We start from the raw sequence: 56,681 nt of genomic DNA on the forward strand, positions 1-56,681 counted from the left end.
CGTTTCGACTTATGCACGCCCACGAGGCCAGACGCGCGCACACGCCGCAACCGTTTCGACTTATGCACGCTCGACCGGATGGGAGTTCAGGCGCGGCGGACCACCGCGATGGCACCGAACGGGATCACCCGGTGGCCGGTGAGCGCTCCGGGGCGGCGTAACGCATCGGCCGGGTGCTCGGCGAGGTCCAGGTGATCCGCGCCGACTCTGTCGACGGTGCCGGTGGCCAGGCCGCCGGCGATGTCGTGCACGGCGACCGCGGCGCGGTCCCGGGCGATTGCTCGTAACGCGACGCCGATCCCGAAACGACGACCCATCCCACGATCGTCGTCGCTGCGCAGGGTGAGGCCGACCACCGAGAGCACGGCCGCGGTCGGCAGAAGTGCCGCGTGTCGCCCGTGCTCCTGCACCAAGAGCCAGTCCTTGCCGAGATCGTCCAACGTCCCCCGCACCACGCCCGCGGCCGTGGTGCATGCGATCGAGGCGCCCTCCGAGCGGGCGGCGCGATCGAGCCAAGAGACCTCGGCGCGCTCGCGTCGGGTGCGGTCGGCGACCTCCGCGGCCTGCTCCAGTCGGGCGCTCGCCGCCAGCTGCGCCTCCAGATCGGCGAAAAGCTGCTGCCAACGCATGACGCACACCGTAGCTTCAATCAGCATCATTTGACATCATCTGACATTAAACGTCGCTAAACGTGGACAACCGCACTCGCATGTGGTTAAGTGCGTTTATTGTCAGTTGTTGTCGATTGATGACGTTTGACCCACGGGCCGTCACCCGTGAGGGATATCGGTCGACGGGTAAGGGGACGATCGTCATGAGGGGCACCGCGCACCGAGTCCGCGCCATCGCACTGGGCACGACCGCTGCCGGCGGCCTGTTCGTCGCGGCCATCGCCGCCGGGTGGACCGCGGTCGGCGAAACCGCCAGGCTCGACCGGTCTGCATCGGTCCAGCCGCTCGACGCGCTCCCGCTGGTGCTGTGGTGCGCCCTTACCCTCGCGCTGCTGTGGGCCGCGTTGCTCACCGCCTCGGCCGCCGCGTCGCTGCGCGAGTCGCGCAGTGGTGCTGGGCTTGCGCGGCGCGAGGGTCGCGCACCGGCGCCACCCTCGAGCTCCGGCTTGGTCGGTCGACTGCCCGGCGTCCTGCTCGCGGTCACCGCATTCGGCACGGCCGGCACGTCGGTCGCCGTCGCAGCCCCGGCCCGCCCGGCGCAGGTGCGAATGATCGCGGCTCCCGCCATACCTGCAGCGAATGTGGTTGCAACCGCTGATGATTCGTGCGGCAGCGAGGCACCGCCGGTCCCGGGCTGGGTGCCGGACGCGCCCGCCCGCACCGACCAGACGGCTCGCGACTCGGCCGGGCTGGTGACCGGCTGCCCGGTCCCCGACGACTCTGGCGAGGTGGTGGTCCGGCGTGGCGACAGCCTCTGGTCGCTCGTCGCGCAGCAGCTCGGACCACAGGCCGACGCCACCGCGATCGCCGCCGAATGGCCGCGCTGGTATGCCGCCAACCGCGACCTCATCGGCGACGATCCCGACCTGCTGCGGGTCGGCACCCGCCTGCACTCCCCCGACACCGCGATGGAAGGGACCCCGCGATGAGCCTGCCCGCCTACACAGCACCCCTGCGCCTTCGGCCGGCGATCGGCTGGCAACCGCCCGCGCTCGACGAGCAGGCCGTCGATCTGCTGTATGACGAGGCGGTCGCGGTGTCCCGCGACCAGCGCCGCGGCTACTCCCAGCCGACCCTGCGCGTGCACCTGCGGGCCGCCGACCTCGACCCGATGTTCGGCCCGCAGGCCACCCAGCGGGCCGCACTGCCCGACCCGGAGCCCTGGCTGCGTCAACTCGCGGCGGCGATGCTGGAATGCATGACCGGCGTGCGCGCCCCGTCACAGATCGCCCGCTGGGTCAGCCCGCTGGTGCTGGAGCGGGTCAACCGGCGCAACGTCATCGCTCGGCGCCGCGGCGCACATCCGATCGCACCACCCCGGGTGCGCAAGGTGCACGTGTGCGAACCGGACGACGGCGTGGCCGAGGCGAGCATCGTCGTACACCACCAAGGACGGGTGCGGGCACTCGCCCTGCGGCTCGTCGGTGTCGACGGCCGCTGGATGGTCACCGCGATGGAGTTGGGCTGAGACGAGCTACCGCTTCGACTTGGCCTTCTGCTTGCCGGCAGACTTCTTCGCCTTCTTCTTGGCGCGTCGCTCGGCACGCGGCAGGCTCGAGTCGTCCTCGTCGAGCACCCGGCCGTCGTCGTCGACCTCGTGTGCCTGGGCCGCGCCGTCCTCGCCGGGTGCGCTGAAGGTCATCTTCTCCTTCGGCGCCGGCAGTGACGCCTCGATCTCGGCCGGGTCGACCTGCACCTGGAACAGGTGCTGCACCGACTCCTCCTTGATCGCGTCGTTCATCGCGCCGAACAGCTGGTAGCCCTCGCGCTGGTATTCCACGAGCGGGTCGCGCTGCGCGTACTGGCGCAGGTGAATGCCTTCCTTGAGGTAATCCATCTCGTAGAGGTGCTCGCGCCACTTGCGGTCCAGCACGGTGAGCACCACGCGGCGCTCGACCTCGCGGGAGACCCGGTCGCCGAGCTCCTTCTCGCGCGCGTCGTAGGCGTGCTGGGCGTCCGAGCGCAACTCCTCGGCGAGCAGGTCGGGCTGCAGCCCGGCGCGGCCGCCGACCTCCTCCTCGATCTCGCCCTCGGTGATCGACACCGGGTAGAGGTCCTTCAGCGCCTTCCAGAGCGTGTCGAGGTCCCAGTCGTCGGAGAAGCCCTCCGCCGTGGCACCGTCGACATACGCATCGACGGTGTCATTGATGAAGTGCCGCACCTGGTCCTCCAGGTCGGCGCCCTCGAGCACCTTGCGCCGCTCGCCGTAGATGACCTCACGCTGCCGGTTGAGCACGTCGTCGTATTTCAGGACGTTCTTGCGGATCTCGAAGTTCTGGCTCTCCACCTGGCCCTGCGCGCTCTGGATCGAGCGGCTGACCATCTTGGACTCGATCGGGACGTCGTCCTCGATCTTGGCGGTCTGCATGAAGCGGTCGACCATGTTGGCGTTGAACAACCGCATCAGGTCGTCCTGCAGCGACAGGTAGAAGCGGCTCTCACCCGGGTCGCCCTGGCGGCCGGCGCGACCGCGCAGCTGGTTGTCGATGCGGCGGGACTCGTGCCGCTCGGTGCCGAGCACGTAGAGCCCGCCGAGTTCGACGACCTCCTCGTGCTGCTTGGCGACCGCCTTCTCGGCCTTGGCAAGCGCCTCGTCCCAGGCGGCCTCGTAGTCCTCCGGGGTCTCCACCGGGTCCAGGCCCTTGCGCTTCAGCGCGGCGATCGCGATGAACTCCGGGTTGCCGCCGAGCATGATGTCGGTGCCTCGGCCGGCCATGTTGGTCGACACGGTGACCGCACCCTTGCGTCCTGCCTGCGCGACGATCGCGGCTTCACTCTCGTGGTGCTTGGCGTTGAGCACCTCGTGCGGAATCCCCTTGCGGCGCAACTGTTCTGAGAGGTATTCGCTCTTGTTGACGCTGGTGGTGCCGACCAGCACCGGCTGGCCTTCCTTGTGCCGGTCGACGATGTCGTCGACGACCGCCTTGAACTTGGCTTCCTCGGTGCGGTAGATCAGGTCCGACTGGTCCTGGCGGATCATCGGCTTGTTGGTCGGGATCGTCACGACGCCGAGCTTGTAGATCTGGTAGAGCTCCGCGGCCTCGGTCTGAGCCGTTCCCGTCATACCCGAGAGCTTGTCGTACATGCGGAAGTAGTTCTGCAGCGTGATCGTGGCGAGCGTCTGGTTCTCGTTCTGGATCTCGACGCTTTCCTTGGCCTCGATCGCCTGGTGCATGCCCTCGTTGTAGCGACGCCCGGCGAGCATGCGACCAGTGTGCTCGTCGACGATCAGAATCTCGCCGTTCATCACGACGTAGTCCTTGTCGCGTTTGAACAGCTCCTTGGCCTTGATCGCGTTGTTGAGGTAGCCGATCAGCGGCGTGTTGTGCGCCTCGTAGAGGTTCTCGATGCCGAGCAGGTCCTCGACCTTCTCGATGCCCGACTCGAGCAGACCGACGGTCTTCTTCTTCTCGTCGATCTCGTAGTCGCCGTCGCCGGGCTGGGAGTTTTCCTTCTTCGGCGAGCGCTTGAGGTGCTCGACGATCTTGGCGAACTCGGTGTACCAGCGCGTGGCCTCGTCGGCCGGGCCGCTGATGATCAGCGGGGTGCGGGCCTCGTCGATCAGGATCGAGTCGACCTCGTCGACGATCGCGAAGTTGTGGCCGCGCTGCACGAGTTCGTCGTTGGACCACGCCATGTTGTCGCGCAGGTAGTCGAAGCCGAACTCGTTGTTGGTGCCGTAGGTGATGTCCTTGGCGTACTCGACCCGGCGCTGCTCGGGAGTCATCGACGCCAAGATGCAGCCGGTCTCCAGGCCGAGGGCCCGGTGCACGCGGCCCATCATCTCCGACTGCGACTCGGCCAGGTAGTCGTTGGTAGTGATGACGTGGACGCCCTTGCCGGTCAACGCATTGAGGTATGACGGGAGCGTCGCAACCAGCGTCTTGCCCTCACCGGTGCGCATCTCGGCGACGTTGCCCAGGTGCAGCGCGGCGCCACCGGCCAGCTGCACATCGAAGTGCCGCTTGCCGAGGGTGCGCTTGCTGGCTTCGCGGACGGCCGCGAAGGCCTCCGGCAGCAGGTCGTCGAGGCTCTCACCCGCGGCGAGCCGCTTCTTGAATTTGTCGGTCTCCTCGCGGAGTTCGGCGTCGCTCAGCCCCTCGAAGTCCTCCTCGAGCAGATTGACCTGCGCGGCGATGCCCTGCAGCTTTTTGAGGGTGCGGCCCTCACCGGCTCGCAGAACCTTTTCGACAACCTTCGGCACGGACGCTCCCCGCGGGATGACAGACAGGTGGACAGACCCACCCATGCTAATCGGTGCGCGGACGTGGTTTGCTGCCCGGCATGCCGGTTTACCCCGACGACGTGCCAGAGCTCAGCGACGAGCGCCTGGTGTTGCGCGCGCTGCGCGAGGACGACCTGCCCCGGGTCATCGAGTTCGCGAACGATCCGGGCAGCAGAGCAAGCATTGCGCTGCCTGCGCCATACGGCGATGCGGAGGCGCGGGCCTTCTTGGACACGGTGCGCGCCGGCTGGGAGTCCAGCAGCGACCGGATCTGGGCGGTGGAGCTCGACGGTGAGTGGGCCGGCACGGTGAGCCTCAATGCCCGGGTGCCCGGCACGGCCGAGATCGGGTATGCCGCGCACCCCGATGCGCGCGGACGCGGGGTCGCCGCCGGCGCGGCGCGGCTGGCGATCGCCTACGCCTTCGACGACCTGGGGTTGCGGGTGCTGCAATGGCGGGCGACCCGCGGCAACTGGGGCTCGCGCCGGGTCGGGTGGGCCCTCGGTTTCGTCGTCGACGGCATCGCGCCGGCGTCGCGGGTCGATGCCCTCGGCGAGGTGGCGGACACGTGGTACGGCCACCTGCGCGCCGGCGAGCCGGTCGCCCCGCGCAACCAGTGGTTCGAACCGGCAGTGCTGACCGACGACTCCGTGCGGCTACGGCCCTGGCGCGAGGACGACGCACCACAGGACGATGGCGACGCATCGCTCGTCCGCTTCATGCACGGGTCCGCACCCACCAGCGACGGTTTCGCCGAGTGGCTGACAATCCGCAAGGAGCGCATGGCTTCCGGGGAAGGCGTGTTCTGGTGCATCGCGGACGCCACTGACGACCGCCCCCTTGGCGGCATCCAGCTCTTCCGGATGAACCTGCCGATGCACCGCGAGACCGCGATGGTCGCCTATTGGCTCCAGCCGCATGCACGCAGCCGTGGAGCGGTGGGTCGAGCACTCGAACTCCTTGTGACACATGCCTTCTCGCCGCTCGAGGAGGGCGGGCTCGGGCTACGCCGGATCGGCGCCTTCGTCGACGCGGGCAACCTGGGGTCGCAGCGGGTGCTGCATGCGGCCGGCTTCCGGCAGATCGGTGCCGCGCACTCCGCCCTCAGCTATGACGACGGCAGCACCGCCGACGAGCAGGTCTACGAACTGCTCGCCACCGACGACCGCGACGCACAGCGCACTGCTGCGATCCCAGTGCCGACGCTGCGGTCGGCACGGCTGGTGCTGCGCGAATGGGGCGAGAACGACGCTCCGAGCGCCGAACCCGAGGGGGACCCGGCACTCGTCGGCAGTATGGGGATCGACCCGCGACCGCCCGCCGCGTCGTACGAGAGGTGGCTGGCGCGGCTGCGCGCCGACGCCTTGTCCGGTGATGCCGTGCGCTGGTGTGTCACCGACGCCGAATCAGGCCGGGTGCTCGGCGCCGTGTCCGTGCGCGACCTCGGCGGCCCGTTGCGCAGCGGCACCGTCGCCTACTGGCTGCTGCCGGATGCGCGCGGCAACGGAGTCACTGCCGAGGCGCTGAAAGCGGTTGTCGACCACGCCTTCTCGACCGACGGCCTGGCGCTGGAACGGCTTGCTGCCGAGACAGTGTCGGACAACCACGCGTCGATGCTGACCCTGGCAAGTGCGGGTTTCCGGCAGTGGGGGCAGGACCACCAGTCGTTCGTCACCGCCGACGGCCGACCGCACGACAGCGCCTACTTCGAGTTGCTCGCCAGTGAGTATGCCGAGGGTCACGAAACCACGTAGCGCGCGCCGCAGGCACGTGATTGGCTGCCGCCATGCCACGGTTTCCGCAGGATGTGCCACGACTGACTGGCGAGGGCGTGCTGTTGCGCGCCCACACCGAGGCTGACATCCCGCGAATCATCAGCAGTTGCAACGATTCCCGCTCCCGGCAATGGCTGTCTCTGCCGGACCCGTATGGCGAGGAGCAGGCCCGCGAACATCTTGCGCACGTCGCGCAAGGGTGGGCCGACGAGAGCGAGTACGTGTGGGCTATCGAGGCGGGAGGGAAGTACGTCGGCTCGATCAACCTGCACCGCCGCTCCCCCGCCGCGCGCGAGGTCGGCTACCTGACACACCCGGACTCCCGCGGGCAGGGCTTCACCAGCGCCGCGATCCGCCGAGTCGTCCGGCACGCCTTCGACGACCTGCGCCTGCCCACCGTCACCTGGCGTGCGGGACGCGGCAACTGGGGCTCGCGGCGCGCTGCATGGGCGGCTGGGTTCACCGTCGACGGTGTGTGGCCGGCGCAGGCCACCGACGGCCGTGGCGAACCCGAGGACCTGTGGGTCGGCCACGTGCACGCGGACGGCTGGACCGGCGTGCCGATCCACCCGTGGTGGAAGCCGAAAGTGTTGGAGAAGAACGGCATTCGGCTGCGGCCGTGGCGTGCGGACGATCAACTGCAGCCGCCCGACGACGGCGCGCGGCTGATGGTGACGAACATGCAGCCGGCACCTGCCGACTTCGCCTCGTGGCTGGTGGACCGGCAGGAGCGGATGGCCTCCGGCGAGAGCGTCTTCTGGTGCATCGCCGACGCAGCCACCGACGAGCCGCTCGGCCACGTGCAGGTCGTCCGGATGAACATCGACTTCATCGCAGGCACCGGAGAGGTCGGATACTGGCTCTACCCGGGAGCACGTGGCCGTGGGGTGATGACGACCGCCCTGGACCTGGTGCGCCAGCATGCCTTCACCGAGCGCTCCGACGACAGCGGCACGAGCGGGCTCGGGCTGCACCGGCTGCGGGCGGGCACGGACGAGCGCAACCTGGCGTCCGAGCGAGTTTTGCGCCGGGCCGGTTTCCGCAACTGGGGCACCGAGCGGTCCGTGCTGGCCCAACCGGACGGCGCACACACCGGAGCACTCAACTGGGAGTTGCTGGCCACCGATGACGTCGCCGGACAGTCGGTTTCGCCCCGTCATACACCGGTGTTCGAGACCGACACCATCCGGTTGCGCCCCTGGCGCGAGTCCGACCGGGACACACTGCCTTCGCAGGTCGACGAACTCGCGTCCAGGTTCATGCCGGCCGGAGCACAACCGACGCCCGACACCTTCGACACGTGGTGGCGGCGTCGTCGGCGCAACGTCGACTCCGGCGTCGCGGTCGGCTGGTGCATCGCCGACCCCTCGACCGACCAAGCACTCGGCGACGTGTCGCTCTTCGGCATCGGCGACGGCACCGCCACGTCCGCCGAGATCGGTTACTGGCTCCTACCAGAGGCTCGTGGACGCGGCTACCTCCCGCAGGCATTGGAAATCGTTGTGCCACATGCCTTTTCGCGGGCCGACCACGGCGGCATGGGGCTTACCCGGCTGCACGCCGCGACGGACCTCGACAACGTCGCCTCCCAAGCCTTGCTTACCGGAGCCGGCTTTCGCCGCTGGGGGCAGGACCGGCAGGCTTACACCGGAAGCGACGGCACCATCAGCGACGGCGCCTACTTCGAGCTGCTCGCCACCGACGATCGGGAGAGCCAGCGCACCAGCACGCCTCCGGTGCTGGACTTCCCGGATGTCCGGTTGAGGCCACTGCGCGCCGATGACGTCGCGCCCCTCGCGCGCACCTGGGCCGACCCCGAGGTAGCTCACTGGTTGTCGGTCCCGCAGGACGATGTCGACACCCGGGCGGCCGACTACGTGCGGGAGAAGAGATACGCCGAACCCGAGACCCACGGCCTGTGGTGGGTCGTGTGCGGCGCCGGCAGCGACGACTTCGCCGGCGTCGCCGGGCTGCAGCACATCACCGGCGGACCGGCATCCTCGGCGGAGATCGGCTACTGGCTCACCGCGCAGGCCCGGGGCCATGGCCTCGCCTCCGCGGCGGTGCAGGCGTTGACGTCCTTCGCGTTCCTGCCGCCCGGGCGGGGTGGGCTCGGGGTACACCGAGTGACGGCGGGCGTCGCCGAGGGCAACGAAGCATCGTTGCGCGCGCTGCAGAATGCCGGCCTGCAGGTGGTCGGACGGGCGCGGCAGGCCGAGGCGCTCGGCGACGGCAGTGTCGTCGACTTGCTACTGCTCGACCGGGTGGCCGGCAGGGACAGCTAATCGGTGGAGCGCTTGCCGGTGTCCGGGTCCTCGATCAGACCGCCGCGCACGGCATACATCGCCGCCTCCACCCGACTGCGCAGGTGCAGCTTGTCGAGGATGTTGCGCACGTGGTTCTTCACGGTGTTCTCGGAAATGAACAGCTCCTCGGCGACCCGTCTGTTGGACCAGCCACGGGCCACGTGCCTCAGCACCTCCCGCTCGCGCTCGGTGAGTGCGGGCACCGGATCAGTGCTGGCCTGCGGCGTCGAGCGGACCATCGCCGCAAATTCCGAGAGCAGGGTCGAGGCGAGGGACGGGGACAACAGCGCCTGACCGGCGGCGACGGCACGGATCGCGCCGGGCAACTGCTCGGGTGCCACATCCTTGAGCAGGTAACCGGTGGCGCCCGCCTTGATCGCCTCGACCAGGTCGGCCTCCTCGTCGGAGGCGGTGAGCATCAGGATCTGGGTCTGCGGGACGGCCGCCTTCACCGCACGGCAGACCTCGAGGCCGTTGCCGTCGGGCAGGTAGATGTCCAGCACGAGGACGTCGGGTGCCAGCGCCACCGTCCGCTCGACGGCTTCCGTGGCGGTGCCGACGTCGCCGACCAGCTCGATGCCGTCCTCGAGCTCAAGGACGGTTTGCAGCCCGCGACGGTAGATCGCGTAGTCCTCGACGAGCAGCACCCGCAATGACCGCGCGGCCGGGGTGTCCCGGGCCGCGCGGTCATGGGTCATCAGATGCTCAGTCACGCCGGAGCGTCCGCAAGCGCCACTGGTGCCTCGCTCACGTCCAGCTGGATGACGCCGTAGGACCAGCCGCGGCGGCGGTAGACCACACTCGGCCGGCCGGTCTCGATGTCTTGGTAGAGGTAGAAGTCGTGGCCGACCAGCTCCATCTCGTAGAGGGCCTGGTCGACACCCATCGGGGTGCTGGTGTGCACCTTTTCGCGCAACTGGATGGGACAGTCTTCGTCGCCGCCGACCTTGGCGATGTGCGCCGGCAGCGGAGCTGCCTCGGCGACGGTGTCGTCCTCCGGCGGAGTGAGGGCCGCCGTCGCGTCATGCACCGACATCGGCTGCCGCCGGCCCCGATGGATGCGTCGTTTGTCGTGCATGCGGCGTAGCCGCTCACCAAGGCGAGTCATGGCCACGTCGAGCGCGGCGTACTCCTCGTCGGCACTCGCCTCGGCGCGAATGACCGACCGCTTGGCATGGCAGGTGATCTCTATGCGTTCCGCTTCCTTCGCCTGCCGGGGGTTGGCTTCGTGCGTGATCACCACGTCACAACGACTGACCCGCGGGTCGAGCTGGGCGACCTTGCCCAGCTTCTCCTCGATGTGCCGGCGAAAGCGCTCGGAAACCGCGACGTGGCGTCCGGTAACGGTGATCTCCATGGTGCACTCCTTCATCGACTTCGCATGCAGAGGCGGGACGGCATCCCTCAGCGGCCGTGGCACCACCCCCGGAGTCCGAAGGTGCAGGAGTCGAGCACAGCTGTCGGCGGCGCCGAACGCAGCCTGTGCTTCATCCCCTGACGTTAATCCACCGAAGGGTCCGACGTAAACGCCAATCGCACAATGCGCGAACATCCATCGCGCGCTCACAGCGGGGCGGTATGGCGCTGCGTCGCGGCGACGGTCGCGGCGCTCACCGCGCCGGCCCCGGCGGCGTGCAACGAACGCGCGGCCTCGGCAAGAGTCGAGCCCGTCGTGACGATGTCGTCGACCACCAGCACGGTGGCCCCGGCGAGCCGGCTGCCACGCGCGGCCACCATGCTGCCGGAAACGTTGCGCGACCGCGCGTCGGCGCCCAGCCCGGCCTGGTCCTGACCGGCCCGTCCTGCCCGCAGCGCGGCGACCTGCCGTAGCGCCGGCGCCGTGCCGGCGAGGGCGTGCCGGGTGAGCTCGGCCAGCGGGTCCCGGCCACGGCTGCGCAGCGACCCCGCACGAGTGGGCACCGGGACCACCAGCACCGGACGCCCCGAGGCCAGCGCGTCGCGCAATGGCTCATCGCTGCCGAGCGCGGCCGCGATCGCACCCCGCAGGAGGAGACCGAGCCGGTCGCCGAGGTCGCAGCGACCGGCGTCCTTGAAGGCGCGCAGCATGGCCGCCACCGGCCCGTCATACGGCACCTGGGACCAGGTGCGCGGGAATCCGGGCGGTGTCGGGGACGGCCAGGTCGCGGTGGCCTCGATCGCCCGGGCGAGGGTCACTGCGCCGGCGCACCGAGGGCACACGGCGCAGGACCGCTCACCGCATCCGGCGCAGGAGCGCGGGAGCGCGAGCTCGGCGAGAGCCTGCAGCGCGGCGAAGGTTTGCATCGCGGCCAGCCTCGGGCTCAGCGGGCGACGTGCACAATCCGGACCGATCCGGGCTGTGGACCGCCCCTGCGCACACCGCCGGGATGTGGACCGCCGGGTGTCAGGAGCCGGGAGCGATCAGGTCGATCGCGCCGTCGACCGGTTGCCACGCGGCGCCCACGCGCGTCAGCACGGTGTTGCGGTCGGTCGTGACGTAGAGCGAGCTGGAGCCGGCGCCCGAGCTGACCAGGCCGTTCGCGCCCGGCGCCGCTCCGAGGTCGGTGACGAACTGACCGAGCGGTGCGCTGAGCGGGTGCACCGCGTCGGTGGTCGGCCCGACACCGAGCACGCCCAGCGTGACGTAGTCGATCCAGGCGACGTCGCGCACGTCGTCGACGGCCGGGGCGACGGTCGTGGGCTTGGTGAGCGACCTGGCCGCTCCCTTGCTGTCCCGGACGATGCCGGCCAGGGAGATGGTCGTGTGGTCCTCGGCGTCCTTGAGCACGAGCGCGACGCGTTGGCCCTCCGGTGCCACCTTCAAGGCCACCACCGAACGGTCGCCGATCCAGGGCGCATCGATCGGCTGTGGCTGGGCGTTGGCGGCGGCCAACGAGGTGTCGATCACCCATACCGTCGCGCCGGATCGGTTGGACCGCCGCGTCCCGGCGGACGATGCCGACTGACCGGCGATCCAGAGCTCATCGACCGACTGGCTGCCACCCAGGTGCACGCTCGAGAAACTGGGTCTGACCAGCTTCTCGCCGAAGCCGCGCAGCTGCGTCAGCTTGCCGTCGACCCAGCGCCCGAGCTGGCTGTTGCTGCCGTCGACCGCGGCGATCTGGGTGCCGTCGCCGGATGCGGCGAGGCGATACCAATTGCGGTTGATCGTGGGCAGCTTGACCCGGCCGTTGGCGGCCCGCTGCTGCGGTCGACCGGGCGCCCCGCCGACGTCATTGGTGTCGTACCAGGTGAGCTGGCTCGCGCTGGAGCGGACGATCATCGCAGTGGAATCACCGGTGACCACCTGATACCCGACATCACCGGGCGTGGTGGGCTCCTGCGGCAGACCGGGCGCCTGCAGTCTGGCGCCGCCGACTTCGAGCACCACCCGCCGCACGTCCCCGAGCCGCAGCGTGGCGAGCATCGACGCCCAGAGCGCGGTCCGCTGCGCCGGGGTGGCACCGAGCACGCGCTCGCTGAGATCGACGGTCGCAAGGCCGTTGTTGTCGACCGGCACCGAGGAGACGCCGAGTGCGCTGCCACTCGGCAACGCGGCCATCGTCATACCCTGCATCCACTCCGACGGCCCGCGCAGCACGGCTGCCGCGAGCGAACTGACCAGACCCGTCGCCGGGTACCACTGCACGTCCGGGACCAGGGTGTTACCGCGTGCTGCCGGGTAGTAGACAGTCTGCGGCTGGTAGTTGCCCTCGAAGAGGTCCTGGCGCATCCACAGCCCAAAATCCTTGGGAAGTGCGGAGATTCGCCATTCGCCGCCGACCTTGGCCATGCTGAACCGGACACTGTCGGTGGCCGGCTGGGAGCCCTGGCTCAGGTGGCCGGTGTCGTCGAGAGTGGCGACCCGCTTCACCGTGGCGGTCACCACCTGGTTGCCGGTCACCTGAGTGTCGGGCTGGCCCTCGCTGACCGACACGGTGCGCGGCTTCCAGGACGCGCTGGCCTCCGGGGTGAGGTACTTACGCGCCGCCGGGAAGTCACTGTTGCGCTCCGCCCCGGCGTCGAGGAAGGCGTTGACGATGTCTTTTTGCGAGGCGCCCGGCTGCGGTGGCGGGTAGTCGATGTTGCCGGCGGCGGCGGGCACCTGGTTGTCGATCGCCCCACCCGCCCGGACCGGTCCGCTGCTCGGCAGACCGCCGCAGCCGGCGAGCAGCAGGGTCGTCACGAAGCTGATGAACAACAGTTGGATTCGGCGCCGCATCAGTCCATCCGCCTCGGTGGCGCCTGCAGGGTGGGCAGCGCAGCGCGGGTGCCGATCGTCAGGCTGTTGCCGCCCGGCATCGCCCCGCCGATCTCCGAGTCGTCCGGAGACAGCGTGACCGGCGAACGCCGGATCGGGACACCGGGACGCACCGGCAGGGTGAGCCGGAAGCACGAGCCTTTCCCCTGCTCGCCCCAGGCCTGCAACCAGCCGTCGTGCAGTCGCGCGTCCTCCAGCGAGATGGACAGGCCGAGGCCGGTCCCTCCGGTGGTGCGGGCACGCGCCGGGTCGGCGCGCCAGAAGCGGTTGAAGACTTGCGCGGCCTCCCCCGGCCGCAGCCCGACGCCGTAGTCCCGCACGGCGACCGCCGCGGCGGTGCTGTTTGCGGCGACGGTGATGTCGACCGGCTTGCCTTCGGCGTGCTCGATCGCGTTGGCCACGAGGTTGCGGACGATGCGTTCGATGCGTCTCGAATCCATAGGAGCCACAGCGGGTTTGCGGGCGTGCACCCGCAGCTTGACGCCGTTGGTCTCGGCCAGCGGTGTCGACGACTCGACCACTCGGGCGACGATGTCGCGCAGGTCGACAGGCTCGGCGCTGACCGTGGTCGCCCCGGCGTCGAACCGGCTGATCTCGAGCAGGTCGGTGAGCAGGATCTCGAAACGGTCGAGCTCGCGGCTGAGCAGTTCGGCGGACCGGGCGACCGGGGCGGCAAAGTCGGCGCGGCTGGCGTGCAGCATGTCGACCGCCATCCGGATCGTGGTCAGCGGAGTGCGCAGTTCGTGCGACACGTCCGAGGTGAAGCGCTGCTGCAACTGCGACAGATCCTCGAGCTGCCGGATCTGCCGCTGCAGGCTGTCGGCCATCGCGTTGAACGAGGTCGCGAGGCGAGCCAGGTCGTCCTCGCCGCTGACCTGCATGCGCTCGTTGAGCGCGCCGGCGGTCAGCCGCTCGGAGACGTGGGCGGCGGCCCGCACGGGCGTGACGACCATGCGCGTGACGACGTACGCAATGCCGGCGAGCAACAACACCAGCACCAGTCCACCAAGCGCGAAGCTCGTCTTGACCACGCCGAGCATCTGCGACTCGGCGGACATCGGTGAGATCAGGTAGAAGTCGTACGCGCCGGCATTGGGTATGACGATGCGCGACCCCACGATCACCGCCGGCGTGTCCCGCCCGTCGACCTGCATCGACGCGATCTGGATCTGCACGTGCTTCGGGTCCTGCTCGACGGCCTTGTGGAGTTCGTTCGGCACGATCGACTCGTCGCCCGGCAGGGTGCTGATCGTCCCGAGTGACTGAAAGCTGTTGCTCGGAGCTCGGGTGATGACGATGCGGGCGTTCTGGTCGCCCACCTTGGAGCCGATGCTGCCGGCGATCTGGTCGGCCAGCGAGCGCAGCGACGCCAGGTCGGTGTTGGGCGCGTTGTTGAAGGCGCGCTGCGTGCTGTCGCGCTGCTGCAGGCCCTCTTGCTCGGTGATGCGGGTGGCGCGGTCCACCAGCCCGGAGGCGATGCGCTGATACATGTAGGTGCCGAGCGCGAGCGCGACCATCGCACCCAGCAGGACCGTGATCGCGACGACCCGGAAGTGCAGCGACCGCCGCCAGAGCCGGGCGACCGCCTTGCCGCCCCGGACGGCCAGCCGTCCGAGGCGGTCGCGCAGGTCACCCAGCAGCCCGCTCACGGTCAGGCCGGCCCCGCCTTGTACCCGACGCCGCGGACGGTGAGCACGATCTCCGGGTTCTCCGGGTCCTTCTCCACCTTCGAGCGCAGCCGCTGCACGTGCACGTTGACCAGGCGGGTGTCACCGGCGTGCCGGTAACCCCACACCTGCTCCAGCAGCGTCTCGCGGGAGAACACCTGCCACGGTTTGCGACCGAGCGCGACCAGCAGGTCGAACTCCAGCGGCGTCAACGCGATCGGCGCGCCGTCACGCTTCACCGAGTGGCCGGCGACGTCGATGGTGAGGTCGCCGAGCTCGAGCAGTTCGGCCTCCGGCTCGTCGCCGCGGCGCAGCCGCGCACGCACCCGGGCGACCAGCTCCTGCGGCTTGAACGGCTTGGTGATGTAGTCGTCCGCCCCCGACTCCAGGCCGACCACCACGTCGACGGTGTCGGTGCGGGCGGTGAGCATGACGATCGGCACGTGCGACTCGGCACGGATGCGCCGGCATACCTCGATGCCGTCGACACCGGGCAGCATCACGTCGAGCAACACCATGTCCGGTTTGCTCTCGTGAAAGGCGTCCAGTGCGCCACTACCGTCCGCGCAGTGGCTGACCTCCAGGCCTTCGCCTTGCAGGATGATGCCGAGCATCTCGGCGAGCGAGGGGTCGTCGTCGACGACGAGTACTCGTGCGTTGGTCACCTTCTTGACCCGTTCCTTTCCGTGAAGCGTCGCCTACCCCCGAATGGTCTTGCGACGTCGGGGACCAGCGTATGTCGTCATACGGGAAGGGCGCCGACACGTCGGGCTGCTCGCCCACGTGTCGGCGCCCTCCGGGCATGCCGGTCGATCAGTAGCGGTAGTGCTCCGGCTTATAGGGGCCGGCCACGTCGACGCCGATGTACTCGGCCTGCTCCTTGGTCAGCTCGGTGAGCTCGACGCCGAGCGCCGGCAGGTGCAGGCGCGCCACCTTCTCGTCGAGGTGCTTGGGCAGCACGTAGACCTGCTTCGCGTAGTCACCGGGCTTGGTGAACAGCTCGATCTGCGCGATCGTCTGGTTGGCGAACGAGTTGGACATCACGAAGCTCGGGTGACCGGTCGCGTTGCCCAGGTTGAGCAGCCGGCCCTCGGACAGCACGATGATCGAGGTGGCAGGCCGGCCGTCCTTTGCGGGCATCGTCCACTCGTGCACCTGCGGCTTGATCTCGGTCTTCGTGATGCCCGGCACCTTGGCCAGGCCGGCCATGTCGATCTCGTTGTCGAAGTGACCGATGTTGCCGACGATCGCCTTGTCCTTCATGCGCTGCATGTGGTCGGCGGTGATGATGTCGAAGTTGCCGGTCGTGGTGATGAAGATGTCACCCTCGCCGAGCACGTCCTCCAGGCGGGCGACCTGGTAGCCGTCCATCGCGGCCTGCAGCGCGCAGATCGGGTCGATCTCGGTGACGATGACCCGCGAGCCCTGGCCGCGCAGCGCCTCGGCGGCGCCCTTGCCGACGTCGCCGTAGCCGCAGACGACCGCGACCTTGCCGCCCATCAGCACGTCGGTGGCGCGGTTGATGCCGTCCGGCAGCGAGTGGCGGATGCCGTACTTGTTGTCGAACTTGGACTTGGTGACCGAGTCGTTGACGTTGATCGCCGGGAAGAGCAGGTCGCCGGTCTTGGCCAGCTCGTAGAGGCGGTGGACGCCGGTGGTGGTCTCCTCGGTGACACCCTTGATGCCCTCGGAGATCGTGGTCCACTTCTGCGGGTCGGACTTCAGCGTCTGCCGCACCAGCTCCTTGAAGACCTGGAACTCCTCCGGGTCCTCGTCGGTCGTCGGCGGCACCTGGCCGGCGGCCTCCCACTCGCGACCCTTGTGGACGAGCATCGTGGCGTCGCCGCCGTCGTCCAGGATCATGTTGGGGCCGTCGCCGTTCGGCCAGGTGAGGATCTGGTTGGTGCACTCCCAGTACTCCGGGAGGGTCTCGCCCTTCCAGGCGAAGACCGGGACGCCCTGCGGGTCGTCCACGGTGCCGTTCGGGCCGACGACGACCGCGGCGGCCGCCTCGTCCTGGGTGGAGTAGATGTTGCAGGAGGCCCAGCGGACCTCGGCGCCGAGTGCGGTGAGGGTCTCGATGAGCACCGCGGTCTGCACGGTCATGTGCAGCGAACCGGCGATCTTCGCGCCCTTGAGCGGCTGGCTCGCGCCATACTCCTCGCGCAGCGCCATCAGGCCGGGCATCTCGTGCTCGGCGAGACGCAGCTGGTGACGGCCGGCCTCGGCGAGGCTCAGGTCTTTAACCTTGTGATCGAAGGACATGGGTGTCCGTTCTCCTTGAGATCGACTACTGGATCGGTATCGGACCCGGCGCGCCCCTCTGGGCTGCATGGCGTTCCGTCCTGTCGGAGTCGCAAGGGTCATCACCCACGCCGGCCACGGGCGAGTTTAGCCGGTCACGTCCGGCGCCTTCACGTCGTGCAGGTGGTGCATCAGGTCGTGCACGCAGTAGCGCCCGAGGGTGAGCACGGTGAACCGCGAGCCGTTGGACCGTCGTCCGGTGCGCCGCCACTGATCGTCGGTCACCGTGTCGTAGTCGGCGGCCAGGGCGGAGGCGTCGGTGCCGATGCCGCGGGCGACGGACTCGGGGTCCTGCTCGGCGTAGCGACCCGCAACGGCTGCGGCGCCCTGGTCCCAGTCGGCGAACTCGGGGTCGTCCTCGTCGAGCATCAGGTGAAGGCGATCGTCGAAGACCCGGCAGACGTCGCGCACGTGCACGCCGTACTCCAGGTCCGACCAGACGCCGGGGGTATGACGGACGCGGACGTCCTCGCGGGCGAGCACCGCACCCCAGGGCAGGGTCGCGGACCGGATGGCGTCGCCGAGCTGAGACGCCTCGACGGTGCTGGCGTCGAATCCGCATTCGGGACAACGGGATTCGATGGTCCAGGTCCAGTCCTTGTCGTCCGGGACGATCGGTGTGTCGTCGGTCATGTCGCTTCCTCCTGGGGCGCGAGTCGGGGCGCGGCGGCGGGTTGGGTGAGTCGGTCGAGCACGAGTGCGACGCCCCGGTCGAAAGCTGCGGCCGCGCCTCGCGTCGACAGGCCGGCGAGCTGTCGGTCCTGTTGCGCGGCAATCGAACCCAGCACGTGGTGCACGATCAGGTCGGTGGCCGCCGCCCGGTCGCGGCCGGCCACCCCGAGGTCGCCGATCAGCCGGCGCAGGTGGACGAAGACCTGCACCGAGGTCGGGTCGAGCGCGTAGCCGAGGGCAACGACCTCGCCGCCGTCGGGGACGGGCAGGACGGCGGCGCGGATGTCGCTGAGCAGTCGGCGGATGTCGCGCGCCGGCGCGCCGGTCGTCGTCGTCGGCACGTCCGCCAGGACCCGGTCGGCGACCCGGATGAGCAGGGTCTGCTTGTTGTCGACATGCCAGTAGAGCGCGCCCGGTCGCACGCCGAGCTCGGTCGCCAGACGGCGCATCGACAGGTCGGCGAGGCCGTGGCGGCGCAACAGCTCGGCGGCCGTGTCGATGACCTCGTCAGTGGACAGCGGCACCCGATTTCACCTCCCCGCCCTCGTTTCGCGACTTGGACCGGCATACTTGAACAGCGTTCAAGAGCCGACTCGGCGTCCAGTTTCCCCGAAGGAGTGCCATGCCGTCCATCCAAGAGCGAGTCACCGACATCCTGGCCGGAGACGTCGCAACCGAGGCCGACGCGCTCGCCGTGCTGCGCACCCCGGACGACGAAGTGCTGCCGATGGTCGCGGCGGTGGCACGGCTGCGGCGCGAGCACTTCGGCAACACGGTCAAGGTGAACTACCTGGTCAACCTCAAATCCGGACTGTGCCCCGAGGACTGCCACTACTGCTCGCAGGCCCTCGGCTCGAAGGCCGAGATCCTGAAATACAAGTGGCTGCAGACCGACGAGGCGATCGAGCAGGCATCGGCCGGGCTGCGCGGCGGCGCCACCCGCATCTGCATGGTCAGCAGCGGGCGCGGGCCGACCGACCGCGATGTCGACCGGGTGTCGGCGATGGTCGGCGCACTGAAGGACGAGCACCCGGAGGTCGAGGTGTGCGCCTGCCTCGGACTGCTCAAGGACGGTCAGGCCGAGCGACTGCGGGACGCCGGTGTCGACGCCTACAACCACAACATCAACACCGCCGAGTCACACCACGATTCGATCGTCACGAGTCACACGTACGCCGACCGGGTGGACACCGTCGGCAAGGCGAAGTCGGCCGGCCTGTCGCCGTGTTCCGGCCTGATCGCCGGGCTCGGCGAGTCGGACGAGCAACTGGTGGAGGCGCTCTTCGCGCTCCGCGAGCTCGACTCCGACTCGATCCCGGTCAACTTCCTCATGCCGTTCGACGGCACGGAGTTCGCCGACCGGTGGGAGCTCACTCCCCTGCGCTGCCTCAAGATCCTTGCAATGGCGCGAATCGTCTGTCCCGACAAGGAGATCCGCATCGCCGGTGGTCGCGAGATGCATCTGCGGTCGCTGCAGGCGCAGGCCCTGCACCTGGCCAACTCGATCTTCCTCGGCGACTACCTCACCTCCGAGGGACAGGCCGCGGAGGCCGACCTGGCACTGATCCGGGACAACGGGTTCGTGGTGCTGGGGTCGGAGGAAGACCCGGGCGCGGCGGCCGAGGATGGGTCGGTGGCACTCGAGGAGTCACACGATCCGGCCATCCGGCGGCGTGGCGCGGGGACTCAGCTGCAGCCGAATGCCTGAGGTCACGGCACGCACCGCCACCGACTCGCTCGCGGCACGCGACTCGCTTTCCGCACGCGACGGCGGGCTCGTCTGGCACCCGTACGCGCCACTGAACGGGCCTGCGCCCTATGGGGTTTCGGCCGCCTCCGGAGTGCGGTTGACGTTGCAGCCGCCGGAGGGCGGAGCGCCGATCGAGGCGATCGACGCGATGGCTTCCTGGTGGTGTGCGGTGCACGGCTACCGTCACCCGGAGCTCGACGACGCGGCGCGACGGCAACTCGACGCGTTCAGCCACGTGATGTTCGGCGGGCTCACCCACGAGCCGGCGGTCGCGCTGGCCGAGCGGCTGACGGCGATCGCGCCGGGACCGATGGCGCACGTCTTCTTCGCCGACTCGGGGTCGGTGTCCGTCGAGGTCGCGCTGAAGCTGGCGTTGCAGTATCAGGCGGCGGCCGGGCGGCCCCGTCGTCAGCAGTTCCTCACGATTCGCGGCGGATACCACGGGGACACGTTCGCGGCGATGAGCGTGTGCGACCCGGTCGACGGCATGCACTCGGCCTTTCCCGGTGTGCTCGCCCGACACGTCTTTGCACCGCGGCCGCCGATCGCCAGGCTGGCCGACGACGAGACCTGGCAGACCGACGAAAACGTCCTGGCTGCCTGGGAATCGGAGTTTCGCTCGGTGGCGGACGCGCACCGCGACACGCTCGCGGCGATCGTCGTCGAGCCGGTGCTCCAGGGCGCCGGCGGCATGCGGCCCTACCATCCCCGCTGCCTGCAGGTGATGCGTGAGGTCGCCGACGAGCTCGGCCTGCTGTTGGTCGCCGACGAGATCGCAACCGGATTTGGCCGCACCGGAAGGCTTTTCGCCTCCGAGTGGGCAGACGTCGCGCCCGACGTGATGTGCGTCGGAAAGGCACTGACGGGTGGCTATCTCAGCCTGGCCGCCGTCTTGATGACGGCGGACGTGGGCCTGGTGATCACCCGGTCGGAGTTCGGGGCCCTGCTGCACGGACCCACTTTCATGGCCAACCCACTGGCGTGCGCGATCGCCGGCGCATCCGTGGACATCGTCGAATCCACCTGGAAACACAACGTTTCCCGAGTTTCGCAGGCGCTGCGCCGAGGACTCGCACCCGCGCGCGGGCTGTCCTCCGTCATCGACGTGCGCACGCTGGGCGCGGTTGGCGTCATACAGCTCGGAAGTGGGGTGGACGTGCCGGCCGTGACACGAGCTGCCCTCGATCGTGGGGTGTGGGTGCGGCCGTTCCGCGATCTCGTCTACACGATGCCGCCCTACGTCTGCACCGAGGACGACGTGGCGCAGATCTGCGACGGACTGATCGGCGCGGTGCGCGAGGTGCACGGATGAGCTGGGACGACTGGCTCGCCGAGCGCGCGGCACTGCGACGGCAGCGCGGCACCGAACGCAGCGACCGGGTACTGCGAGACGACGCGATGGTCGACCTGGCATCCAACGACTACCTCGGCCTTTCGCACGACCCTCGGGTGATCGCGGCAGCGATCGACGCTACCGACCGGTTCGGCGCCTCGGCGGGTGCGTCACGTCTGGTCACGGGCACGCTTCCCGTCCATCGGGAGCTCGAGTCGTCGTTGCGCTCTCTCACCGATCAGCCTGCGGCCCTTGCGTTTTCGAGCGGGTACGCGGCCAACCTCGGGGTCGTCACGGCGCTGGCCGGGCGCGGTGCGCACATCGTGCTGGACGAGCATGCGCATGCCTCCCTGCACGACGCGGCGCGGATGTCGCGCACGCCGTACAAACTCGTCGGGCACAACGACCCGGCCGCGCTCGACGCCCGCCTGCGCGCGCTCGACGGGGTGCGCGTCCTCGTCGCCGTCGAGTCGATCTACTCCGTGCTCGGCGACGCCGCTCCGCTCACCGACCTCTATGACGTGTGCCGCCGCCACGGTGCGCTGCTGGTGGTGGACGAGGCTCACGGCATCGGCGTCGCCGGTGACGGCCGGGGGCTGGTGCACGCCTCCGGCCTCGCCGGAGCACCGGGCCTGGTCGTGACGGCGACGCTCTCCAAGTCCCTCGGAGCACAGGGCGGCGTGGTGCTCGGCACCGACCGGCTGCGCGATCACCTGGTGAATGCGGCCCGCACGTTCATCTTCGACACCGGACTCGCGCCGGCCGCGGCCGGCGCCGCCACCACCGCCGCGAACATCGTGGCGTCGTCGCCGCACCTGGCGGCCGCCGTCCACGAGCGTGCCGCGGTCATCGCGGCACGATGCCGGATCGCACCGTCCGCCGGCGCCGTCCAGTCGTTGCCGATGCCGAGTCCGTCGACCGCAGTGCAGGCACGCGACGCGCTGCGCGCCCAGGGCGTGCTCGTCGGGTGCTTCCGGCCGCCGAGTGTCCCGGACGGGATCTCCCGGCTCCGCATCACGGCCCGGGCGGACCTGGCGCTGTCGGACGCGGTCGACGCCGCAGACCGGATCCGCGCCGTGAGCGAAGCCGCCACCCACGAGGAGTTGCCCGCCTGATGACCGTCCTGATCGTGACCGGCACCGACACCGACGTGGGCAAGACCGTCGCGACGGCCGCCGTCGCCGCCGCGCTGCAGCAGGCCGGCAACTCCGTCGTCGTCTACAAACCGACCCAGACCGGGGTGCAGCCCGGCGAGGCCGGCGACGTCGCCGAGGTCGAGCGCCTCACCGGCATCGCCGGGGTCGAGGGCGTGCGACTTCGAGAGCCGATGGCGCCGCCACCGGCGGCGGCACTCGAGGACGCGCAATTGCCCACCCTCGCCGACCATGTCGCCACGATCGAGCGACTGGCAGCGTCACACGACGCCGTGCTCGTCGAGGGTGCGGGCGGCTTGCTGGTCGAACTCACCTCGGCCGGCGAAACCCTCGCCGACCTCGCAGCTACCCTGCCGCAGAGTTCGACCGTCGTGGTTGCGCGCCCCGGTCTCGGCACGCTGAACCACACGGCACTCACGCTGGAAGCGTTGCAGCGAAGGCAGATTCGCATCGCCGGCGTGATCATCGGATCCTGGCGCCAGGATCCGTCGCAGGTCGAGCTGAGCAATCGGCGAGCCCTGGCCGACGGCCCGGCGCCGTTGCTCGGCGTCATAGCGGAGGGTGCGGGCGCGATGGCGCGGGACCGCTTCCGCGCCGAGGCTACGGGCTGGCTCCCGGACCTGGCGGCGGTCGTCGACGCGTCAGGTCGTGCCGCCAGGTCAGTTCCATGAGCTCGCGCTCGATCGGCGACCTGGTGGGCGGCGACATCTCCGGCGGGCGCGGGGGACGGCTCGCCGCGCTCACGCCGCCAGACGTGGTCATGCTGTAGGCCGCGTCACCGACTACCTCGAAATCGGGGTGTTCCTTGGCGTAGTTGCACTGCGCGCATAGTCCGGCGCCATTGCGCTCACTCGTCGGTCCGCCCTGGCTGTGCGGCCGGATGTGATCGGTGTGTGCGATCGGTGCGCCACACCAGGGTGTCCGGCAGATCTGGTCACGCAACCCGATCAGTTGCGCCAGCAGACCCGGGTATGTGCGCGACCGAGAATCCATGCCGATCAGGTCGCCGGACGACGGGTGAGTGAACACGCGCCGGATGTGCACTCGCCGCCCCGGCTGTGGTTCGGCATCGGCGCCGGTCTGCGCCAAGAGATGGTCGGCGAACGATCGCCAGCGGGGCGGGTCGTCCGGCTGCGTCCGTGGCGGAGTGGCTGGTGCGGCACCACCGACCATCTCGCGCGCGAGGTCGGCCGGCACCGGTCCGTACCCGGGAACCACTGCCGGCTCGTCAGCGGTCAGCGTCGAGATCGGCATCAGCAACTGCACCTCGACGTCTGCGCCCCGCGCGGGTGAACGCCCGGTCAACCGCTCGACGAACGTGTCGGCCATCCGCTGGCCCCTGGTCATCGATTTCGCGGGGGCGTCCGCTGGCGCCGGCCGGTCGTGCAGCGCGCCGTTGAGCGCCGCCATACACGCCAAGCCGTCCTGAACCGGCAGATGCGCGGTCAGCCAGGTCATCGCGTCGGGCGCCGGCCGCAGCGTGACCCGCCGGTCACCGACGGCCTTCGCGCGGCGGGCAGCCGCCACCCCCGGATCGACCCGGTATGCCGCAGCTCGCGCCGCCCGCTCGAGGTGTCGGTCGGACGCGGTCCCGAGCTGGTCGGCGACCTGGGCGTCGACCTCGGCGCGATCCTGCGCCGACAGGAAGATCGTCTCGCGCGTGACCAGCGTCGCCTGCCATTCGCCGATCACCCCCGCGCGCAGCGCCTGCATGGTGCGCGGCATGTCGGTGAGCGCCTGCGCCAGCGCAACCAGGCGGGAGCCGTTTCGCGGACTGGTCCGACGAGCCAGTCCGACCTGGGAAGCCACTACTCGGGTGGTCTCCTGCTCAGCAATGCCCCGGTCTTTGTCGGCCGCCGCCTGCAGTTCGTGCGCGAGGAGGGTCAGTTCGGCCTGGCGAGCACTGATCGCATTGCGCAGCTCCTGCAGCGCCCGCACCTCCTCGAGACAGGCGGCCACGGTGTCGGTCTTCGGTCGCGCGTCGAGCCGGTCGTGAATCTGGCGCACGGCGGCAGCATCCAGCACGGCACCCTCCGCGCCCGGCTGCTGGATCACCTCATCGACCATGAGAGTCAACGTAAACCTGGCCACCGACAACCGTTTTGAGGATGGCCGTGGGCGGCCGGCCCCTTAGGCGTGCGCTTCGGCCTTCCGCCGCGGCACGAGGTGCAGCACGGCCACCACGATCGCTCCGACGACCAGTCCCAGCACGGCCGAGAAGAAGGTGTTGGTGATCCAGCCGAGCACGCCGCCGAGCGCGCCGGTGGCGTCCTTGACCGCAGTCTCCACGTGGTGCACGAAGCTGTAGAGCGTGTGCCAGCCGAGCTCGTCGGTGCCGACCAGCAGGATGTGCCCGCCGACCCACAGCATCGCGACGACGCCGACGGTCGACAGCACCCGCATCACCATCGGCATGCCCTTGACCATGCCGCGGCCAATCTTCTCCCGCACCCCGGTGGCACCGTCGGCGAGCGCGAGGCCGATGTCGTCCATCTTCACGATCAGCGCGACCACGCCGTAGACCAGGATGGTGATCACGATGGCGACCACGATCAGGATGATGAGGCGTGACACGAACGGCTCGCTGTCGACCTCGTTGAGCGCGATGACCATGATCTCCGCAGACAGGATGAGGTCGGTCCGGATCGCGCCTGCAATGACCGTCTTCTCGTCCTTCGGCTCCCCCGACGCCTCCTCGGTGTGCCCGCGCAGCGCCTCCCACAACTTCTCGGCACCCTCGAAGCACAGGTAGGTGCCGCCGAGCATCAGGATCGGCGTCAGCGCCCACTCGGCGAACTGACTGAGGATCATCGCAACCGGCAGGATGATCAGCAGCTTGTTACGCAGTGACCCGATGGCGATCTTGCGGATGATCGGCAGTTCGCGCGCGGCGGAGAGCCCCTCGACATACCTCGGGGTCACCGCCGTGTCGTCCACGACGACGCCGACCGCCTTGGCACTGGCACGCCCGGTGGCGGCGCCGACGTCGTCGACGGATGCCGCCGCCAGCTTGGCGAGCGCGGCAACGTCGTCGAGCAGGGCTACGAGTCCTCCAGCCATGCGCGCAGTCTATGCAGCAGACGTCCAGGTCACTCGAAGTCCAGTCCCAGCACGGCGTTTTCGACGACCTCCATCAACGCCGGGTGTATCCAGTACTGGCCGCGGGCCATCTCCGGCGCCGGCAGGCCGAAGCTCATCGCCTGGATCACCGGCTGGATCAGCGAGCTCGCCTGCGGCCCCATCACGTGGGCGCCGACGATCTGCCGGGTCTTCCGGTCGGCGATCACCTTGAAGATGCTGGTGGTGTCCTCCATCGCCCAGCCGTATGCCGTGTCGCCGTACCGCTGCACCTTGACCGTCACGTCGATGCCGGCGTCACGCGCCTGCGCCTCGGTGAGGCCGACCGACGACACCTGCGGGTGGGTGAAGACCGCCGACGGCACGAACTCGTGGTTGAACTTCTGCAGGTCGTCCGGATGCGCGAGGTTGTGCGCGACGACCCGCGCTTCGTGGTTGGCCACGTGCTTCAACTGGTATGGCGATGACGCGTCCCCGAGCGACCACACCCCCGGCACCGTCGTGCGCCCGTATTCGTCGACCTGCACCCGACCGTCCGAATGCGTTGCGACGCCAGCCTTTTCGAGCCCCAGGCGTGCGGTGTTGGGCTCGCGACCGGTCGCGACCAGCAACATCTCGCCGGCGACCGTCTCACCCCCGGCGAGCTCCAAGACGACCTCGCCGCCGGCCTGGCGCGCGCCGGTGACGGTCGCATCGAGGTGCAGCTCCCACTGCTTGCCGGCGAGCTGGGTGAAGTCGCGGCTGATCTCTTCGTCCTCGGCGCGCAGCATCGCCGGGCCGCGGGTGACGATGCGGATGTCGACGCCGAGCGCACCGAAGACGTGCGCGAACTCCGAGGCGATGAACCCGCCGCCGAGAATGACCAGCGACGTGGGCAGTTCATCAATGCGCATGATCGTGTCGCTGGTGTGGAACGGCACGCCGGAGTCGGCGATGACCGGCGGCACCACCGAATGGCCACCGGTGGCGATGACGATCTGGTCCGCGGTGACCTCCTGCGGGACCCCGTCGACGTCGACGATGAGCGAGTTGGGCCCGTTGAACGTCGCGTGGCCGAGGTACGCCGTGGTGTTCGGCCCGTTGACGCGATAGTCCTTGCCGCCCTGGGCGATCGGGTCGATCCGGCCGAAGACCCGGTCGCGGATCTCCCGCCACCGCACGCTGTCCAACGTGGAGTCGATGCCGTATCGGTTCGACTCGCGCACCGCGTCGGCAACGTCGGAGGCGTAGACGAACATCTTGGTCGGGATGCACCCGACATTGAGGCAGGTTCCGCCGAACGTGCCCTCCTCGATCACCGCCACCTTCTTGCCGTCGAAGTCGGGAGTGACCAGTGAATTGCCGGAGCCGGTGCCGATGATGGCCAGATCGAAATGCGTCACGACACCAGCGTAGGTCGTTTCATATCGCGAGACAAACGTCCATATTGTGGATGCCGTCTCCCGGCGCCGGGCCCCGGGGGCCACGCTGGGCCACATGCCCGAACCCGCGACGGCGCCCGTCGCAACACCGCCCGCCACACCGGCCGAAAGCGCGCACTGGAAGCGCAATCTCGCCGTCTGCGTCGCCGGTTCGTTCACCACGATCGTCGCGATGACGATGCTGATCCCCTACCTGCCGATCTTCGTCGAGCAACTCGGCGTCGACGACCGCGGCACGGTGTTGCGCTGGTCGGGCATCGCCTACAGTGCGACCTTTTTCACCGCCGCCCTCACGGCTCCGCTCTGGGGTGCGCTCGGCGACCGCTTCGGCCGCAAGTCGATGCTGATCCGGGCCAGCCTGGGTATGGCGATCGTGATGTCCTGCATCGGCCTCGCCCAAAACGTCTGGCAACTGGTCGGTCTCCGCCTGCTCACCGGCCTGCTCGGCGGCTTCGCCTCGGGCTCGACGATCCTGGTCGCCTCCCAGACCCCCAAGGAGCGCAGCGCCTGGGCACTCGGCGTGCTCTCCGGAGGCGTTATGGCCGGAAACATCGTCGGCCCGCTGTTCGGTGGTTTCGCACCGGAGCTCGTCGGCGTGCGCACCACCTTTTTAGTGTCCGGCGGGCTGATCTTCCTCGCCTTCCTGGGCACGGTTTTCCTGCTGCACGAGGACCGAAAACCACCGGGCCACAAGGCCGCCCGGCTGCAACGGCCGTGGTCCCAACTGGACCGCCCGGGTGTCGTGCTGGTGCTGCTCGGCACGGCGAGCCTCCTGATGTTCGCGACGATGTCGGTCGAGCCGACGATCACCCTGTTCGTCGGCCAGCTCGCCGGCGGCACCTCACACGCGTCCTTCGGCGCCGGGGTGATCATGGCACTCGGCGCACTCGGCAGCATCCTCACCGCGCCCCGGCTCGGCCGGCTGGCCGACCGGATCGGGCACGTGCGCGTGATCATCGGCTGCCTCACCGCGGCGGGGGTCCTGCTGCTCGCCCAGGGCGCCGCACCGAACGTGCCGGTCCTGGCCGTCCTGCGCTTCCTGATGGGAGCAGCGCTCGGCGGCCTGTTGCCCGCGATCACCGCAGCGATCAGACATCGCGCACCCGACCACGTCGTAGGAAGGATCCTCGGCTTCTCGGTCTCGGCCCAGTACGTCGGGCAGGTCACCGGCCCGCTCATGGGCGGGTATGCCGGGGCGCACTGGGGGCTACGACCGGTGTTCGTCGTGACGGCCGTCGTCCTGCTCGCGGCCGCGGCGCTCAACGCGACTGTTCACCGTTCACACTTGCTTGCCGAATGACCGGCGCGCATCCACCCGACGACCCGCGCGATGAGGCACCCTCATGAGTAATGAGCACCTTGACGTTCGACCAGGCACTGCGTCGCGCCATGGAGGATCGCGGGTGCACCCTGCGCTCCCTGCACCAGCAACTTGCCGCCCGTGGAGTGCCGCTCGGCCTCACCACCCTCAGCTACTGGCGATCGGGCGACCGCGTTCCCGAGCGACAGCGCTCGCTCACCGCGATCTCCGCGATCGAGGAGCTGCTCGAGCTCACACCCGGCACGTTGCTCGATACGCGTGGCCCGTCACGCCGCGGCGGCCCGAGCAAGACGGTCGGCTACCGCACCCTGGTCGACCGCGAGCTGGCCGACGGTGTCGACCGGGTCCGCGCCGGTCGGTCGGCGCCGTTTGCCGACCTGCCGACGGAGTTGGAGCAGCGCAGCAGTCAGCAGATCGCCACCATCGACGGGCGCGGCCAGACGTGCCATCTCGCGGTACGCGACATCTGGCGGGCGAGACGGGACGGCGCGCAGGTCTTCCCGATCTTCTACGCGGCCGAGAAGGAGATCGACGGCCCGCCCATCGTCCGACCGGTCACCAACCTCAGCCTCGACGAGGTCGTGTTCGACGCGGATAGCGGCGTGCTCGTCATACAGGCGGCCACGCCCCGTCCGCTGCGGCTGCACGAATCCATCCTCACCGAGTACGAGGTGCCTGAGTCCTGGACTGGCTCACCGGACCTGATGTGGTCCTTCCTCGCCCCCACCCGCATGGCGGAGTGCGTGGTGTCGGTGAGTTTCGACAGCGAGCTTCAGCCACGACGGTGCACCGAGTTCGTCGTCGACGCGGTCGGTGTCGAACGCTCCTGGGAGGCCTCGCTGCGAGATGGCCAATTGTTCGCTGCCCATTGGGGTTTCGGCCCCGGATCCTTCGGTTTCCGATGGGAATTCTGATGGGATTCATCACGTCGCGTTCACATGTTCACTTTTCTCTGGACAGCCGGCACTCCGCACCCCTACCGTCCCCACCGAATTAGTGGGGAAGGATCATCATGAATACCGGACGGCATTTGGCGACCCTCGCCGGTCCACCGACAACCATTCGGCTCCAAGCACTCATCGCCGGCACTCGGCCAGACCCGCTGCTGGCGACGCTGGCCGAGCTGGCGGGGACTTTCGCCCGGACCCTGCCGCCCGACCCGTTCTCGCTGGACGCGGTGGCCTACAGCGGCACCTCCTCGACGCGCGCGCGGCTGCAGGCGGCCCGGCGCGACTACCGGGTCCGGCTGAACCGGGCGCATGCCGCGATCGTGTATGTCGGCAGCAGCGAACAGGAGGATGCGGCCTCGCTGACTGCCGCATTGCAGCTGCCCGGACGCCGGAGCCCGAACCCGCTCGCCGACCTGCCCGCGGCGATCGTCTGCGTCTCGGAGACCAGTGACCTGCCGGTGATCCACGCCCAGCAGCAGTTGCTTGACGCCGGCACCGAGCTGGTGGCCGCCGTACGGTTCCAGCCGTCGCTGATCGCGCCGGACCCGGCGCAGGATCTGACGGTGACCAGTGCGCTCGCCGACATCGTCCTCGCGCTCGAGTCGGCCGCCGTCGTCAACCGTCCGTGGGACAGCTCGGTGTTCAGGGAGCCTCGGCACCTCGCGTCATGACGGTTCGGGCAACTTCGAGGGCCCGCACGACGTCCGTATAGGACGTGCAGAGCGGAGCAAGCCCGAGCCGGATCCCGTCCGGCGCACGGAAATCAGGTATGACGCCACGCTCCCAAAGGCTGGCGTTCACCTGCCGGAAGTCACCCCGGCTGATCGTGACATGCCCGCCGCGCCGGGTCGCATCACGTGGCGAATTCACCTGCACCCCAAGCGAATCCGGCCAGCTGTCGACGACGTCGATGGCGAGCGAGGTGAGCCCGGTCGACTTGCTCCGGATTGCGTCGATGCCGGCCCGAGCGATGAGGTCCACGCCGGCTCGCACCGGCACCATCCCGACGATCGGCGGCGTGCCGCTCACCAGCGCACGGATGCCGGCGGCCGGTTGGTAGCCGGGCCCCATCGTGAATGGATCCGCCCGCCCCATCCAGCCCTGGATCGGCTGGCGCACGTGGTCCTGCAGGTCTCGACGCACGTATCCGAACGCCGGTGCACCGGGGCCGCCGCCGAGGAACTTGTAGGTGCAGCCGACCGCCAGGTCGACGCCCCACGCGTCGAGCTGCACCGGCAACGCGCCGACCGAGTGACACAGATCGGCCAGCAACAGCGCGCCGGCCTGGTGCGAAATCGCAGCGATCGCAGGTAGATCCGCGACCCACCCGGATCGGTAGGCGACGTGGGAGAGCACGACGAGCGCGGTCCGCTCCCCTGCTGCCTCAGCAACCTGCTCGGCGTGTACCCCTTCCCGCGGGTCGGTGTCGATCCAGCGCAGCGACATGCCGCACTCGCTTGCGATCCCTTCCAGCACATAGCGATCGGTCGGGAAGTTGTCCGTGTCGAGCACGATCTCGTCCCGGCCGGGTCGGGCGGTCAATGCCGCGCGGGCGAGCTTGTAGAGCAGCACGGTCGTCGAGTCCGCGACCACGGTCTGCCCGGACGCGGCACCAAGGCAGGCCGTGGCGATCTCGTCGCCCACCCGCTCCGGCCATTGCATCCACGGGTCGTCTCCGTCCGTCCAGCTCCGGATCAGACTGGTGCCCCACGCGCCGGCGACCAGTGCTTGCAGATCGGCCGCCGCACGCTTGGTCGGCCGCCCGAGCGAGTTGCCGTCCAGGTAGGCAACGAAGCCGGGCTCGTCGATCGGCACGAATTCATTCAGGTATGCCGCAAGGGGATCCGCGGCGTCGAGTTCCGCTGCGCGCTGGAGCAATTCGGCGTTCATCGCTGCCCGCTCCGCTCCACCGAACCGGTCGCAATGACGCCTCGGACGGCATACAGCTCGGGGAAGAAGGTCTGGTCCAGCGCCTTGCGCAAAAAGGTCACTCCGGAGCTTCCGCCGGTGCCGCGCGCAGTGCCGATGATCCGCTCGACGGTCTTCAGGTGGCGGAAGCGCCACTGCTGGAAGTTGTCCTCCAGGTCGACCAGCTCCTCGCAGGTCTCGTAGATGTCCCAGTGCGCGGCCGGATCGGCATACACCTGCTGGAAGACCTGCAGCACCTCGTCGCGAGAGGTGTACGGCTGCGACCAGTCACGGTCGATCACGTCCGCCGGCACCGCGAACCCGCGGCGGGCGAGCAGTTGCAAGAACACGTCGTAGAGGCTCGGCTCGTCGAGCAGCTGCGCCAGCACCGCCTGCCACTGCGGCTCCCGATCGAAGACACGCACCATCTCGGCCTTCTTGTTGCCCAGCAGGAATTCGACCGCGCGATACTGCACCGACTGGAAGCCGGACGAGGTCGCGAGGAACTCCCGGAACTGCGAGTACTCGCTGGGCGTCAGTGTCGCGAGCACCGACCATTGGCCGGTCAGTGTGGCCTGGATGTGCTTGACCCGAGCCAGCCGCTTCAATGCGGCCTGCAGCTCGTCCTGCTCGAAAAGCTCACGCGCGGAACGAAGTTCGTGCAACACCAGCTTGAACCACAACTCGCTGGTCTGGTGTTGGATGATGAAGAGCAGCTCGTCGTGCTGCGGCGGCTGCGCCAGCGGATGCTGCGCCGAGAGCAGTGTCTTCAGATCCAGATAATCGGCATAGGACATGTCCCGGGTCGTGTCGTGGCTCACGCTCAGCACGGTACCCGGACGGCTCACTCCCCGGAGGTCCGGTCGCGCAGATCGGCAATGTGCGGGGACACCGCCGGGTCCACCCCGAGCCCGATTGCCAGGTAGGTCGCCGCGAAGTCGACCAGCGACACGAGTTCGGCCAGTCGCACCACGGGATGCCCTGCCGATGCGGTGGATTCGATCACCTTGACTCCTGCGGCCCGCGCGGTCTGCAGCAACGCCTCGGTGAGCGCCTGCGCCTCGTCGCCGGCCGGGGTCGGCGGCTGGACCGCGACGTCGCGCAGCATCATCAGCCCCAGTTTGGGCTGCGCCGGAGCGTCCAGGAACGGGTCGGCGAACAGGTCGGCCGACGCACCGGAGTTGCCACCCGCGCCGCTGCCACCACCGGCGGTGAACGGGCCGTCGAAGCACGCCACCACCTGGGATGCAGCGTCGGGCAGTTCGCCCCAGGTGGCCGGGATCCGTGCGGTGCGGGCCAGCATCGACGACGCGCGCGCCGCCGCGACACCGGCCAGCGCGTTGTCGCCGAGCACCACCGGGACGGTCTCGGCAAGTTGCACCGCGATCAGCTTCGCGGGATTGACGAACGACTCCGACGACGGGCGGCAGGCATCGGCCTGATCATCCAATCGCCTTGCCAGCTCAGGAAATACGTCCTCCGGCACATCGGCCAGACCGAGCACGTCCGCGGCCAGCAGCACCGGGGTGAGCAGCGACCACAGCGAGGTGCGCGACGAGGTGCGGCCCCGGCCGACGCCGATGTGCACCCCGCGCGAACGCCGGCTGACCTCGGCCAGCGGCGACTCGTCGGCACCAACCGTCAGCAACGCGGCGCCCCGTCGAGCGGCTTCCCGCGCCAGCGCCACCGGCCCGTCGGCCGTGCCGGACAACGACACCGCGATGACCAGGTCGAGCGGACCCACCCAGCCGGGCAACGGCAAGTTGCGGCGCACCGTGACCGGCACGGGTGACGACGGTTCGGCGAGCAGCTCCAGCACGTCGGCGACCAACGCGCTGCCACCCAGTGCCGCGACCACCACGGATCGGGGACGTTCCCCGTAGGCGACCTTGTCGACGCCGCCCTCCTGTGACAGCGTCACCGCCTCGCGCACCTGTGCGCCGGCCGTGGCGAGCGCCCGCAGACTGTCGCGCGAGTCGCGTCGTGCAAGCTCCTCCGGGTCGTCGATCCACGACTCGTCGAGGTAGGGCATCCGCGTTCCGCGTCAGACGGTGAAGAGGCGGGCTTCGTCGGCAAGCAGCACCGGCACCCCGGCCTCGATCCGGTAAGCCCGCCGCTGCCCGGGCCCACCGCAGTCGGCAGTGCACTGCAGCTCCGGCTCACCGGAAGGGCCGGTTGCGTCCACCAGCTCGTGCAGACCGACGGGGCAGCGCAGAATCTCGCGCAGCCAGGGGTCGAGGGTTGCCGTGGTCATGGTCAGGCCTCCTGCCGGATCTGATGCAGTGCGGCGTCGCGCACTCGTTCCATGGTCGCACTGTCCGCCGCTTCGACGTTGAGACGCAGCAGCGGCTCGGTATTGCTGGCGCGCACGTTCAGCCACCACATCGGTGCGGCGTCGTGAGTGATCGTCAAGCCGTCGAGCTCATCGGCGGCCACCTCGCCCTCACCGTCCGCCCAGCTGCGCACCCGCGCGGTCGCGGCAGCCGCGTCGTGCACGGTCGAGTTGATCTCACCGCTTGCGACATAACGGCTGTATGACGCCATCAGTTGCGACAACGGCGCATCCTGCTCGCCGAGGGCCGCGAGCACGTGCATCGCGGCCAACATGCCGGTGTCGGCGAACCAGAAGTCGCGGAAGTAGTAGTGCGCCGAGTGCTCACCGCCGAAAATCGCGTCGTACGTTGCCATTTCGGCCTTGATGAACGAGTGGCCCACACGGGTGCGGACCGGCACGCCGCCCGCCTCGGTGATGATCTCGGGCACCGCACGCGAGGAGATGAGGTTGTGCACGACGCTCGCGCCGGACCCGGCCTTGGCGATCTCCCGCGTCGCGACGAGGGCGGTCACCGCCGATGGGCTGACCGGCTCGCCGCGTTCGTCGACCACGAAGCAGCGGTCGGCGTCGCCGTCGAAGGCCAGCCCGATGTCGGCGCCGTGCTCGCGCACCGCGGCCTGCAGATCCCGCAGGTTCTCCGGCTCCAGCGGGTTCGCCTCGTGGTTGGGGAAGGTGCCGTCCAGCTCGAAGTACAACGGGATGACCTTCATCGGCAGTTCGGGCAAGCCGGCCGCGGTGCCGAGCACGGCAGGCACCGTGTGACCGCCCATCCCGTTGCCGGCGTCGACGACGACGGTGAGCTCCCGTCCGCCGCTCAGGTCGACCAGACCGCGCAGGAATCCGGCGTAGTCGGCGAGCATGTCGCGCTGGGTGATCGTGCCGGGTGTCCCGACCTCCGCGGGCTCCGGCTCGCGTGCGTCGAGGCGCTGCTGGGCGAGCGTGGTGATGTCCGCCAGCCCCGACTCCTGGCTCACCGGCCGCGCACCCGCACGGCACAGCTTGATCCCGTTGTATTGCGCGGGGTTGTGGCTGGCGGTGAACATCGCACCGGGCACCTCGAGCGCGCCGCTCGCGTAGTAGAGGCCGTCCGTGGAGCACAGGCCGATCTCGACCACGTCGATGCCACGCTGCGCCGCGCCGGACGCGAACGCCCTGGCCAGCAGCGGCGAACTCGGGCGCATGTCGTGGCCGACGACGATGCCTTTCGCGCCCTCGGGGATCGCCACGACGTCGGCGAACGACGCCCCGATCTCCGCCGCCACGGTCTCGTCGAGTTGCTCCGGGACCAGACCCCGGACGTCATACGCCTTGATGAATTCGGCAAGCCGGCGACTAGTCACAGTCGGGCAGCCTACCGGTGCGCCTCCAGCCCGGGCAGCACTGTCAGCACGGGCCGTCCGGTGGCTCGCTCGGGCTCCGGTCGCGGTGCCGGCGGCCGCCCCGCGGCACGCACCGCGTCGGCGAGCGCCAGCAGGTCATCCGGTGTCGGCTCGGGCTCGGTGAGGTCGATCGCGAGGCGTACGACGTCCCACCCGCGCGGCGCCGTCAGCCGGGTGGTGTGCTCGGCACACAGGTCGTAGGAGTGCGGCTCGGCATACGTGGCGAGCGGGCCGACGACGACGGTCTGGTCGGCGTGCACATAGGTGAGGGTCGCCACTGCGCCGCCGCTGCACGCGGTGCGGGAACACTGTCGTTTGACCCTCGGCGCCGTCACGAGGGGAGACTCTAACGCCCCGCGACGCGCCCGCCGCCCAGGCACGCCGTAACCGCGGGCATGACTGTGGTTAAAGTCGTTCCGTGAGGTTCGCATGAGGTCCGACCGGCACGGACGCGGCGTGCGCGGGCCGTTGGCCTGGCCGCCGGTGCCCGCCATGCAGAGCCGTTCGGCACAGTTCGACGACGTCGTGCTCGACGCGGTCGAGACCCTGGAGCGCCGGCTGCGGCGTCAGCTCGCCGACATCGAGTTCGCCGTCGAGGACGTGCCGTCCACCGATCCCGCGCCGTGGGAGGCGCAGCTCGCCCTCGGGCGTAGCTTCCCCGCCGAACGCGGCCGCGCGGCCCGTGTCGTGCTCTACCGGCGACCGATCGAGTCCCGGGCGGTGACCGAGACCGAGCTCGGTGATCTGGTCGAAGACGTGCTGGCCGAGCAGGTGGCCCACGTCATCGGCATCCACCCCGACGACCTGGAGGACTGACCCGATGTCCGACGCCGCCCTACCGCCGCCGCTGATCCCGGGCCTGCCGGGGCTCGGTCGGCAGCCGGTGCTGGTCACCGGAGGCACCGGCACCATCGGTTCCCAGGTGGTGCTGGAGCTGCTGCAGTCGCAGATCCCCGCGCGGGTGCTGACCCGGCTGGCCAAGCCCAGCACGACCGAGGGCCTGGTGTATGTCGAGGGCGACCTCATCACCGGTGCCGGCCTGCAGGACGCGGTGTCGCAGGTGCAGGCGGTCATCCACTGCGCGTCCGACGCCTCCCGCGGCCGGGAGGTCGACATCGACGGGACCCGCCGACTGACCGAGGCGATGGCGAGGTGGGCGCCCGACGCTCGGCTGGTGCACGTGTCGATCGTCGGCTGCTGGGACAACCCGCTGCCCTACTACCGGATCAAGGCGGAGTCCGAGACCGTCGTGACTGCCTCGGACCGCCCGCACGTCATCGCCCGCGCCACCCAGGTGCACGAGCTGGTCGCGAAGCTCGTCGGCGCCCACCTCGGACCGCTCGGGGTCGGGATGCGCGGCTTGCGCTTTGCTCCATGCGACTCTCGTTGGCTGGCAACGCAACTGGTGGATCTCGCACTCGACGAGAAGCTGCCCGTCGAGCCGGTCGAGTTTGCCGGACCGGAGGTGCTGAGCGCGCGCGAGCTCGCCGTGTTGACCGCGCACGTACGCGGCCGGACCGCGCCGCGGCTGCTCCGCCTGCCCCGGGTCGGCGGCGTGCTGCGTGGCTTGTCCGAGGGCAGCAACCTGCCCGGCCCGACCGCTCGCCGAGGCGGGCGCAGCTACGTGCAGTGGTTGGCCGAGCAGGGCTGAGGCAGAACCGTCGTCAGCCCCGCGCCGGGGTCATCGAGACCGATGTCCCGGTGGTGGACACCGGCAGCAGCGGCAGCGCCGCCGACAAGCCGCCCTTGGCGTCCTTCCCGTCCACGAGAACGGTGGCGTAGGCACTCACGTCGTCCGCGGGGCGCAGCCAGACCGCGCGCACGGACGCCGGAAGCTGTTGCACGACAGGCCGATCCGACCGCACGGTGATGCGCGAACGGCTACTGCCCTTGTCGGTGACGGTCTCGACATCCACGGCGCCGCCCTTCGGTGACGACACCATCAACGTGGCGCGTCCGCCCGGCACCGCGGTCGGCAGAGCGGCACCGGTCAGGCCGGTGATCGCGGTCGCGGCGGGAGCCCAGGCGATGTCGGTGCGGCCGGAGGCGGCGGTGCGGCCGAGCGCCGCGGCCGCTACCGGCACGTCAGACGTCACCCGCAGCTGGTACTTGCCCGGCCTGAGTCCACTCAGAGTCACCGCATCCGTCGTGCCTGCGGACACAGTGCGCACCTTGTCGGCCGCGACGGCACCCGAGTCGTCGATTGCCCGCACGCGCACGATGGCGTCGTCGGGGCCGGGCACCGCGACGCGCACCTCCGGCGCCGCGTCGGATGCCGCAACGCCGGCAATCACAAGGTCTTTCGCGGGAGCGGCAGTGGCATTGGAGGTCGCCTCACCGACCGGTGTCTCCCCGTCCATCCAGGCGTCGGTGAGCGTGGCAACCACCCCGCCGCCGGTCGCCGTCACGTGCACGGCGGCGTTGGCGAGCGATCGCGGGAAGGCGCCCAGCACGATCACCTTGCGCTCTCCGGGAGCCAACACCAGGCCCTTGACCGACTTGTTCGCGTCGGCCCCGGACGCGCCAAGGACCGCAGCGTCAACCGTCGCGGGGGTGGCGCCGGGGTTGACCAGCACGAGACGCGCAACCCGGCCCTTGTCGGCACCGCCGCCGAAGAACCAGCCGTCGCGGACCGGCGCACCGCACGAGCTCAGCGTCAGTCCCCGTCCCGAGGCGTCGTCGACCAACCCGCCCTGACTGGCGGTGAACCCGGGCGCGAGCCCATCACGCACGTCGAGCTGGGGCGCGACGTCTCCAGCGACCTTCGCCGACCCCACTCCCCCACGCTGTATGGCGAAATCGGTTGTCTTTGCACCAGATCCGCCGAGCGTGACGCTTCCGTCCGACCCGGCGCCACTGAGCAACGCAGTGGGTGCCGACGCGCCGTTGACGCTGACGGCTTGCTTGGCGCCGACGCTGCCGGCGGCGCCCGCGCGATCCGGGCCGGTGCAGGTCAGTCGTGCCTGCTGGAGCGCGCCCGACGTCGAGTCTGCATTGAGCTCACGGACGTCGGAGCCCTTGGTGACATCGACCGTCCCGGTCGCCTCCCCCGCGCCCCAGACCAGTCCACCGCCGACCGCGACCGCGACGACGGCGCGCACCATCCCGCTGACTCTCATGCGCCGCGCTTCCTGGATCGGCGGTTACCGAACGGCACAGCGAGGAAGACCAGCACCGCGGCCAGCGACAACTGTGCGAGGTTGACCGTGTCGTGCGCGATGCCGGGGTCGACCACCAGCCGCCCGCCGCTCGCCGGGATCGGGTAGCGCAGCTGCCCATCGCTGGCCTCCGGTTGGATCTGCTTGCCGTTCAAGGAAACCCGGCCGTGATCCCGCCATGCGGAGCCTTCGGAGACGACCACGGCCCGCCCCGGCGGGCCGGCCGGCACTCGGGTGCCAGACCGTGCGTGCGCGACCGTCGACGGCAACGCCCGGACCGCCTGCCCGTCCTGCTCGAGCCACAGTCGGCTGCTCGGTGTGCGACCGTCGACCCTCCAGATCGACTGCTTCGTCGCACCGGAGATCTGGGTCAGTCCGGCGACCTGCTGCAGCGACGTGGAGATGGTGGCTCGGTCCCCCGGACCGTCGACCGTCACGAAACCGACTGCCAGGTCACGCAATCCGCGCGCTGCGTCGGCGCCTGCCCCGGGCTGGACCAGCTGGGCGACAGCGACCGCGGTGGCGTCCCCGCCACTCGGGCGCGGCTCCTGCAGGCTGGCCGCCGGAGCGCCGGTCTCGCGGCCGTCGAGGCGGTAGGTGAACGCCCCCGAGTGTGCAACGGTCAGCCGCAGCACGCGCACCGCGTTGCGGCCGGTCAGCTGCTCGGCGATCACGCTCGGTGGCCCGGCGGGCGCAGCGCGCAGCGCGGGAGTGGGTAGCGCCTTCGCCGCGACCAGCCCTGCGGTCGCGGCGAAGATGACACAGGCGAGCGCGGTCGCCGCCTGGAGCGGGCGACGCACCATCCGGGCCGCGGGCCCGCGGCGCTCGGCCAGCAGACCTCGCACCCCGAGCAGCGCAGCACCGAGCAGCGCCGCCGCGAAGACATCGAGACCGAAGCCGGCCCACGGGGTGCGCGGGCCGTCGGACCACTGCACGAGCTCCAGGTGGCCGGCGCCAAGACCTGCGGCCAGGCCGAGCAGACCGACCAGCGCGAGTCCGGTCGAGGCCTTGCCGAAGCCGGCACGCAGCAAGCCCGCGACGCCGAAGACCAACACCGGCACGGAGGCCAGCACGGCATACGAGCCAGGGCCGCCGGGGTGCAGCAGCGCCAACTGCCACGCCGGCTGGTCCCGCGGGATGTCCAGGCCACCCGGGCCGGCCAGCACCGCACGCCAGTCGCTGAAGAGCGCGCGGGTCCACCAGCCGAGCAGCAGCCACGGCAGCACTGCGACGACCACGCCACGCAGCCGCGCCCAGCCGGGGCGCAGCAGCGCCGAGGCCAGCGCGACGAGCGAGACCACCAGCAGCAGCGGCGGCGCGAACGCACCGACGAGCGCCGCCGCCAGGACGGTGCCGCAGGTGACCGGGACGCTCGCCCGGCGACGGCCGATCTCGAACGCTCCGGCCAACGCGAACGGAAAGACGATGTGCCCGACGACGGCGCCGATCCGCCCAGCCGCCACCGCGGTCGTCAACGTCGGCAGGGTCGCCCAGGCCAGTGCCGCGGCAGCCCGCGGCCAGCGGGCGTGGGTGGCTATGCGGCCGGCGCGGTAGGCGACCAGACCGGACAACGGCATGGCCAGCACAAGCAGCCAGGCGACCACCGCGGCGGCCGAGGCGGAGCCGTGCACGCCGGGCAGTTGCTGGGCGAGCCAGGCGAGCGGCGCCAGCACCACGAGGTATGGCGTGGGCGTCGCCGGCGCGCCGAGACCGCTGCCGGTCCACGCGTCGCGCCACATGCGCCATACACCGGAGGCGTCGGTCGCGAAGGGCTGCAGCGCTCCCCCGGTCAGCCCGTTGCCGGTGCCGCGGATCGCCCCGCCGGTGATCAGGTCGCGCCAGCAGAACCCGGCGACGACGAGCAACACCACCGTCAGCCACAGACCCGGATTACGCAGCGGGCCGCCTCCCGGTCGGGTCGATGCGGGCAGCGCCTCGACGTCGTCGCCGACCGGGCCGGTCTCCGCCGCGCCCGGGGTGGCGATGTCGCGCCGGGTGGGTTCGATCGCCACCGCGTCGCCGATCGAGTCGATCGCATGGCCGACCGCGCCGCTCCACGGCACGAAGACGCCCCGCAGGTTGCGCCGCCGGGTGCTCGCCCGGCCGACGAACCGCCACCGTGCTCCGAGGATCCGGCTGACCCCGAAAGGCGCTGTGGCCTGGGCAAACTCGGCAAATGAACGGCGCGGGCGTTTGAGCAGCAGCATGATGACGCCGAGCGCGGTGCAGCTGAGCAGGATCCACAGGGCCATGAACGGCAAGGCGAGTAGTGAGCAGCGCGCGAGCGCCACCTGGCGGTGCCGTCGCAGAGTGCGTGCGCTGCGTGGCGCCGGCCGGTCCACGTCGCCGTCGCGGCCGTTCAGGTCCTGCCGGACTCGGGCCGCCGGAACCACGACGACCTGCCGGCCGATCAGGTGCGCGCGCCAGGCCAGGTCGAGGCCGTCACCGTCGCCGTCGAAGGCCGGGTCGAATCCGCCGAGCACCAGGTAGGCGTCGCGTCGTACGAGCATGCCGGCGCTGCTGACGCCGAGCACGTCCCGGCGATCGTCGTGCTGGCCCTGGTCGGGTTCGCCCTGCATCGCCTCGCCGACGTGCCGGCCGGTGCGGGTCAGGTCCAGGCCGACATTGACCAGTCGTCGCGAGTCGTCGCCGTCGAGCACCTTGCAGCCGGCGATGCCGATGCGGTCGCTCTGTGCGGCGACGGTGAGCAGCTGCTCCAGGGCATCGGGGTCCGGTGCGCTGTCCTCGTGCAGCAGCCACAGCCACTCGTCGCGGTCGCGTGGACGCACCGGGCGCTTGCGCGCCCGGCGGCGGGAACGCAGGGCGACCACGACGTCCTCGCCCGGGTCGGGCAACGCGGTGACCGCGGTGTCGACGATCTGCGCGAAGGACATGCCGCCGGGCACGGTGACCACTGACAGCGTCGGGTAGGCCTCCGTGAGGTCGGCATCCTCCGCGAGGCGATCGGGGATGTCTCGGTCCGGCGTCGCATCGACCACGACCAGCCGGTCCGGTGCGCGGGTTGCGTAGGCCAGGGATCGCAGGGTGTCGGCGAGTGCCGGCTGGTCCGCGTGTTGCACGACCAGCAGCGCAGTGACGGTCAGTGCGGTGTCGGCGCCGTCGTCGGTCGCCAACAACCCGGCACGGTCCAGCTCGGCTGAGTACCGGGTGAGCCGGGCATCGGTGGTGGTCAGACCGCCCGCTTCTTCAACTTGCGACGCTCCCGCTCGGACAGACCGCCCCAGATGCCGAAGCGCTCGTCGTGGGCGAGGGCGTACTCGAGACACTCGGCCTTGACCTCACACCCGATGCAGACCTTCTTGGCCTCTCGGGTGGATCCGCCCTTCTCGGGGAAGAAAGCCTCGGGGTCGGTCTGCGCGCACAGGGCGCGCTCCTGCCACGAGAGCTCCGTCAACTCCTCGTCTGCTTCGAGCCCTTCGTGCAAGGTCAAAAGTGTGAACTCCTGCACGGCTCCTCCTGAATGGTTCTGCTGACGTTGACGGGGCTAATTACACGCGTGTCATTACGATCCGTCAAGCCCGGGTGTGTGCGATCGTGCGCCCCGGGTGCCTGCTGCGCCAACGAAATTCGCGACACACGCGAGCGCGTTGTCCGCTCCGGCCTGCGTAGGGGCGGTCGCGGGCCGCGTGACACCATGGCCGGATGCGCATCACCGCACTGGCCGGCGGCGTCGGCGGAGCACGCTTCCTGCGGGGCCTTCTGCAGCACCTGCACACCCGCGACGACGGGCCGCACACGCTGACCGTCATCGGCAACACCGGCGACGACATCACCCTCTTCGGGCTGCGCGTCTGCCCCGACCTCGACACGCTGCTCTACACCCTCGGCGGCGGGGTCCACGAGGGACAGGGCTGGGGCCGCGCGGACGAATCCTTCGTCGTACAAGGCGAACTCGCGGCGTATGGCGCCACGCCCCAATGGTTCGGGCTGGGCGACCGCGACTTCGGCACGCACATCGTGCGCAGTCAGTGGCTCGGCCAGGGCGTCCCCCTCAGCGGCGTCGTGGAGCGGCTCGCGACGCGGTGGGGGCTGCCCGAGCAGGGCGTCACGCTGCTGCCGATGACCGACACCCCCGTCGAGACCCACGTGGTGGTCGAGGAGAACGGCGAACAACGCGCAATCCACTTCCAGGAGTGGTGGGTTCGCCACCAGGCGTCGCTTCCCGCGCAGCGTTTCGTCGTCGCCGGGATGAACCAGGCGGCGGCCGCACCCGGAGTGCTCGACGCGATCCGTGGCGCCGATCTGGTGCTCCTGCCGCCGAGCAACCCCGTCGTCTCGATCGGCATCATCTTGTCGGTGCCGGGTGTGCGGGACGCGCTTCGCGGCACCCAGGCACCGGTCGTCGGCGTCTCGCCCCTCGTCGGCGGCGCACCGGTGCGCGGGCACGCCGACGCCTGCCTGAGCGCGATCGGCGTCCCGGTGACACCCGACGGCGTCGCCGGGCTCTACGCCGACTTCCTCGACGGATGGCTGGTCGACAAGGCCGACGAAGCCGCCATGGCCGACTCGAGGCTCGCCGTACGCGCCGTGCCGCTGCTGATGACCGATGTCGATGCCGCGGCCGAAATGGCAAGCGCCGCAGTCGAACTCGGCCTATCTCTACGCAAGTGATCACGATCACCCCGGTGCCGGGGCTGCCCGAGGTGCGCGCCGGCGACGACCTCGGCGCGCTGATCGCGACGGCGTTGCGCACCGCCGGTATGACACTCGACACCGGCGACGTGGTCGTCGTGACCAGCAAGGTCGTCTCCAAGTCGCTCGGCCGGTATGCCGACCCGGCCGACCGACCAGCACTGGTCCTGCAGGAGTCCACCGGCGTGGTCAGCGAGCGCGCCACCAGCGGCTCGCCGACGCGCGTCGTGGTCTCGGCCGCCGGGCCGGTCATGGCGGGCGCGGGCATCGACGCATCCAACGCGCAGGACGACCGGATCCTGCTGCTGCCGCACGAGCCCGACCGGGTCGCCGACGACATCCGTCTCAGCCTCCGGCAGGCCGTGGGCGACCCTGCCCCGGACATCGCGGTGCTGCTCAGCGACACCTCCGGCCGCCCGTGGCGCGCCGGCGTCACCGACTTCGCGCTGGGCCTTTCCCACCTGATGCCGTTCGACGACCTGCGCGGGCTGCCCGACACTCAGGGCCGCGACCTCGCGGTGACGCTGCGCAACCTGGCCGACGAGATCGCGGCCGCCGCCGACCTGGTCAAGGGCAAGCTCGACCGGGTGCCGGTCGCCGTCGTGCGGGGGCTGGCCGCCCTGGTCGGGCCCGGTGGGGAGGGCGCCGCCTCGCTGGTGCGCACCGGTCCCGGCGACTGGTTCGGGATGGGGCGGGCCGAGGCGGTGCGGGCGGCGCTCGGGATCGCGCCCGGCAGTGCCGAGTCGGAGGCAGCAGGCATCGAGTCGGTGCACCCCGAGCCGCTCCGCGAGCGGGTTGCGCGCGCGGTCCGGGTGGCGCGGGCGGCCGGCGACCGGGTCGACGCGAAGTTCGGGCCGGCATCCGAGGGCTCCCTCGCCATCCGGCTTCGCGCCGATGACCCGATGACCCTGGGGCGAGTGTGGGCGCGACTGGAGGTCGCCCTGGCCGGCGAACGACTGGTCAGCCGGTCAGATCGGGAGGGCGATGCGGTGCTGCTGACCGTGTCCGCCCAGGCGGCGCCGCCTGGTTAACATCGGAGCTATGCCCGGACCCGACTTCGACACCTCAAGGCTCCTGCCCGTCGTCGTCGGCGGCGACATCGGCGCGTACGCGCTGCTGCGGGCCTTCCACGAGGAGTATGCCGTGCGTGGCGTCGCCGTCAGCTCGGTCGAGCCGGCACCCTTCGTCGACACCCGGATCGCCGACGTGCTCGTGCAGCGCGGCATTGCCGACGAGACCGTGCTGGTCCAGACCCTCGTCGAACTCGCCCGGCAGCACCCGGGCCGCGTCCGGCTGCTGATGACCAACGCGGACTGGTTCGTGCGGACGCTCGCCGCGCACCGGGAACAGCTCGCGCCGCACTACCGGCTGGTGCTGCCGCAACCGGACACCTTCGACGCCGTCTCGGACAAGGAACGCTTCGCGCAGTTGTGCGAGAAGCTCGGCATCGCCACGCCGCGGACCGTGCCGGTGCACGTGCCGGATCTCGGCGACGACGCCGAGGTGTCGGCCCTCGAGATCCCGTTGCGCTACCCGGTCATCGGCAAACCGGCCTCGAGCGCGGACTACCACGCGGTGAATTTCCTCGGCAAGCAGAAGATCCATCACTTCGCCGACCGCGCCGAGCTGGACGTCGTGCTGCGCCACCTGCGGACGGCGGGGTATTCCGGCACCTTTCTCCTGCAGGAGTTCGTCCCCGGCGGCGAGACGCAGCTCGGCTCGCTGACGGCATACCGCGACAGCCGCGGCGAGGTCACCCTGCTCGCGACCGGGCGGGTGCTGCTGCAGGAGCACACGCCGGACGCGCTCGGCATCCCGGCCGCGATCCTTACCGGCGACTTCACCGACGCGATGGAGCCGGCCGCGCGACTCCTGGACGCCGCCGACTACTTCGGCTTCGCCAACTTCGACTTCAAGCAGGATCCGCGCACCGGAGAGCTGGTCTTCTTCGAGGTGAACCCGCGCATCGGCCGCAACAACTATTACGTGACCGCGGCCGGTCACAACGTCGCCCGCTTCCCGGTCGAGGACCTGGTGTTCGACCGGGAAGTGCCGGCGGAGCGGGCGAGGGAGCAGTGCGTCTACAGCGTCGTCCCGCGAGTGCTGCTGCTGCGCTACCTGCCCGAGCGCGGCCTGCGCTCACGGGTGGTGCGGCTCATGCGCCAGGGGCGTGTTGCGCACCCGCTCGCCAACCCGGCCGATGACTCGCCCCGGCGCCGCGCAACAGTGCTCGCGATGACCGGCAACCACGTGCGCAAATACCTGCGGCACTACCCGCGGCCGACCGGCACCGGGCTCTAGGGAAGGCACCCGGTCCGGGTCGAAGCACTAGCATGAGCCGCCGCCTCGCCGAGGCGGCAGTCCGAACGCAGGGGGGCCGACCGACATGTCCTACGGCAACAACGACTTCGTGCCGATCATCATCGGCACCAATCTGAACGCCTACAACATCGCCCGGTCGTTGCACGAGGCGTATGGCGTGCGGTCGCTCGCGCTCGGCCGGTACCCGTCGCGGGAGACGGCTGACTCCCAGATCCTCGAGGTTCGCGCGCGCACCGACTTCGGCGACCCCGACGTCGTGGTGCAGGTGCTCGACACGGTTGCGACCGAGTTCCCCGGCCGAAAACTGTTGCTACTGCCGACGATCGAGTTCTACACCAACATCGTGCTGGAGCGCCGTGCGCAGCTCGACCCGCGATACGTCATACCGCTCGTGGACCACGACCTGGCGAAGCGGCTGATGAACAAGACCGACTTCTACCGCACCTGCGACGAACTCGGCGTGCCGCACCCGGCGACCGTCGTGGTCGGGCCCGGCCCGGTCGACCGGGCACTCGGCGACGACCTGCCCTTCCCCTATCCGGTCATCCTCAAACCGTCCAACACCGACGTCTACCCACGGCTCAGTTTCGCCGGCAAGCAGAAGGTCTACGTGGTCCCTGACCAGACCGCGCTGCGCGAGATCGCCGCTCGCATCTTCGCCGCCGGTTACGACGACGACCTGATCGTGCAGGAATACCTCGCCGGTGACGAGTCGGTGATGCTGGTCGCCAACTCCTACTCCGACCGGCACGGCTCGATGCGCTTCGCCTCCGCGGGCCAGGTCGCACTCACCGAGTACGACCCCAACCTGGTCGGCAACAACAACGCGATCATCTCGGTGCGCGACGACGAACTTGTCGAGTCGTTGCAACGCTTCCTCGACGGCGTCGGTTACGTCGGCTTCGCCAACTTCGACGTGATGTCCGACGAACGCACCGGCACCCGCAAGCTGCTCGAGGTCAACCTGCGCCCCGGCGCGACCGCCTATTACACGATGGCCGGCGGCGGCAACCTGGTGCGCTGCGCGGTGGAGGATCTGGTCTACGAGCGGCCGCTGCCGCTGGAGGTGACCACTGCCGAGCGGCTCTGGCTGAACGTGCCCTACCCGGTGGTGCTGCGTTACGCGCCCCGCGGGTTGCTGCGGCGGATCCGTGCGGCGGCACGCGCCGGCAGGGTGCACACCCTGAAGTACCGCCCGGACAGCTCCCGGCGGCGGCGGATCGACATTGCGCGCGTCGACGCCCGGCACACGCGCGACTACCTCAGATTCGCAAGGCGCCGCCCGCACTGAGCGCGCGCCGCACCACGTCCGCGGCACGCCGGGCGCCCGCCGGGTCGACCGTGGTCGGCAGGTTCACCACCCGCGCGATGAGGTCCTCGCTGACCGCGAGCGCGGGGTCTCCCGGCGAATAGCCGTATGCCGCAGGCTCCGTCGTGCCCGGGAACAGCGCCGGCCGGTACCACCGCCCGGCGTAGAACCCCGCATCGGTGACCGCGCGCACGACGTCGTCGGCGTCCACGAAGTCGGGCACGAAGAACGGGAAGCGCACGAGCGGTTGCGCCCGGTCGATCGACGCGGGAACCGTCACCACATCGCCGAGTTCGTCGAGGTATTCCGCCACGGCGGCCGCGCGACCACGCTGCACCTGGTCCAGTCGCGGCAGCTGCTCGGCGATCTGCCGCACCATCCACGGCGTCGGCGCCATCGGCTCGTAGTCCAGTCCGGCGCGCGTTTCCTCCGCCGAGATCGGCGGCTCGAACAGCCTGGCCCGGGTCAGCGTCGAGCGCGCAGCTGCCGCCATACGGGCAGGGAGCCGGTTGAACACCCGCACCTGGCTGCGGTATGCGCGGCTGGTCAGGTCGATGCGCCGCCCCGGCGTGGGCAGCACCTGGAGGTGGCCGGCGATGCGCTCGGCGAGCAGGTCGTCGGGTAACGCCGGGTTGACCCAGATCGCGCCACCGAACCTGGTCGGCAGCACCTTCTCCGCACCGAAGGAGTGCACCGAGACGTCCGCGAGCGGGTCGCCGTCGGCGGTGCGCGCCATCCGGCCGACGCAGTGCGCCGAGTCCTCCACGAGCAGGGCGCCGACCCGATCGGCCGCCGCGCGCAGTCGGCGGCTGCGTGCCTCGTCGACGATGCCGAACGTGTGCTGCAACACCACGGCGCGGGTCCGGTCGGTGAGCTGCAGCCCTGCCGGGTCGAGTGCCACCGACTCGGGCGCGACCTCCGAGTAGACCGGCCGCAGCCGGCCGGTGATGATCGGATCGACCGCCGTCGCGCAGGTGAAGATCTGGGTGACCACCTCGCCCGGTTCGCGGGACGCCGCGAGCTCGCGGAAGACGACTTCCATCCCGTAGCGGGCCTTGAGGACCAGGTGCCAGTCGGCGGCACTGGTGCCGGTGCGTTCGGCCAGCATCCCGCGGACTGCGGCACTGGTCTGCTGATCCACTGGCATTGCGCATGCCCTCCCCCGACGTAGCGCGAGCGCGCTGGACGGCGATGTTACACAGCAAACCCAAAGATTCGGGGGCAGTTGCGTGGATCAGCCGGGCAAATGCGTCGGTATGGCGAGGCGCGCTCCCCGCCGCGCTGGCCCGAGGCGGGCCGCGGTCACCAGGAACTGCACCCGGTAGCGGTGCCCGACATACGGCTGCAGCAGTCGGGCCAGGCCTTCGTCGTCGACGGACGACCCGGTCAGCGCGTGGCCGACATCCTTGGCGACGTGGTAGTCACCGAAGCTCACCGCGTCAGCGTCGCCGCAGGCCCGCTGCATGGTCTCGGCCGCCGTCCAGACGCCGACGCCTGGCACGGATCGCAAGCGTTGCCAAGCCTTTTCGCGTGGCAAGTCGCCACATTCCTCCAGTCGAGGCGCTACCTGCAGGGCTCGCTGGATGGTGTCCGACCGCTGGGCGTCGACACCGGCACGCAGCCACTCCCAGGACGGGATGCGCCGCCACTGCTCGGCCGTGGGCGGGACCATCAGTCGCGTCGCGCCGACGGCGTCCGCCGGGCCAGGGGCGGGCGCGCCGAACCTGCGCACCAGCCGTCGGTAGCCGCCGAACGCCTGTTTGCCGGTCACCCGCTGCTCGATGATCGCCGGCAGCAGCGCATCGAGCACGAGACCGGTGCGTCCGGCACGCCAGTGGCGGTGCGCGTGTGCCGCACGGCGCAGCACCTCCTCGCGCGGTGCGAATCCGCTGGGGTCGTCGTTGGCGCCGAGCAGTTGCGGCAGCCGGTCGAGCGACCAGGAAGCCCCGGGCCCGAAGGCCCGGGCGACGACCCGGTCTCCGCCGGCCGCGGCCTCGCGGTGCAGGTGCAGCGTCACCGGGCCGTCCGGGGTGTGGGCCGCCCGCCAGATCGCACCGGGGCTCTGGTGCCAGGTCGGATCGCCGGACCCGCGGCGGAGCGCGCCGAGGATGGACCCGATCGGGATCGGACGGCCGGGCGCGAAGTCGGCGCTCGCGGGGGCCGCCGACGCGCTCACCGCCTGCGGAAGGTCAGCAGCGCGAGGCCGAAGTTGCCCGGCTCGGCCTCGGCGACCGCGCGGGCCTGCCGGCCCTCCTCGAGCGCGATCTCGCCGACCAGCGAAAGGCCCTGCTCGTCGGCGCGCGCAATCAGCGAACGCAGGTCGGCCACCCCGACGCCGCCCGCGTCGTCGGTGCCGAGGCGGAGGGTGACGATGATCAGCCCGCCCCGCCGCACGGCAAAGGACCCTCTGGCCAGATCCTCGTCGACGGTCTGCGGCTCGCTGGAGTGCGGGTGCAGACGCACCACGAGGTCGACCGAGCCCGGGTCGACGTCGGTGCCGACCACCTCCGGTCGCATCACGTCGACATGCACCGGCGCAAACCCGACCTTGGTCGCCCACCGGGTGAACACCGAGCGCCCGCCCGCGGTGTCGACGATCACGGAGCGGCGGCGGCCGTCGTCGACGATCCGCAACAACGCGGCCAGCGCGCCGAACGCGGCCCAGGCGCTGGTGTCGTCCAGGGTGCGCGGCAGACCGAGCCGGCGGGCCGCCTTGCGGGCCAGTCGTGCCTCCGCACCGTCGAGCAGCAACCCGGTGGTGCGGATGCCGGTGAAGTCGGCCGCTCGCAGCGAGACCGTCTGCTCGGCCGGGTGCGGCAGCCGGGCAGCGGTGTCGCGTGCGGCTTGTCGGGCACGATCGACCGCACGTTGCACGCCGGGTGCGCCTGAGATGCGAGCTGCTGCCGTAGACGGGACCTTCACAGGATCGACTCTAACCGGCAACACCGACCGAGGGTGGCAGGTATCTACCGGTCCAGGTCGACCGCGGGCGGCAGGTATCTATCCAGCAGCGCCCGCTGCCGCACCCCCAACTCGTCCTCGAGGTGTTCCAGACCAGGGGTGAGCACCCGGGTGGCGGGCATGCCGTGCAGGGCGGCGAGGTTGAGCAGCGCCGTGCTCGCCCCGCCGATCACGCCCGATGCGCTGACGACCTGCGGGTCGAGCTCGGCGGGAACGATGCCGGCCAGCACCTCGCGTGCCCCGTAACGGTTCGGGTGCTCCGCAGGATGTGGCCGTATGACGAGACGACCGCCGTCGGCGGCCACCCGCCGGGCGACATGGTCCACGTGCGCCAGGTAGGCGTCCGCGCTGAGCGCGCCGATCTCGACCCAGGGCTGGCCGAGGAAGACCACCCGACCATCCGAGGGATCGGGCGCCATGCCCTCGGTGTGCCGCAGGAACTCCGCGGCGACCGACGGGTGCGGTGCGAAATCGCGGCCCTCGTCATACATCGGGAAGCGGCGGGTGGTCAGGCCGCGCACCCCGCCCTCGACGGCGACTGCGCGCATGGTGGTCCACGGTTCGCGCACGCCTTGCCGACGCCACGCATCCCGGCGGGTGCGCCAGTCGCCGTAGGTGCCGATGCCCTCGTCGGTCACCACGGTCGACAGGCGGCGGCGAAAATCGCCACGCCGCAATGCAATCCACGGTTTGATGCCCGGCGCGCCGACCGACACGTAGGTCACGTCGCCCTCGATGTCGGAAAGTTCTGCGAGGCGGCTGACGAACCGCACGTGCAGCGCCGGGTCGTCCGGCAGCAACTGCCGCACGTCCAGCTCGTCGACGGCGGCGTGACCGAGGAACGTGCCGCCGGTGAGGTAGGTCAGGTCGACGCGATCGGTGCGGGAGAGACCTTCGCGCAGGTAGGCGGCGATGTGGATCAGGTGCGTGCGACTGCGCACGCCGGTGACGACGACCTGCATGATCAGATCACCGGTGGCCGGCCGGCCCGGGTCAGTCGGCCCACCGTGCGCCACGACATGGGGCGGCGCTCGCCGGCGTCGGTCCGCACACCCTCGGCGAACCCCTTGAACCACACCTTCAGCGACTCCGGGTCGTGCACTCGCGCAAGCGTGACCGCGGTCCACGCCCCGAGGTAGACCGGCACGAGGGGCGCGGGCAGGTTGCGGCGCGCGACCCAGACCCGGTTGCGGGCGTTGGTGCGGTAGTAGATCGCGTGCCGCGCTGCGCTGGTCGCCGGGTGGTGCACGACCACCGACGGCACGTATTCGATCCGCCAGCCGGCGTCGACCAGCCGCCAGGCGAGGTCGATGCCCTCGTGCCCGAAGAAGAACTGCCCCGGCCAGCCGCCCGACTCTTCGAAGGCGGTGCGGCGGATCATGAAGACCGCCTCCCAGAACCACGTCGCCGGGCCGGCCTTGCCGCCGTCGCGCACGTCGAAGCGCGGCACCCAGCGTCGCGGGGACGGTCTGCCGTCGGGGTCGGCGCCGCGCGGCTGGGCGACCGCGACGCGGTCGTCCGCGAGGATCACCTCGGCCAGCCGGGCCAGGATGTCGGGGGTCGGCAACGACGCGTCGTCGTCGTAGAAGTAGATGAGCTCGCCGCGGCACTCACGGGCCGCGACGTTGCGCCCTTCGGGGATCCCGACGTTCTCCGGCAGGTGGACGGTGCGCACCCAGTCGGGCAATCCCACCGGCTCCCAGCCGTTTCCGACGATCACCACGTCGAGTTCGACACCCTCCTGGGCCCGCAGCGTCTGGAGAGCGCGGGCCAACTCCGCCGGACGATCGCCCATGTGCAGCATCGCCACACCGACGGTGGGCAAGCTCCCGGCGTCGTTCGTCGGACTCGGGGGCACGGATTACTCCAATCTCGCAGGCGGCTGGAATCGGAACATTAGGCTACGTCCCGTGCCCGCCCCCAACGCCGCGCCCATCGAGGGCGTCACACTGCTCGGCGGCGAGATGCCGGATCGCACCGACCCTCCGGCGCCGCTCGGCGTGTTGGCCGACTTCCTGGTCGGTGTCGCCGGCACGCCGGGCTCGGTGCTGCTGCTGGGCCGCACGGCCGCCGAGCTCCACCCGCGCTTCCCCGGGGCGGTCGTCGTGGTGCGCGGGCAGCGCGACGCCGAAGCGTTGCACGCCGCCGGTGCGGACGTGCTCTGCGGCGGCCTCGATCGTCTCCCGGAGGACCTGCGGGCGGACCTGGTGCTGTTGCTCGATCCGCCCGGTGCGGTGCTGACTCCCGACTCGGCCGGCTGGTCACACGTGGAGCTCGTCGACCGCGCAGCCGCACACCTGACCCCCGGCGGCCGGTTGCTGGCGCTGCTGCCCGGCGCACTCGGCGCGGGCATCGACACCACCCCACCCGTGCACCGGATCGACAGCGACGACGCCTGGTGGGTGGGCACGTGTGGGTATGACGACAGGGCTCCCACGCTGAACGAACTGCCTTGGCAGCCAACACATCTCGTGCTTGGCAGCGATGGGCGGCCGACGGTCCTCGCAGAGCTCGCGGCCGGCGGGCAGGAGCCGGGTCGGTCGCTGCTGCGTGCGCTCACCTCCACCCGCCCGGACCTGGCGGTGGCTCTCGACGCCGAAGTGCTGCCCGAGCTGGCCGACGGCTGGCTGGTGGTCCGCGGAGCAGCATTGCCACGAAGCGCTCCGGTCTGGAGCAACCTGCTCGGTGGTGCACCGGCACTCGACCTGCCGGACGCCCCGGGCCGGTCGCTGGAGGCGGACCTGCTGACCGCACTGCGCCTGGACCAGCAGTTCCATCTGCGACAGGTGGTCTCGTCATACGCCGAATGGATCGGGACCCTGCCCGCCGACCGGCGGGCCCTGGCCGTCCCCCGCCGCACGCTCGTCAGCGGGGCTGGCTTCACCCAGCTCGAGTCGCCGAGCCCCGTCAGCGACCACGAACCGCCCGTCGACGTCGCGGTGGCGCACGGCCTGCTCGACCTGGCGCACGCGACGGCCCCACCGGGTGCGGCCGCCGGTTACCCGCCCGAGCTGGCCGCGGAAGGTCTCGCCCGCGAACTCGGGGCGCTGCTCGGGCTGCCCGAGCAGGTGTGGGTCGACGCGCAGTCGCTGCGGCTCACGCTGCAGCTGCCGGCCCGTCCGGCACCGGCACGGCCGGGGCCGGACGCCGCCGAGCAGCGCGTCGCCGAGCTGCAGGAGGCGCTGAACGACCGCGACGCTCAGCTCGCGCAGTCGCGCGACGCCCTGGCCCGCCAGACCCGTCGGGTCCGTGCGCTGGAGCACGCGATCGCCACCGAGCACGGCCCGCGGGCCCGGCGCGCGCTCTTCTTGATGACCGCGCCGACCCAGCGCCTGGTGGAGGCCGCTCGGGCGCGACTGCAGCGCTGATGCCTCAGTCGTGCGGTGCCCGGACCCCGCAGCACACCAGGACGTCCCCGAGCCGCACGTAAGCGGTGTCGACCTGTCCAGCCACTGCGTCCGGCGGCTGCAGCCGGTCCCAGCCCAGCCAGGACAACACCGGCAGCCCCATCAGCTTGGCGACCACTTCGCAGTGCGTCCACCGCGGCCAGACGATCGCCGGGTCGTCCGTGCCGACTCGTCGCGCGAGGCGCCGGCTCACCGGCTGCGTGGCGATCTCGGCGTCGATGGCGGCGCAATATCCTTGCGGCAGAACGGGATCCCAGACGACCCCGCGGCCGTCCGCAAGATGCGAGCGCACGCCCACCCCGGCGGAGCGCACGTCGTGCGAGTCCCCGACGCGCAGCCGCGCGGGCACGGCGTAGACCGCGAGTGCCTGTCGCGCGACCGAGGACGTCATACCAGCGAGGTCAGATCGAGCTGCCGCCGTCGACGGTGATGACCTGGCCGTTGAGATTGGTGTCGTCGAAGAGCAGCGAACCGACCACCGGCGCGATGTTCTCCGGGGTCACCATCCGCCCGGAGGGGGTGCGGCGGCTGATCGCCGACAACTGCTCGTTGCCGAGCACCGACGACATCTCCGAGGCGAAGAAACCCGGCGCGACCGAGTTGACCAGGAAGCGGCCGTGCATCTCACGGGCGAGCGTGCGCATCGCCGAGTCGAGGCCGCCCTTGGTCGCGGCATAGGTGACCAGGCCGGAGTAGCCGCGCTGCGCGCCGACCGAGGTCACCATCACGATGCGGCCGCGGCCGGCCTTGGCCATCGCGTGCCGGATGAACTGGCGGGTCAGCACCAGCGGGGCGGTGAGGTTGGTGGTCACGATCTGTGCAATGCGATCGGGCGAGGTGTGCACGTGCATCGAGTCCTGCCCGATCGCGGCGTTGTTGACGAGCGAGTCGATCGGGCCGAGCTTTGCCGAGGCGTCCTTGATGAACTGCTTCACCGCGGCGTCGTCGGTGATGTCGACCGACCCCACGAAGAGCGTGTCGGGCTGCTCGTCGGCGAGCGCCTGCAGCTCCGGCGTGATCGACCGCGAGAACGTCGCGACCTTGGCCCCGCGACGCAGCGTGTCCCGCACCAGCTCCAGCCCGAGCCCGCGGGAGCCGCCGGTGATCAGCACGCAGGAGGCCGCCGGGATTGGTTCTACGTCAGACATCGCTCTTCAGGGTCTCCTTGATCGGGATCTCGGGCAGCACGCGCATCCGGCGCGGCACGGAGTAGTCGGGCAGCCGCTCCGCGCAGAACGCCTGCAGGCGTGCGGTGTCCGCCTCGGCGCCATCGCGCAACACGACGTCGGCGACGACCATGTTGCCAACCAAGGGCGCCTTGCGGCCGCGCACCGCGGCCCACACGACGTCGGGGTGGTCGAGCAGCACCCGCCGCACGCTCGACGCGGACGCCTTGGAGCCGCCGACGTTGATCTCGTCGGAGGCGATCCGGCCGGTGATCAGCACCCGGCCGTCGACGACGTCCACCCGGTCCCCGGTGTGTATGACGGGAGCCATCCCCTCGGCGGCCTTCGGTGAGGCGATGACCAGCTCGCCGTCCTGCACCGACAACCGCGGGCGGCCGCCTGTCTCCCGGTCCAGCCAGGCCTGCGGGAAACCGGCCCGCCCGTCGTGCACCGCGATCGCGGCGCCCGCCTCGGACGAGGCGTAGATCCAGGAGATCCGGGCGTCCGGGAAGACCTCGCGCAGCCGGTCCAGGATCGCCTGGTCGACCGGCTCGCCGCCGAGGGTGATCTGCTCCAGTTTCAGCTGGGCGACCACGTCACCGGCGCGCCAGAGCGCCTGCCGCCAGAAGGTCGGCGTGCCCGACGCGGCGGTCACCCCGTGCTCGAGCGCGAGCCGCGGCCACTCGTCCAGCTGTGCCGGCTCGACGAAGACGACGTCCTGTCCGGGCAGTGCCAGCGACAGCGTCACCACCTGCCACCAGGCGTAGGCGCCGGTCGCGTAGGGGCACAGCCAGGTGCGGGCCGGCTGGTCACCGGCGACGGTCGTCAGCGAGTCGAGGGTGTGCGCGACCTGCTTGGGCCGCCCGGTCGAGCCGCTGGTGAGCAGCCACACCCGGCCTGCGTCGGCGGCGCGCTGCGTGCCCGCGGGCTCGACGTCCTCCCCGCGCACCACCGCGAGGCCGTCGGCGCGCAAGCCCTCGGCCTGCTCGTCGTCCACGCGGGTCGCCGCGGCGACCAGAGTCTCCCGGTCGCCGTCGACCACGTGCTGCCACACCGCCCGCACCGCGTCGGTGTTGTCGGCGACGAGCACCGCTGCGGCGCAAGGGAGTTCGGGCCAGGCCGGCAGATCTGCCCAGGTGCCGTCATACCGGCTGGTGACGATGCGGTTGCCCGCGCCGGCCGGCCTGCTCACGCTTGCTGCAGCTGCTCGACGAAGTCGAGCACGTCGCTGACGGTCTCGATGGAGCGCAGCTGCGGTGCGTCGAAGTTCAGCTCGGTGTCCAACTCGTCCTCGACCCGCAGCGCCAGCTCGGAGAAGTCGAGCGAACGGAAGCCGATCGTGTCGAGCCGAGTGCTGTCGTCGGCGGGCAACTCCTTGCCCTGCGTGGCGAGCACCTCACCCATCATCGTGCGCACCTGGTCCCGGCTCAGCGTGGACAAAAGAACCTCCGGAGTCGTCGAATTGGCCTGCTGTAGTGTAGACGGCTGGGTCTGCCCCGATGCCAAGCCTGCCCGTCCGCACAACCCTCCGGAGGCTCGATTGCTTCGCCCCGCCACCGACGCGGACAAGGAGCTGGTGCGCGTATGGCGGAACCACCCCGACGTGCGCGCGGTCTCGCTCAATCGTGAGCTCATCTCCCCTGCCGAGCACGACGCCTATTGGCAATCGCTCCAGGGCAATCGCGCCCGCAAGGTGTTCATCTACGAGCGCGGTGGCGCTCCGGCCGGCGTGGTGACCTTCTTCGACATCGACGACGACGCCAAGACCGCGATGTGGGGCTACTACCTCGACAACGAGGGCCTCGGCGCGCGCGGCGAGTTGCTGCCGGCCTGGATCACGATCCAGCGCGAGGCGGTGAAGTTCGCCTTCGCGCGGCCGGACGCGGGCCTCGGCCTCGACGAGCTCTACGGCGAGGTGCTCGACGTCAACGAGGCGGTCCGCCGCATGAACACCCGCAACGGGTTCGAGGAGATCGACACGCAGGAGCGGGAGATCGCCGGTGAACCCACCGTCGTGCACACCATCCGACGCAGGAGACAGCCGAATGACTGAGATGACCTTCCCCGACATCAAGATCGGCAAGCACCAGATCGGCCCGGACCACCGGCCGTTCATCATCGCCGAGGTGTCCGGCAACCATGACGGCTCGCTGGACAAGGCGCTCGACATCGTCCGGATGGTTGCCGATTCCGGCGCGCAGGCGGTCAAGCTGCAGACCTACAAACCGGAGACGATCACCATCGACTCCGACGCACCGGACTTCCGCCTGTCCGACGGGCACGAGCTGTGGGGCGGTCGCACCCTGTGGGACCTCTACCAGGAGGCGCACACCCCGTGGGAGTGGCACGAGCCGATCTTCGAGCTGGCCAATTCCCTTGGCCTGGAGTGCTTTTCGTCCCCGTTCGACCCGACGGCCGTCGACCTGCTGGAGTCGCTGGACACCCCGGCATACAAGATCGCCTCGTCCGAGATCGTCGACCTGCCGCTGATCCGCCTTGCCGCGAGCAAGGGCAAGCCGATCATCATCTCGACCGGCATGGCGTCGATCAGCGAGATCGACGCAGCCGTCACCGCAGCGCGCAGCACCGGCAACGAGCAGATCATCGTGCTGTCCTGCACCGCGGACTACCCGGCTGACCCCGAGGAGTCCAACCTGCGCGGCATCCCGGTGCTGCGCGACGCGTTCGGGGCGCACATCGGCCTGTCCGACCACACCCCCGGCATCGGTGCCCCGCTCGCCGCGGTCGCACTCGGCGCCGTCGTGGTCGAAAAGCACGTCACACTGGCCCGCGAGGGCGGCGGTGTCGACTCGTCGTTCTCCCTCGAACCGGCCGAACTCGCAAGTCTGGTGCGCGAGTCCGAGGTCGCCTGGCAGTGCCTGGGTCAGCCGACGATCGGCGCCAAGGAGAGCGAGCGCGAGGGGCTGCGCTTCCGTCGTTCGCTGTATGTCGTGCAGGACGTGCGCGCCGGTGACCGGGTGACCACGCGGAACGTCCGCTCCATCCGCCCGGCCGGCGGCCTGGCGCCCGACCTGTTCGACGTGGTCGACGGGCGCACCTTCAGCACGGACGTCGCACGGGGCACCGCCCTGACCTGGGACCTGGTCTGACTCGATGGCGCAGCCACCCCGCCTGTCCGTGGTCGTCCCGTTCTACGGCGTACAGGACTACATCGGCGACTGCCTGGCGTCGGTCCGCGACCAGAGCTTCCGCGAC

The 56,681-nt window shown here is 70.4% G+C and carries 53 protein-coding genes (1 of these 53 cut by a window edge); 21 read left to right on the top strand and 32 right to left on the bottom strand.

Annotated elements, in window-relative coordinates; genetic code table 11:
* Positions 1-86: 86 nt before the first annotated feature.
* The gene (locus N2M23_RS18885; protein WP_265447672.1) at positions 87-629 is read right to left on the bottom strand and encodes a hypothetical protein; all 543 of its coding nucleotides are present in this window, start codon (positions 627-629) and stop codon (positions 87-89) included.
* Between the two features lie 185 nt (positions 630-814).
* Here N2M23_RS18885 and N2M23_RS18890 point away from each other — a divergent pair, with 185 nt between their 5' ends.
* Entirely contained in the window at positions 815-1,600 is a 786-nt protein-coding gene (locus N2M23_RS18890) for a LysM peptidoglycan-binding domain-containing protein (protein WP_265447673.1), read from the top strand.
* Positions 1,597-2,139, top strand: coding sequence for an Rv3235 family protein (locus N2M23_RS18895; RefSeq protein ID WP_265447674.1), 543 nt, complete (start codon positions 1,597-1,599; stop codon positions 2,137-2,139). Before N2M23_RS18890 ends, N2M23_RS18895 begins: the two co-directional genes overlap by 4 nt.
* Before the next feature lie 6 nt (positions 2,140-2,145).
* Here N2M23_RS18895 and secA read toward each other — a convergent pair whose 3' ends face one another.
* A complete protein-coding gene (gene secA / locus N2M23_RS18900; protein WP_265447675.1) occupies positions 2,146-4,875 on the bottom strand; it encodes a preprotein translocase subunit SecA in 2,730 nt (909 codons plus the stop codon).
* A gap of 80 nt (positions 4,876-4,955) precedes the next feature.
* On the opposite strand from secA, the gene N2M23_RS18905 reads away from it, so the two are divergent.
* Both N2M23_RS18905 and N2M23_RS18910 read left to right on the top strand, forming a co-directional pair.
* The gene (locus N2M23_RS18905) at positions 4,956-6,650 is read left to right on the top strand and encodes a GNAT family N-acetyltransferase (protein WP_265447676.1); all 1,695 of its coding nucleotides are present in this window, start codon (positions 4,956-4,958) and stop codon (positions 6,648-6,650) included.
* A 32-nt stretch (positions 6,651-6,682) separates the two neighbouring features.
* On the top strand, positions 6,683-8,956 hold the full coding sequence (locus N2M23_RS18910; protein WP_265447677.1) for a GNAT family N-acetyltransferase: 2,274 nt from the start codon (positions 6,683-6,685) through the stop codon (positions 8,954-8,956).
* Here N2M23_RS18910 and N2M23_RS18915 read toward each other — a convergent pair.
* The 9 genes from N2M23_RS18915 to N2M23_RS18955 all read right to left on the bottom strand — a co-directional run bounded on the left by N2M23_RS18915 (position 8,953) and on the right by N2M23_RS18955 (position 18,384).
* Positions 8,953-9,675 carry a response regulator gene (locus N2M23_RS18915; protein WP_265447678.1) on the bottom strand — a complete coding sequence of 241 codons (723 nt, stop codon included), beginning with the start codon at positions 9,673-9,675 and terminating at the stop codon, positions 8,953-8,955. The two genes, N2M23_RS18910 and N2M23_RS18915, sit on opposite strands and share 4 nt — an antisense overlap.
* An 11-nt stretch (positions 9,676-9,686) precedes the next feature.
* Positions 9,687-10,334 (bottom strand): ribosome hibernation-promoting factor, HPF/YfiA family, encoded by a 648-nt coding sequence (gene hpf, locus N2M23_RS18920; protein ID WP_265447679.1) that lies wholly within the window; start codon positions 10,332-10,334, stop codon positions 9,687-9,689.
* Between the two features lie 206 nt (positions 10,335-10,540).
* The gene (locus N2M23_RS18925) at positions 10,541-11,260 is read right to left on the bottom strand and encodes a ComF family protein (protein WP_265447680.1); all 720 of its coding nucleotides are present in this window, start codon (positions 11,258-11,260) and stop codon (positions 10,541-10,543) included.
* A gap of 100 nt (positions 11,261-11,360) precedes the next feature.
* Entirely contained in the window at positions 11,361-13,178 is a 1,818-nt protein-coding gene (locus N2M23_RS18930; RefSeq protein ID WP_265447681.1) for an LpqB family beta-propeller domain-containing protein, read from the bottom strand.
* Complete coding sequence (gene mtrB, locus N2M23_RS18935) at positions 13,178-14,866, bottom strand: MtrAB system histidine kinase MtrB (protein ID WP_265447683.1); 1,689 nt, start codon at positions 14,864-14,866, stop codon at positions 13,178-13,180. Before mtrB ends, N2M23_RS18930 begins: the two co-directional genes overlap by 1 nt.
* A 2-nt stretch (positions 14,867-14,868) precedes the next feature.
* Positions 14,869-15,549 (bottom strand): MtrAB system response regulator MtrA, encoded by a 681-nt coding sequence (mtrA, locus tag N2M23_RS18940; RefSeq protein WP_265447685.1) that lies wholly within the window; start codon positions 15,547-15,549, stop codon positions 14,869-14,871.
* 148 nt (positions 15,550-15,697) lie between these two features.
* Entirely contained in the window at positions 15,698-17,149 is a 1,452-nt protein-coding gene (ahcY, locus tag N2M23_RS18945) for an adenosylhomocysteinase (RefSeq protein ID WP_265447686.1), read from the bottom strand.
* 126 nt (positions 17,150-17,275) lie between these two features.
* Positions 17,276-17,821, bottom strand: coding sequence for a DinB family protein (locus tag N2M23_RS18950; RefSeq protein ID WP_265447687.1), 546 nt, complete (start codon positions 17,819-17,821; stop codon positions 17,276-17,278).
* Positions 17,818-18,384 carry a TetR family transcriptional regulator gene (locus N2M23_RS18955; RefSeq protein ID WP_265447689.1) on the bottom strand — a complete coding sequence of 189 codons (567 nt, stop codon included), beginning with the start codon at positions 18,382-18,384 and terminating at the stop codon, positions 17,818-17,820. The genes N2M23_RS18950 and N2M23_RS18955 overlap by 4 nt, the downstream gene beginning before the upstream one ends.
* Positions 18,385-18,482: 98 nt before the next feature.
* Between N2M23_RS18955 and bioB the strand changes: the two genes are divergently transcribed.
* The 4 genes from bioB to bioD are packed head-to-tail and all read left to right on the top strand — an operon-like array spanning position 18,483 to position 22,768.
* On the top strand, positions 18,483-19,568 hold the full coding sequence (gene bioB, locus N2M23_RS18960; protein ID WP_265447691.1) for a biotin synthase BioB: 1,086 nt from the start codon (positions 18,483-18,485) through the stop codon (positions 19,566-19,568).
* Entirely contained in the window at positions 19,561-20,922 is a 1,362-nt protein-coding gene (gene bioA / locus N2M23_RS18965) for an adenosylmethionine--8-amino-7-oxononanoate transaminase (protein WP_265447692.1), read from the top strand. The genes bioB and bioA overlap by 8 nt, the downstream gene beginning before the upstream one ends.
* On the top strand, positions 20,919-22,058 hold the full coding sequence (locus N2M23_RS18970; RefSeq protein ID WP_265447694.1) for an 8-amino-7-oxononanoate synthase: 1,140 nt from the start codon (positions 20,919-20,921) through the stop codon (positions 22,056-22,058). The genes bioA and N2M23_RS18970 overlap by 4 nt, the downstream gene beginning before the upstream one ends.
* A complete protein-coding gene (gene bioD / locus N2M23_RS18975) occupies positions 22,058-22,768 on the top strand; it encodes a dethiobiotin synthase (protein WP_265447695.1) in 711 nt (236 codons plus the stop codon). Before N2M23_RS18970 ends, bioD begins: the two co-directional genes overlap by 1 nt.
* Here the strand turns inward: bioD and N2M23_RS18980 are convergent.
* The 3 genes from N2M23_RS18980 to N2M23_RS18990 all read right to left on the bottom strand — a co-directional run bounded on the left by N2M23_RS18980 (position 22,698) and on the right by N2M23_RS18990 (position 26,557).
* On the bottom strand, positions 22,698-24,164 hold the full coding sequence (locus N2M23_RS18980; RefSeq protein WP_265447696.1) for an HNH endonuclease: 1,467 nt from the start codon (positions 24,162-24,164) through the stop codon (positions 22,698-22,700). The two genes, bioD and N2M23_RS18980, sit on opposite strands and share 71 nt — an antisense overlap.
* A 63-nt stretch (positions 24,165-24,227) precedes the next feature.
* Entirely contained in the window at positions 24,228-25,157 is a 930-nt protein-coding gene (locus tag N2M23_RS18985; RefSeq protein ID WP_265447698.1) for a DUF808 domain-containing protein, read from the bottom strand.
* A 29-nt stretch (positions 25,158-25,186) separates the two neighbouring features.
* Positions 25,187-26,557, bottom strand: a complete 1,371-nt coding sequence (locus tag N2M23_RS18990) for a mycothione reductase (RefSeq protein WP_265447700.1) — start codon at positions 26,555-26,557, stop codon at positions 25,187-25,189.
* Positions 26,558-26,651: 94 nt separating this feature from the next.
* Between N2M23_RS18990 and N2M23_RS18995 the strand changes: the two genes are divergently transcribed.
* The 3 genes from N2M23_RS18995 to N2M23_RS19005 all read left to right on the top strand — a co-directional run bounded on the left by N2M23_RS18995 (position 26,652) and on the right by N2M23_RS19005 (position 29,538).
* Positions 26,652-27,896 (top strand): MFS transporter, encoded by a 1,245-nt coding sequence (locus tag N2M23_RS18995; protein ID WP_265447702.1) that lies wholly within the window; start codon positions 26,652-26,654, stop codon positions 27,894-27,896.
* Positions 27,897-27,946: 50 nt separating this feature from the next.
* On the top strand, positions 27,947-28,831 hold the full coding sequence (locus N2M23_RS19000; RefSeq protein WP_265447704.1) for a hypothetical protein: 885 nt from the start codon (positions 27,947-27,949) through the stop codon (positions 28,829-28,831).
* Positions 28,832-28,929: 98 nt separating this feature from the next.
* Positions 28,930-29,538 (top strand): hypothetical protein, encoded by a 609-nt coding sequence (locus N2M23_RS19005; RefSeq protein WP_265447706.1) that lies wholly within the window; start codon positions 28,930-28,932, stop codon positions 29,536-29,538.
* Here N2M23_RS19005 and N2M23_RS19010 read toward each other — a convergent pair.
* Genes N2M23_RS19010 through N2M23_RS19035 form a run of 6 tightly spaced genes read right to left on the bottom strand, consistent with a single transcriptional unit; the run spans position 29,510 to position 34,767 of the window.
* A complete protein-coding gene (locus N2M23_RS19010; RefSeq protein ID WP_265447708.1) occupies positions 29,510-30,757 on the bottom strand; it encodes a kynureninase in 1,248 nt (415 codons plus the stop codon). The two genes, N2M23_RS19005 and N2M23_RS19010, sit on opposite strands and share 29 nt — an antisense overlap.
* Entirely contained in the window at positions 30,754-31,572 is an 819-nt protein-coding gene (gene kynA / locus N2M23_RS19015) for a tryptophan 2,3-dioxygenase (RefSeq protein WP_265447791.1), read from the bottom strand. Before kynA ends, N2M23_RS19010 begins: the two co-directional genes overlap by 4 nt.
* A 47-nt stretch (positions 31,573-31,619) precedes the next feature.
* Positions 31,620-32,807, bottom strand: a complete 1,188-nt coding sequence (locus N2M23_RS19020) for an SIS domain-containing protein (RefSeq protein WP_265447709.1) — start codon at positions 32,805-32,807, stop codon at positions 31,620-31,622.
* Between the two features lie 12 nt (positions 32,808-32,819).
* On the bottom strand, positions 32,820-33,029 hold the full coding sequence (locus N2M23_RS19025) for a Trm112 family protein (protein WP_265447710.1): 210 nt from the start codon (positions 33,027-33,029) through the stop codon (positions 32,820-32,822).
* Between the two features lie 2 nt (positions 33,030-33,031).
* A complete protein-coding gene (locus N2M23_RS19030; protein ID WP_265447711.1) occupies positions 33,032-34,450 on the bottom strand; it encodes a phosphomannomutase/phosphoglucomutase in 1,419 nt (472 codons plus the stop codon).
* 11 nt (positions 34,451-34,461) lie between these two features.
* Positions 34,462-34,767 (bottom strand): DUF3499 domain-containing protein, encoded by a 306-nt coding sequence (locus tag N2M23_RS19035; protein ID WP_425270263.1) that lies wholly within the window; start codon positions 34,765-34,767, stop codon positions 34,462-34,464.
* Between the two features lie 151 nt (positions 34,768-34,918).
* Here N2M23_RS19035 and N2M23_RS19040 point away from each other — a divergent pair, with 151 nt between their 5' ends.
* Both N2M23_RS19040 and N2M23_RS19045 read left to right on the top strand, forming a co-directional pair.
* A complete protein-coding gene (locus N2M23_RS19040) occupies positions 34,919-35,305 on the top strand; it encodes a metallopeptidase family protein (RefSeq protein WP_265447713.1) in 387 nt (128 codons plus the stop codon).
* Positions 35,306-35,309: 4 nt separating this feature from the next.
* Positions 35,310-36,140 carry an SDR family oxidoreductase gene (locus N2M23_RS19045; RefSeq protein WP_265447714.1) on the top strand — a complete coding sequence of 277 codons (831 nt, stop codon included), beginning with the start codon at positions 35,310-35,312 and terminating at the stop codon, positions 36,138-36,140.
* 13 nt (positions 36,141-36,153) lie between these two features.
* On the opposite strand, the gene N2M23_RS19050 is transcribed toward N2M23_RS19045, so the two are convergent.
* From N2M23_RS19050 to N2M23_RS19060, 3 genes are read right to left on the bottom strand one after another with little or no spacing between them, the layout of a single operon-like run.
* Positions 36,154-37,608 (bottom strand): DUF5719 family protein, encoded by a 1,455-nt coding sequence (locus tag N2M23_RS19050; protein WP_265447715.1) that lies wholly within the window; start codon positions 37,606-37,608, stop codon positions 36,154-36,156.
* Positions 37,605-40,784, bottom strand: a complete 3,180-nt coding sequence (locus tag N2M23_RS19055) for a glycosyltransferase (RefSeq protein ID WP_265447716.1) — start codon at positions 40,782-40,784, stop codon at positions 37,605-37,607. Before N2M23_RS19055 ends, N2M23_RS19050 begins: the two co-directional genes overlap by 4 nt.
* 53 nt (positions 40,785-40,837) lie before the next feature.
* The gene (locus tag N2M23_RS19060) at positions 40,838-41,098 is read right to left on the bottom strand and encodes a WhiB family transcriptional regulator (RefSeq protein WP_265447793.1); all 261 of its coding nucleotides are present in this window, start codon (positions 41,096-41,098) and stop codon (positions 40,838-40,840) included.
* A 212-nt stretch (positions 41,099-41,310) separates the two neighbouring features.
* Here N2M23_RS19060 and cofD point away from each other — a divergent pair, with 212 nt between their 5' ends.
* From cofD to N2M23_RS19080, 4 genes are all read left to right on the top strand, one after another.
* Positions 41,311-42,279 (top strand): 2-phospho-L-lactate transferase, encoded by a 969-nt coding sequence (gene cofD, locus N2M23_RS19065; protein ID WP_265447717.1) that lies wholly within the window; start codon positions 41,311-41,313, stop codon positions 42,277-42,279.
* Positions 42,276-43,331 (top strand): coenzyme F420-0:L-glutamate ligase, encoded by a 1,056-nt coding sequence (locus N2M23_RS19070; RefSeq protein WP_265447718.1) that lies wholly within the window; start codon positions 42,276-42,278, stop codon positions 43,329-43,331. The genes cofD and N2M23_RS19070 overlap by 4 nt, the downstream gene beginning before the upstream one ends.
* A 10-nt stretch (positions 43,332-43,341) precedes the next feature.
* The gene (locus N2M23_RS19075; RefSeq protein WP_265447719.1) at positions 43,342-44,601 is read left to right on the top strand and encodes a carboxylate--amine ligase; all 1,260 of its coding nucleotides are present in this window, start codon (positions 43,342-43,344) and stop codon (positions 44,599-44,601) included.
* Positions 44,602-44,686: 85 nt separating this feature from the next.
* Positions 44,687-45,913, top strand: a complete 1,227-nt coding sequence (locus N2M23_RS19080; protein ID WP_265447720.1) for a carboxylate--amine ligase — start codon at positions 44,687-44,689, stop codon at positions 45,911-45,913.
* Here the strand turns inward: N2M23_RS19080 and N2M23_RS19085 are convergent.
* The 5 genes from N2M23_RS19085 to N2M23_RS19105 form a co-directional block, all read right to left on the bottom strand.
* Complete coding sequence (locus tag N2M23_RS19085; RefSeq protein WP_265447721.1) at positions 45,885-47,078, bottom strand: DegT/DnrJ/EryC1/StrS family aminotransferase; 1,194 nt, start codon at positions 47,076-47,078, stop codon at positions 45,885-45,887. The two genes, N2M23_RS19080 and N2M23_RS19085, sit on opposite strands and share 29 nt — an antisense overlap.
* An 87-nt stretch (positions 47,079-47,165) precedes the next feature.
* Positions 47,166-48,107, bottom strand: coding sequence for a DNA-3-methyladenine glycosylase family protein (locus N2M23_RS19090; RefSeq protein WP_265447722.1), 942 nt, complete (start codon positions 48,105-48,107; stop codon positions 47,166-47,168).
* Positions 48,104-48,853, bottom strand: a complete 750-nt coding sequence (locus tag N2M23_RS19095) for a hypothetical protein (RefSeq protein WP_265447723.1) — start codon at positions 48,851-48,853, stop codon at positions 48,104-48,106. The genes N2M23_RS19090 and N2M23_RS19095 overlap by 4 nt, the downstream gene beginning before the upstream one ends.
* A 44-nt stretch (positions 48,854-48,897) precedes the next feature.
* Entirely contained in the window at positions 48,898-49,854 is a 957-nt protein-coding gene (locus N2M23_RS19100; protein ID WP_265447724.1) for a hypothetical protein, read from the bottom strand.
* Between the two features lie 2 nt (positions 49,855-49,856).
* Complete coding sequence (locus N2M23_RS19105) at positions 49,857-50,750, bottom strand: glycosyltransferase family 2 protein (protein WP_265447725.1); 894 nt, start codon at positions 50,748-50,750, stop codon at positions 49,857-49,859.
* 52 nt (positions 50,751-50,802) lie between these two features.
* On the opposite strand from N2M23_RS19105, the gene N2M23_RS19110 reads away from it, so the two are divergent.
* Positions 50,803-52,260 carry a hypothetical protein gene (locus tag N2M23_RS19110; protein ID WP_265447726.1) on the top strand — a complete coding sequence of 486 codons (1,458 nt, stop codon included), beginning with the start codon at positions 50,803-50,805 and terminating at the stop codon, positions 52,258-52,260.
* Positions 52,261-52,264: 4 nt separating this feature from the next.
* On the opposite strand, the gene N2M23_RS19115 is transcribed toward N2M23_RS19110, so the two are convergent.
* The 4 genes from N2M23_RS19115 to N2M23_RS19130 are packed head-to-tail and all read right to left on the bottom strand — an operon-like array spanning position 52,265 to position 54,905.
* Positions 52,265-52,690 (bottom strand): hypothetical protein, encoded by a 426-nt coding sequence (locus N2M23_RS19115; protein ID WP_265447727.1) that lies wholly within the window; start codon positions 52,688-52,690, stop codon positions 52,265-52,267.
* 10 nt (positions 52,691-52,700) lie between these two features.
* The gene (locus N2M23_RS19120) at positions 52,701-53,447 is read right to left on the bottom strand and encodes an SDR family NAD(P)-dependent oxidoreductase (RefSeq protein ID WP_265447728.1); all 747 of its coding nucleotides are present in this window, start codon (positions 53,445-53,447) and stop codon (positions 52,701-52,703) included.
* Positions 53,440-54,657 (bottom strand): AMP-binding protein, encoded by a 1,218-nt coding sequence (locus N2M23_RS19125; protein WP_265447729.1) that lies wholly within the window; start codon positions 54,655-54,657, stop codon positions 53,440-53,442. Before N2M23_RS19125 ends, N2M23_RS19120 begins: the two co-directional genes overlap by 8 nt.
* Positions 54,654-54,905, bottom strand: coding sequence for an acyl carrier protein (locus N2M23_RS19130; RefSeq protein ID WP_265447730.1), 252 nt, complete (start codon positions 54,903-54,905; stop codon positions 54,654-54,656). Before N2M23_RS19130 ends, N2M23_RS19125 begins: the two co-directional genes overlap by 4 nt.
* Positions 54,906-55,005: 100 nt before the next feature.
* Here N2M23_RS19130 and N2M23_RS19135 point away from each other — a divergent pair, with 100 nt between their 5' ends.
* The 3 genes in view from N2M23_RS19135 to N2M23_RS19145 are tightly spaced (at most 4 nt apart) and all read left to right on the top strand, a layout consistent with a single transcriptional unit that may run on beyond the window.
* Complete coding sequence (locus N2M23_RS19135) at positions 55,006-55,518, top strand: GNAT family N-acetyltransferase (protein ID WP_265447731.1); 513 nt, start codon at positions 55,006-55,008, stop codon at positions 55,516-55,518.
* Entirely contained in the window at positions 55,511-56,575 is a 1,065-nt protein-coding gene (gene pseI, locus N2M23_RS19140; RefSeq protein ID WP_265447732.1) for a pseudaminic acid synthase, read from the top strand. Before N2M23_RS19135 ends, pseI begins: the two co-directional genes overlap by 8 nt.
* Before the next feature lie 4 nt (positions 56,576-56,579).
* A protein-coding gene (locus tag N2M23_RS19145; RefSeq protein WP_265447733.1) for a glycosyltransferase crosses the window boundary here: on the top strand, positions 56,580-56,681 show its 5' end (the start). 2,214 nt of this gene lie beyond the right edge of the window; 102 of the gene's 2,316 nt are visible here — the first part of the coding sequence; the start codon lies at positions 56,580-56,582; the stop codon falls past the right edge of the window.

This window comes from Flexivirga meconopsidis (assembly GCF_026162425.1).
GTDB lineage: Bacteria > Actinomycetota > Actinomycetes > Actinomycetales > Dermatophilaceae > Flexivirga > Flexivirga meconopsidis.

What these genes read in the sequence shown, in the direction of transcription:
- N2M23_RS18885 (WP_265447672.1), bottom strand. Translation starts at nt 629, where the DNA reads ATGCGTTGGCAGCAGCTTTTCGCCGATCTGGAGGCGCAGCTGGCGGCG.
- N2M23_RS18890 (WP_265447673.1), top strand. Translation starts at nt 815, where the DNA reads ATGAGGGGCACCGCGCACCGAGTCCGCGCCATCGCACTGGGCACGACC.
- N2M23_RS18895 (WP_265447674.1), top strand. Translation starts at nt 1,597, where the DNA reads ATGAGCCTGCCCGCCTACACAGCACCCCTGCGCCTTCGGCCGGCGATC.
- N2M23_RS18905 (WP_265447676.1), top strand. Translation starts at nt 4,956, where the DNA reads ATGCCGGTTTACCCCGACGACGTGCCAGAGCTCAGCGACGAGCGCCTG.
- N2M23_RS18910 (WP_265447677.1), top strand. Translation starts at nt 6,683, where the DNA reads ATGCCACGGTTTCCGCAGGATGTGCCACGACTGACTGGCGAGGGCGTG.
- N2M23_RS18915 (WP_265447678.1), bottom strand. Translation starts at nt 9,675, where the DNA reads ATGACCCATGACCGCGCGGCCCGGGACACCCCGGCCGCGCGGTCATTG.
- hpf (WP_265447679.1), bottom strand. Translation starts at nt 10,334, where the DNA reads ATGGAGATCACCGTTACCGGACGCCACGTCGCGGTTTCCGAGCGCTTT.
- N2M23_RS18925 (WP_265447680.1), bottom strand. Translation starts at nt 11,260, where the DNA reads ATGCAAACCTTCGCCGCGCTGCAGGCTCTCGCCGAGCTCGCGCTCCCG.
- N2M23_RS18930 (WP_265447681.1), bottom strand. Translation starts at nt 13,178, where the DNA reads ATGCGGCGCCGAATCCAACTGTTGTTCATCAGCTTCGTGACGACCCTG.
- ahcY (WP_265447686.1), bottom strand. Translation starts at nt 17,149, where the DNA reads ATGTCCTTCGATCACAAGGTTAAAGACCTGAGCCTCGCCGAGGCCGGC.
- N2M23_RS18950 (WP_265447687.1), bottom strand. Translation starts at nt 17,821, where the DNA reads ATGACCGACGACACACCGATCGTCCCGGACGACAAGGACTGGACCTGG.
- bioB (WP_265447691.1), top strand. Translation starts at nt 18,483, where the DNA reads ATGCCGTCCATCCAAGAGCGAGTCACCGACATCCTGGCCGGAGACGTC.
- bioA (WP_265447692.1), top strand. Translation starts at nt 19,561, where the DNA reads ATGCCTGAGGTCACGGCACGCACCGCCACCGACTCGCTCGCGGCACGC.
- N2M23_RS18970 (WP_265447694.1), top strand. Translation starts at nt 20,919, where the DNA reads ATGAGCTGGGACGACTGGCTCGCCGAGCGCGCGGCACTGCGACGGCAG.
- bioD (WP_265447695.1), top strand. Translation starts at nt 22,058, where the DNA reads ATGACCGTCCTGATCGTGACCGGCACCGACACCGACGTGGGCAAGACC.
- N2M23_RS18980 (WP_265447696.1), bottom strand. Translation starts at nt 24,164, where the DNA reads ATGGTCGATGAGGTGATCCAGCAGCCGGGCGCGGAGGGTGCCGTGCTG.
- N2M23_RS18985 (WP_265447698.1), bottom strand. Translation starts at nt 25,157, where the DNA reads ATGGCTGGAGGACTCGTAGCCCTGCTCGACGACGTTGCCGCGCTCGCC.
- N2M23_RS18995 (WP_265447702.1), top strand. Translation starts at nt 26,652, where the DNA reads ATGCCCGAACCCGCGACGGCGCCCGTCGCAACACCGCCCGCCACACCG.
- N2M23_RS19000 (WP_265447704.1), top strand. Translation starts at nt 27,947, where the DNA reads ATGAGCACCTTGACGTTCGACCAGGCACTGCGTCGCGCCATGGAGGAT.
- N2M23_RS19005 (WP_265447706.1), top strand. Translation starts at nt 28,930, where the DNA reads ATGAATACCGGACGGCATTTGGCGACCCTCGCCGGTCCACCGACAACC.
- N2M23_RS19010 (WP_265447708.1), bottom strand. Translation starts at nt 30,757, where the DNA reads ATGAACGCCGAATTGCTCCAGCGCGCAGCGGAACTCGACGCCGCGGAT.
- kynA (WP_265447791.1), bottom strand. Translation starts at nt 31,572, where the DNA reads ATGTCCTATGCCGATTATCTGGATCTGAAGACACTGCTCTCGGCGCAG.
- N2M23_RS19020 (WP_265447709.1), bottom strand. Translation starts at nt 32,807, where the DNA reads ATGCCCTACCTCGACGAGTCGTGGATCGACGACCCGGAGGAGCTTGCA.
- N2M23_RS19025 (WP_265447710.1), bottom strand. Translation starts at nt 33,029, where the DNA reads ATGACCACGGCAACCCTCGACCCCTGGCTGCGCGAGATTCTGCGCTGC.
- N2M23_RS19040 (WP_265447713.1), top strand. Translation starts at nt 34,919, where the DNA reads ATGAGGTCCGACCGGCACGGACGCGGCGTGCGCGGGCCGTTGGCCTGG.
- N2M23_RS19045 (WP_265447714.1), top strand. Translation starts at nt 35,310, where the DNA reads ATGTCCGACGCCGCCCTACCGCCGCCGCTGATCCCGGGCCTGCCGGGG.
- N2M23_RS19050 (WP_265447715.1), bottom strand. Translation starts at nt 37,608, where the DNA reads ATGAGAGTCAGCGGGATGGTGCGCGCCGTCGTCGCGGTCGCGGTCGGC.
- cofD (WP_265447717.1), top strand. Translation starts at nt 41,311, where the DNA reads ATGCGCATCACCGCACTGGCCGGCGGCGTCGGCGGAGCACGCTTCCTG.
- N2M23_RS19075 (WP_265447719.1), top strand. Translation starts at nt 43,342, where the DNA reads ATGCCCGGACCCGACTTCGACACCTCAAGGCTCCTGCCCGTCGTCGTC.
- N2M23_RS19080 (WP_265447720.1), top strand. Translation starts at nt 44,687, where the DNA reads ATGTCCTACGGCAACAACGACTTCGTGCCGATCATCATCGGCACCAAT.
- N2M23_RS19085 (WP_265447721.1), bottom strand. Translation starts at nt 47,078, where the DNA reads ATGCCAGTGGATCAGCAGACCAGTGCCGCAGTCCGCGGGATGCTGGCC.
- N2M23_RS19100 (WP_265447724.1), bottom strand. Translation starts at nt 49,854, where the DNA reads ATGCAGGTCGTCGTCACCGGCGTGCGCAGTCGCACGCACCTGATCCAC.
- N2M23_RS19115 (WP_265447727.1), bottom strand. Translation starts at nt 52,690, where the DNA reads ATGACGTCCTCGGTCGCGCGACAGGCACTCGCGGTCTACGCCGTGCCC.
- N2M23_RS19120 (WP_265447728.1), bottom strand. Translation starts at nt 53,447, where the DNA reads ATGTCTGACGTAGAACCAATCCCGGCGGCCTCCTGCGTGCTGATCACC.
- pseI (WP_265447732.1), top strand. Translation starts at nt 55,511, where the DNA reads ATGACTGAGATGACCTTCCCCGACATCAAGATCGGCAAGCACCAGATC.